The organism is Rhodanobacter sp. Soil_C_14 (assembly GCF_057657335.1).
The window spans coordinates 1-57671 of record NZ_JBDGIQ010000008.1 but is presented as its reverse complement, the minus strand read 5'-3'; the positions used below and the strand labels follow the sequence as shown (position 1 = coordinate 57671).

Annotated in this window: 40 protein-coding genes and 1 tRNA gene (1 of these 41 running past the window's edge); 28 read left to right on the top strand and 13 right to left on the bottom strand. The window is 64.9% G+C overall.

What is annotated here, in order from left to right; genetic code table 11:
• The 4 genes from AC3A56_RS16330 to ubiU all read right to left on the bottom strand — a co-directional run.
• Positions 1-129, bottom strand: the start of a protein-coding gene (locus tag AC3A56_RS16330) for a hypothetical protein (protein ID WP_487771049.1). The gene continues 441 nt to the left of window position 1, outside the view; 129 of the gene's 570 nt are visible here — the first part of the coding sequence; the start codon lies at positions 127-129; the stop codon falls past the left edge of the window.
• Positions 130-233: 104 nt separating this feature from the next.
• A complete protein-coding gene (locus tag AC3A56_RS16325) occupies positions 234-908 on the bottom strand; it encodes a hypothetical protein (protein WP_487771048.1) in 675 nt (224 codons plus the stop codon).
• A 445-nt stretch (positions 909-1353) separates the two neighbouring features.
• Complete coding sequence (locus AC3A56_RS16320) at positions 1354-2241, bottom strand: U32 family peptidase (RefSeq protein WP_487771047.1); 888 nt, start codon at positions 2239-2241, stop codon at positions 1354-1356.
• A gap of 19 nt (positions 2242-2260) precedes the next feature.
• Positions 2261-3325: a ubiquinone anaerobic biosynthesis protein UbiU gene (gene ubiU / locus AC3A56_RS16315; protein ID WP_487771046.1), complete on the bottom strand. Its 1065-nt coding sequence runs from the start codon at positions 3323-3325 to the stop codon at positions 2261-2263.
• Positions 3326-3508: 183 nt separating this feature from the next.
• On the opposite strand from ubiU, the gene AC3A56_RS16310 reads away from it, so the two are divergent.
• Together AC3A56_RS16310 and AC3A56_RS16305 are read left to right on the top strand one after the other, a co-directional pair.
• Entirely contained in the window at positions 3509-4066 is a 558-nt protein-coding gene (locus AC3A56_RS16310; protein WP_487771045.1) for a cytochrome b, read from the top strand.
• A gap of 122 nt (positions 4067-4188) precedes the next feature.
• The gene (locus tag AC3A56_RS16305) at positions 4189-4683 is read left to right on the top strand and encodes a DnrO protein (RefSeq protein WP_487771044.1); all 495 of its coding nucleotides are present in this window, start codon (positions 4189-4191) and stop codon (positions 4681-4683) included.
• On the opposite strand, the gene AC3A56_RS16300 is transcribed toward AC3A56_RS16305, so the two are convergent.
• The 9 genes from AC3A56_RS16300 to AC3A56_RS16260 all read right to left on the bottom strand — a co-directional run bounded on the left by AC3A56_RS16300 (position 4622) and on the right by AC3A56_RS16260 (position 15132).
• Positions 4622-6169, bottom strand: a complete 1548-nt coding sequence (locus AC3A56_RS16300) for a UbiD family decarboxylase (protein WP_487771043.1) — start codon at positions 6167-6169, stop codon at positions 4622-4624. The two genes, AC3A56_RS16305 and AC3A56_RS16300, sit on opposite strands and share 62 nt — an antisense overlap.
• Complete coding sequence (locus tag AC3A56_RS16295; protein WP_487771042.1) at positions 6166-6972, bottom strand: prephenate dehydrogenase/arogenate dehydrogenase family protein; 807 nt, start codon at positions 6970-6972, stop codon at positions 6166-6168. Before AC3A56_RS16295 ends, AC3A56_RS16300 begins: the two co-directional genes overlap by 4 nt.
• On the bottom strand, positions 6969-8075 hold the full coding sequence (locus AC3A56_RS16290; protein WP_487771041.1) for a PLP-dependent cysteine synthase family protein: 1107 nt from the start codon (positions 8073-8075) through the stop codon (positions 6969-6971). The genes AC3A56_RS16295 and AC3A56_RS16290 overlap by 4 nt, the downstream gene beginning before the upstream one ends.
• A gap of 14 nt (positions 8076-8089) precedes the next feature.
• Complete coding sequence (locus AC3A56_RS16285) at positions 8090-10042, bottom strand: pyridoxal phosphate-dependent decarboxylase family protein (protein ID WP_487771040.1); 1953 nt, start codon at positions 10040-10042, stop codon at positions 8090-8092.
• On the bottom strand, positions 10039-10443 hold the full coding sequence (locus AC3A56_RS16280; RefSeq protein ID WP_204111480.1) for a SirB2 family protein: 405 nt from the start codon (positions 10441-10443) through the stop codon (positions 10039-10041). Before AC3A56_RS16280 ends, AC3A56_RS16285 begins: the two co-directional genes overlap by 4 nt.
• Positions 10444-10508: 65 nt before the next feature.
• Positions 10509-12791: a nitric-oxide reductase large subunit gene (locus AC3A56_RS16275; protein WP_056717144.1), complete on the bottom strand. Its 2283-nt coding sequence runs from the start codon at positions 12789-12791 to the stop codon at positions 10509-10511.
• Positions 12792-13008: 217 nt separating this feature from the next.
• Positions 13009-13770: a cyclic nucleotide-binding domain-containing protein gene (locus AC3A56_RS16270; RefSeq protein WP_487771039.1), complete on the bottom strand. Its 762-nt coding sequence runs from the start codon at positions 13768-13770 to the stop codon at positions 13009-13011.
• Between the two features lie 159 nt (positions 13771-13929).
• Positions 13930-14367, bottom strand: coding sequence for a universal stress protein (locus AC3A56_RS16265; protein WP_487771038.1), 438 nt, complete (start codon positions 14365-14367; stop codon positions 13930-13932).
• Between the two features lie 204 nt (positions 14368-14571).
• Positions 14572-15132 (bottom strand): GspH/FimT family pseudopilin, encoded by a 561-nt coding sequence (locus tag AC3A56_RS16260; RefSeq protein ID WP_082542832.1) that lies wholly within the window; start codon positions 15130-15132, stop codon positions 14572-14574.
• Positions 15133-15284: 152 nt separating this feature from the next.
• Here AC3A56_RS16260 and uvrB point away from each other — a divergent pair, with 152 nt between their 5' ends.
• From uvrB to AC3A56_RS16130, 26 genes are all read left to right on the top strand, one after another.
• Positions 15285-17309, top strand: coding sequence for an excinuclease ABC subunit UvrB (gene uvrB / locus AC3A56_RS16255; RefSeq protein ID WP_487771037.1), 2025 nt, complete (start codon positions 15285-15287; stop codon positions 17307-17309).
• A gap of 89 nt (positions 17310-17398) precedes the next feature.
• Positions 17399-17473: transfer RNA gene (locus AC3A56_RS16250), tRNA-Val, on the top strand.
• A 1067-nt stretch (positions 17474-18540) separates the two neighbouring features.
• The gene (gene tssB / locus AC3A56_RS16245; protein ID WP_007807831.1) at positions 18541-19062 is read left to right on the top strand and encodes a type VI secretion system contractile sheath small subunit; all 522 of its coding nucleotides are present in this window, start codon (positions 18541-18543) and stop codon (positions 19060-19062) included.
• A 6-nt stretch (positions 19063-19068) separates the two neighbouring features.
• Positions 19069-20562 carry a type VI secretion system contractile sheath large subunit gene (tssC, locus tag AC3A56_RS16240; protein WP_007807833.1) on the top strand — a complete coding sequence of 498 codons (1494 nt, stop codon included), beginning with the start codon at positions 19069-19071 and terminating at the stop codon, positions 20560-20562.
• Between the two features lie 127 nt (positions 20563-20689).
• Positions 20690-21178, top strand: a complete 489-nt coding sequence (locus AC3A56_RS16235) for an Hcp family type VI secretion system effector (protein ID WP_040673222.1) — start codon at positions 20690-20692, stop codon at positions 21176-21178.
• 206 nt (positions 21179-21384) lie between these two features.
• Positions 21385-22176 (top strand): type VI secretion system accessory protein TagJ, encoded by a 792-nt coding sequence (locus AC3A56_RS16230; protein WP_056717150.1) that lies wholly within the window; start codon positions 21385-21387, stop codon positions 22174-22176.
• 16 nt (positions 22177-22192) lie between these two features.
• Positions 22193-22696, top strand: a complete 504-nt coding sequence (gene tssE / locus AC3A56_RS16225) for a type VI secretion system baseplate subunit TssE (protein WP_056717151.1) — start codon at positions 22193-22195, stop codon at positions 22694-22696.
• Positions 22697-22702: 6 nt separating this feature from the next.
• Positions 22703-24586, top strand: a complete 1884-nt coding sequence (gene tssF / locus AC3A56_RS16220; RefSeq protein ID WP_056717171.1) for a type VI secretion system baseplate subunit TssF — start codon at positions 22703-22705, stop codon at positions 24584-24586.
• The gene (gene tssG, locus AC3A56_RS16215) at positions 24550-25572 is read left to right on the top strand and encodes a type VI secretion system baseplate subunit TssG (protein ID WP_204109221.1); all 1023 of its coding nucleotides are present in this window, start codon (positions 24550-24552) and stop codon (positions 25570-25572) included. The genes tssF and tssG overlap by 37 nt, the downstream gene beginning before the upstream one ends.
• 118 nt (positions 25573-25690) lie before the next feature.
• Positions 25691-28435: a type VI secretion system ATPase TssH gene (tssH, locus tag AC3A56_RS16210; RefSeq protein ID WP_487771036.1), complete on the top strand. Its 2745-nt coding sequence runs from the start codon at positions 25691-25693 to the stop codon at positions 28433-28435.
• A 286-nt stretch (positions 28436-28721) separates the two neighbouring features.
• Positions 28722-30014 carry a hypothetical protein gene (locus tag AC3A56_RS16205; RefSeq protein WP_487771035.1) on the top strand — a complete coding sequence of 431 codons (1293 nt, stop codon included), beginning with the start codon at positions 28722-28724 and terminating at the stop codon, positions 30012-30014.
• A 116-nt stretch (positions 30015-30130) separates the two neighbouring features.
• Positions 30131-31240, top strand: coding sequence for a PI-PLC domain-containing protein (locus AC3A56_RS16200; protein WP_056717154.1), 1110 nt, complete (start codon positions 30131-30133; stop codon positions 31238-31240).
• 329 nt (positions 31241-31569) lie between these two features.
• A complete protein-coding gene (locus tag AC3A56_RS16195; RefSeq protein ID WP_056717155.1) occupies positions 31570-31857 on the top strand; it encodes a PAAR domain-containing protein in 288 nt (95 codons plus the stop codon).
• Between the two features lie 131 nt (positions 31858-31988).
• Entirely contained in the window at positions 31989-33356 is a 1368-nt protein-coding gene (locus AC3A56_RS16190) for a class I SAM-dependent DNA methyltransferase (protein WP_487771034.1), read from the top strand.
• 149 nt (positions 33357-33505) lie between these two features.
• Positions 33506-35482, top strand: coding sequence for a type VI secretion system Vgr family protein (locus AC3A56_RS16185; protein WP_487771033.1), 1977 nt, complete (start codon positions 33506-33508; stop codon positions 35480-35482).
• Between the two features lie 16 nt (positions 35483-35498).
• A complete protein-coding gene (locus tag AC3A56_RS16180; RefSeq protein ID WP_056717173.1) occupies positions 35499-36038 on the top strand; it encodes a DUF6931 family protein in 540 nt (179 codons plus the stop codon).
• A 392-nt stretch (positions 36039-36430) separates the two neighbouring features.
• Positions 36431-37819 (top strand): type VI secretion system-associated FHA domain protein TagH, encoded by a 1389-nt coding sequence (tagH, locus tag AC3A56_RS16175; RefSeq protein ID WP_487771099.1) that lies wholly within the window; start codon positions 36431-36433, stop codon positions 37817-37819.
• Positions 37820-37944: 125 nt separating this feature from the next.
• A complete protein-coding gene (tssK, locus tag AC3A56_RS16170; protein ID WP_056717159.1) occupies positions 37945-39282 on the top strand; it encodes a type VI secretion system baseplate subunit TssK in 1338 nt (445 codons plus the stop codon).
• A 37-nt stretch (positions 39283-39319) separates the two neighbouring features.
• Positions 39320-40651 (top strand): type IVB secretion system protein IcmH/DotU, encoded by a 1332-nt coding sequence (gene icmH, locus AC3A56_RS16165; RefSeq protein ID WP_487771098.1) that lies wholly within the window; start codon positions 39320-39322, stop codon positions 40649-40651.
• Between the two features lie 5 nt (positions 40652-40656).
• Positions 40657-44190 carry a type VI secretion system membrane subunit TssM gene (gene tssM, locus AC3A56_RS16160; RefSeq protein ID WP_487771032.1) on the top strand — a complete coding sequence of 1178 codons (3534 nt, stop codon included), beginning with the start codon at positions 40657-40659 and terminating at the stop codon, positions 44188-44190.
• A gap of 4 nt (positions 44191-44194) precedes the next feature.
• On the top strand, positions 44195-45868 hold the full coding sequence (tagF, locus tag AC3A56_RS16155) for a type VI secretion system-associated protein TagF (protein WP_487771031.1): 1674 nt from the start codon (positions 44195-44197) through the stop codon (positions 45866-45868).
• Positions 45865-46584, top strand: a complete 720-nt coding sequence (locus AC3A56_RS16150) for a PP2C family protein-serine/threonine phosphatase (RefSeq protein ID WP_056717162.1) — start codon at positions 45865-45867, stop codon at positions 46582-46584. The genes tagF and AC3A56_RS16150 overlap by 4 nt, the downstream gene beginning before the upstream one ends.
• Positions 46585-46600: 16 nt before the next feature.
• A complete protein-coding gene (locus AC3A56_RS16145) occupies positions 46601-51031 on the top strand; it encodes a protein kinase domain-containing protein (RefSeq protein ID WP_487771030.1) in 4431 nt (1476 codons plus the stop codon).
• The gene (locus tag AC3A56_RS16140) at positions 51028-51384 is read left to right on the top strand and encodes a hypothetical protein (protein ID WP_056717164.1); all 357 of its coding nucleotides are present in this window, start codon (positions 51028-51030) and stop codon (positions 51382-51384) included. The genes AC3A56_RS16145 and AC3A56_RS16140 overlap by 4 nt, the downstream gene beginning before the upstream one ends.
• A 606-nt stretch (positions 51385-51990) precedes the next feature.
• The gene (locus tag AC3A56_RS16135) at positions 51991-53580 is read left to right on the top strand and encodes a ShlB/FhaC/HecB family hemolysin secretion/activation protein (protein WP_056767743.1); all 1590 of its coding nucleotides are present in this window, start codon (positions 51991-51993) and stop codon (positions 53578-53580) included.
• A 12-nt stretch (positions 53581-53592) separates the two neighbouring features.
• On the top strand, positions 53593-57671 hold a 4079-nt coding region (locus AC3A56_RS16130; protein ID WP_487771029.1), incomplete at its 3' end, for a beta strand repeat-containing protein.

Here is a 57671-nt window from a genome sequence, read left to right as displayed (position 1 = left end):
TGCGTACAAGGTTGCATCTTGCACGTGTAGTACGTCTATAGGCAGGGTGCCCACTCGAAGCTTTTCCGGGATAGCTTTGAGAAGTTCAATTTCCCAGCACATCTTCCTCAAAACTTGCCAGATGCTCACTAGCCCAAGGGTTCGGTCGCTTGCGTTGAATGTCATTGAGCGCCCTGATGCTGGAGTTAAGCGGCGGCGCAGCCGTCCGCCTTGAACGAGTAAAAAGGTAACTACTACCTTCGCAGAGTAAAGGAGACGGCGATCTCTGCGCCATGATGGTTCTTGAGCTCTCCATCATCCAAGATGAGAGATTTGTTTGAGTATGGGAGTACCACCAGAGCGGATGCACCGTAGCCGGTCAATATTGCTCTTATGATTTTCTTTGTTGTTGTCTTTCCATGGGTCAACAGGATTGGCTGCTGCAAATCGCTGCAAACAAATGAAACGGGATGACCAAGTGTCCTAATGTAAGAGTCTTCGTCACTTGGGATTAGCTCAAGAATCATTCCAGCTCGGAATGGCATATCTCCGACAGTCTTTGCATAAGCCTTCATCTCCTTTTTGGGATGATATGGCTTGCTGATCTCTTGGAGGAAATCGTTTCTCTCTTTCTGGAGAGAGCGGTCTAGTTCTTCTTGCGATACGTGATATCCGCGGAACTCTACTCCATAACTTCTTGCAATTACCTCAACCCAAGTTTCGCGCCCGCTTTCGAGCGCTTCAACTAGGTCAATGTTTTCATTCTTAGGTATAGCGAGTACGAGCCCTTGGCCGCCTATGGAATGGCCGCGATAGGCATTGATATGACTCATGTGTGACTGAGTCCACAACTTTAGGGTGCGATCGTTCTTCTTGATTTTCGCCAGTTCGTCGTCATGAACCCGGGGGTTGTTTATCGAAATTTCCATGAGCCCTCGATAGATGCTTGTGGGGTAACTCCGAATCTTGCTTTGCCGACTAACTCTTAGATTTAAATCCTGCGGCCTATCACGGGCGACCAACATTTTCGAGAAGAGCTTTTGGTCCATTGAGTCAACGAACCTGACGTCACTGCTGCAGCCTAGTCCCGCAATCCAATCCCGCCACGTTGAAATTTGTTATTTCTGATGATGGCATCCTTTTGCTCTCAGATGAAAGGCACTTGGACGGCTCGACGGCGGGTGACGAGGCGTCGGGCCAACCGCTGGGTGGTGAATGGGCAATGCCGGGACGGCGGGCCGCGATTCGTATAGCGGCTCGCATGACGCGGCGCGACGAGGTTTTCGCCGGGGACTCTGGTGAGCCAGTCGTTGCTGATGTATTCGATGCTCGTGCAAATCCCGTCATATACCGGTGTTGACGGCTTCGCTGGGCTTATGCCTCAGCCACCGGCCGCATACCCGGCTCGCCGTGCCAGTAGCCGTTGCGTGCGCCGATCCGCGGCGGTGCTACCGGGGAGTGGCGGGCCAGGTCGAAGTGCGCCATCACTTCGGCCATGCCGTCGACCTGGGGATACAGGCGCAGCACGTCGACGCCCAGTTCGCGCAAGGCGGGCAGTTCGGGGCCGAGGTCGGTGATTTCCTCGCCCTGGATCTGGATGCCGTTGATGCGCAGGAAGGGGCGACCTTCGCGGGTGGCCAATGGCATGCCGTCGGGGTAGTCGATGCAGCGGAAGCCGCACTGGTCCTTGGCCACGTCCAGCGCGCGGGCGGTGAAGCAGCGGGCGGAGAAGGCCAGCGGCAGGCGGCCGAAGGCGATCACCTCCAGCTCGGGCATGGGCCGCTCTTCGGCCTGCATCGCCTCGCGCAATTCGCGCAGCAGCTGGTGGCCCTGCTCGACGCCAGGTACCCAGCGGCGCAGGCCGTCGGCCATCAGCATCGCCAGGGCGTGGTGGTTGTAGACGTTGAGGGTGGGGCCGGCGACGAAGGGCACGCCGCGTTCGCGGCACAGCTGCACGGCGGAAAGGTCGTTCGCTTCGATCCAGCAGTCGCCGTGGTCGACCAGCCGTTGCAGCACGCCCAGCTCGGATTCGGCCTCGATCAGCGCCAGCGACGACAGCACGACCTGCTTGCCACTGCGGGCCAGTTCGGCGGCCAGCGCGATCCAGTCGCGCGTGCCCAGTTCGCGGCGCTTGCTGCACACCGTCTCGCCCAGGTAGATGATGTCCAGCGGCCACTCCACCGCCTCGCGGTAGAACGCCAGGGTCTGTTCGCGTGGCCAGAAATACTGCAGCGGGCCGAGGCTCAGTTTCATCGTGTTCATCGGTTGCATGCCCCTGAAGTCAGTGCCACGAGCGGTGATAGGGGCCCAGCGTGGTCTGGTGGCCTTCGGCGTGCTTCGACAGCGACGACTGCCAGCCCGGCTGCAGCTGCCACGCGTCGGGTGCGTTGCGGTAGCGATCCAGCGCGTCGCGCCAGGTGCGGGTGACCGAGGCGACGTAGGCGACGCCGCGCTGGCGGCCTTCGATCTTCAACGCGGCCACGCCTGCTTTGGCCAGGCGGGGCAGCAGCTCCAGCGTGTTGAGGCTGGTCGGCTCCTCCAGCGCATGGAAGGTCTCGCCGCCGACCTCGAAGCGGCCCTTGCACACGGTGGGATAGCCGGCCGGTTCGGCGGGCTCGAACTTGTCCATCAGCACCTGGTTCAGGCGCACGCTGCGGCGACCGTCGCCGTGTTCCTCCCAGCGCACGAAGCTGGCCGGCGAGCACACGCCGTGGCGATTCGGCGAGGCGCCGGTGACGTAGCTGGAAAGCTGGCAGCGACCTTCGACCATGATGCACAGGCTGCCGAACGCGAACACTTCGATGGGCACCGGCGAGCCTTCGCACAATCGCTCGACCTGCTGGATCGACAGCACCCGCGGCAGCACCGCGCGACTGATGCCGAAGCGCTCGTGGGCGTAGCGCAGCGCCGGCGCGGTAGTGGCCGAACCCTGCACCGACAGGTGCCGCGCCATCGCCGGGTAGGTGCGCGTGGCGTAATCGAGCACCGCCATCTCCGCCGCGATGACCGCGTCGCAGCCGAACTCGGCGGCCTTGTCCACGGCGCGGTACCACGTCGCCAGGCGCGCGCTGTCGGGGTAGGTGTTCAATGCCAGGTAGACCTTGCGCTTGCGCTGGTGCGCGTAGGCGATGCCGTCGCGCAGTTCCACGTCGCTGAAATTCAGGCCGGGGAAGGCGCGGGCGTTGGTCTGGTCGCGGAAGCCCGCGTAGACCGCATCGGCGCCGGCGTCGATCGCCGCTTGCAGCGCCGGCAGGTTGCCGGCAGGACAGACCAGTTGCATGTGCACCTCGAAGCCAGGAAGTTCGCGGCGCATCGTGGCGGCTGATCCGGCGAGCTGCGTTGACATGGGTCAGGTCGGAGTGGTTCCGTGCGGATGCGGGAAAATTCGGCGGATGCGCCGAAGTCACCGGAAGGGAAGTTGACCGAGGTCAATCCCGGGCGCGCCGGTGCGGTCCATGCTGTGCCCGGCTTTGCACGACTCGTGTCGATGCCCGACCATCTGTTCCGATTGCCGACGGCGAAACTCCCCATGAATCCGATGAACACCACTGACCGTTACCACCCGCTGTCGATCGGCATGCACTGGCTGATGCTGGCGCTGCTGGTCGCCGTGTACGCCTGCATCGAGCTGCACGAACTGGCGCCGCGCGGCAGCAGCCTGCGTGCCGGCCTGAAGACCTGGCATTTCATGCTGGGGCTCGGCGTGTTCGCGCTGGTCTTCCTGCGCTTGGCCATTCGCCTGATGACGCCGTCGCCGCGCCGTGATGCGAGCCTTCCGGCCTGGCAGCACCACCTGGCCGGGATCATGCACTTGCTGCTGTATGCGTTCCTGATCGTGATGCCGGCGCTGGGCTGGCTGACCCTGAGTGCGGGCGGCAAGGTGATCCCGTTCTTCGGCCTGGAGCTGCCGCCGCTGATCGCGCCGGACGACCTGCTCGGCGAGCGGCTGGAGGACCTGCACGGCACCATCGGCACGATCGGCTATTACCTGGTGGGCCTGCACGCAGCCGCGGCGCTGTATCACCATTACTTCATGCATGACGACACCTTGCGCCGGATGCTGCCGCGCCGCGGCAACGGCAACTGAGCTGCGGCAGCCGGCCGCAGCGATGACGGTCGCGCGGTTGACGTGGGTCAGTCGCGCAGCGGCGGGCCCGCGCTAGCATGCTTCCATCCGCGGCATGCACGCCGCCTGCTGGAGCGCTCCCCATGACATCCGTCCCCACTCTCGTCGCCCTGGCCTGCGGCCTGGGCCTGGCCGTTTCGGTGCAGGCCGCACCGCCGCAATCGCCTGCGGAACACGCCAGCCACCACGCCGCCACGGTGAGCGTGCCCGCGCAGCGCTGGGAGCCGGACGCGTCCCTGCGCGAGGGCATGCGTCGCGTGCACGTCGCGGTGGACCAGCTGCGTCACTACGAGATGGGCCACATGAGTGCGCCGATGGCGGTCGACCGCGCGGCCGAAGTGGAGGATGCGGTGGGCTTCATGTTCGCCAACTGCAAGCTGGCTGCCGAACCGGACGCGGCCCTGCACGGCATCCTGGCACCGCTGCTCGGTGCGGCGCAGGCCCTGCAGGCCAACCCGGGCAAGGTCAAAGCGGTGGCCGCGATGCGCGAGGCGATCGCGCACTATCCGCACTACTTCAATGATCCGGGCTGGGACCAGCCGGCGCCGGCCATGCACGAGATGCACGACGAGCCGTGAAGCATTCCTGGCGGTCGCGGGATGCCTGCAGTGATTGCCACAGGGCATCCACGCGCTGCTCCACCGCGGCATCCGGCACGATCGGACGGCTCCAGCTACGCGCGGTTTCGGACGGCCATTTGCGGGTGGCGTCTATGCCGAGTTTGGAGCCCACGCCGGCCACCGGGCTGGCGAAGTCCAGGTAGTCGATCGGGGTATTCTCCACGAGCATGGTGTCGCGCGCGGGATCGACCCGGGTGGACACCGCCCAGATCACCGCCGACCAGTCGCGCACGTCGATGTCGTCGTCGGTGACGATCACGAACTTGGTGTAGGTGAACTGGCGCAGGTACGACCACACCGCCATCATGATGCGCCGCGCATGGCCGGCGTACTGCTTGCGGATGCTGACCACGGCGATGCGGTACGAGCACGCTTCGGGCGGCAGGAAGAAGTCGACGATCTCGGGAAACACCTTCTGCAGGATCGGCACGAAGATGTCGTTCAGCGCCATCGACAGCACCGACGGCTCGTCGTGCGGCGCGCGGCCCATGTAGCTGCCGTGGTAGATCGCGTCGCGTCGCAGGCGCAGGCGTTCGATGGTGAAGACGGGGAAATGGTCCTGCGCGTTGTAGTAGCCGGTGTGGTCGCCGAAGGGACCTTCCAGCGCGGTGTCGCCGGGGTGGATGAAGCCTTCCAGCAGGATCTCCGCGCCGGCCGGCGCATCCAGCCCGGTCAGCTCGCTGTGCCACACGCGGGTGCGCTGGCCGCGCAGCAGGCCGGCGAACTCGTATTCGGACAAGCTGTCCGGCACCGGCGCGACGGCGGCCAGCATGGTCGCCGGATCGGCGCCGATGGCGACCAGTAGCGGGAATGGTTGCTGCGGATGCGCGGCGCACCAGTCGGCGTAGTCCAGCGCGCCGCCGCGATGCGGCAGCCAGCGCATGATCACCCGGTTCGGCCCGATCACCTGCTGGCGGTAGATCGCCACGTTCTGCCGCGGCTTGCCGGTGCCGCGGGTCACCACCAGGCCGAAGGTGATCAGCTTGCCGGCGTCGTCCGGCCAGCAGTGCTGGATCGGCAGGCGGGCCAGGTCGATCTCGTCGCCGCGCAGGGTTTCGTGTTCGAACGCCGCCTCGCGCACCCGTTGCGGCGCGACGTGGGCCAGTTGCGCCAGCTCAGGCCAGGTGGCCAGCGCCTGGCGCAGGCTGGATGGCCAGCGCGGTTCCTTGATCGCGGCAAGCAGCTGGCCCAGTTCGCGCAGCGAGGCCAGCGGCCGTCCGGCCAGCGCCAGCTCGATGCGGCGACGATGGCCGAACAGGTTGCCGAGCAGCGCGTGGTGACTGTCGCCGGGATGTTCCATCAGCAACGCGGGGCCCGCCTCGCGCAGCGCGCGCAGGCTCAGCGCGGTGGACTCCAGATGCGTATCCACGGGCGCGCTGACGCGCTGCAATTGCTGCTCGCGCTCCAGCCGCTGCAGGAAGCTGCGCAGGTCGTGGAAACTCATGCGGACGGTTCGCCCGAGGTCGGAATGGCCAGCTCGTCGTCATCCGTTGCGGCCAGCAGGTGTTGATGTGCGCGTTGCAGTTCGGCCAGCAGCTCGGTGCGGGCCTCGGCGGCAAACGGGTTTTCGCGCTGGATCGCGCCGAACAGGTGGCCGGCGTCGCCGCGCACCGCGGCCAGCATGTGTTTCATGCCCTGGAACGAGGGCGGCGCGATCGGCATGCCGTCGTCCACGCCGATGTCGATCAGCCCCTTGGCGATGAAGAAGGCCAGCACGTGGGTGCGCGCCATCGCGCGGTCGTGGCGCTCCGGGTCCTGTTCGATGACTTCGCAGCCGAGCGCGGCGAACAACTCGCCTGCGCGAGCGGCGGCCTGCGGATGCCGGGCGGAGGCGCAGATCACCGTGCGCCGCGGGCGCTCGTCGCGGGCCAGGCTGAGCGGGCCGAACAGCGGATGGCTGCCGACGTGGGGAATCGCGTCGCCCAGCAACTCGTCCATCGCCGCGCAGGGATGCATCTTCACGCTGCCCACGTCGAACACGATCTGGCCGGCATGCAGCAACGGTTGCAACGCGAGCAGGGCGTCGCGCAGTTGCGGCACCGGCATCGCCAGCACGATCCATTGCGCGCCCTCGAGCGCGACAGGCAAGGATGGCGCGGCCAGCGCGGCGGGAACCCGGGCGTGCGGATCGAACACGCGCACGTGATGCCCCGCCTGCAGCAACAGCTGCGCAAACGCCTCGCCGAAACGGCCATGGCCCAGCAGCGCAACGTGCATGCCCGGAGCCGGCGATTCGGCGGTGCTCATGTCAACGCGGGCGCGCGGCCGCTGGCCAGGCTGTGGCGCAGCGCGGCATCCCACGGCGCGAGGTCGATCGCGCGCGCAGCCAGCCAGTCGCGGTCGAACAAGGTTTGCGCGTAGCGCTCGCCGCGGTCGCACAGCAGGCTGACGATGCTGCCGCGCTGTCCGCGCGCGCGCATCGACGCGGCCAGCTGCAGGCAGGCGACCAGGTTGGTGCCGGACGAGCCGCCGTAGCGGTGGCCGAGCAGGTCTTCCAGCAACCAGGCGGCGGCGATCGAGGCGGCGTCGGGAATTTCGTTGACGCGGTCGACCACGTCGAAGATGAAGCCCGGTTCCACGCGCGGTCGGCCGATGCCTTCGATCAGGGTGGGCTGGCTGGCCACCGCCTTCATGTCGCGGTTGCGCCAGCCGTGCACGTAGCCGCTGCCGCTGGGCTCGGCCACGCACAGTCTGGTGTGCAGCCGGCGGTAGCGCAGGTAGCGGCCGATGGTGGCCGAGGTGCCGCCGGTGCCGGCGCCGCAGACGATCCACGCCGGTTCGGGTTCGGCTTCCAGCGCCAGCTGGCCGATGATCGACTCGGCGATGTTGTTGTTGCCGCGCCAGTCGGTGGCGCGTTCGGCCAGGCCGAACTGGTCGAGGTGGCAGGCGCCGCGTGCGGCATGTTCGGCGGCGCGCGCGTGCACCTGGGCCGGATCATCGACCAGGTCGCAGGTGCCGCCCAGCGCCTGCACGTCGCGGATCTTGCCTGGCGCGGTGCAGGCCGGCATCACCGCGGTGAATGACAGGCCGAGCAGGCGCGCGAACCAGGCTTCCGAAATCGCCGTGCTGCCCGAAGATGCGTCCACCACCGCCTGGCCGCCACGCAGCCGGCCGTTGCACAGCGCGTACAGGAACAGCGAGCGGGCCAGCCGGTGCTTCAGGCTGCCGCTGGGGTGGGCGGCCTCGTCCTTGAAGTAGAAGTCGACGCCGTGGAAGCCGGGGAAATTCAGCTTCAGCAGATGGGTGTCGGCGGAACGCGCGGCCTCCTGCGCCAGCTTGGTCAGGGCGTCGTGCACCCAGCGGCGATCGTGGTCCTGTTGCAGGTTGACCAGGTGCAGGACGCTGTCCATCGGAGACTCCGGATTCATGGCGCGTGGCTCGCGGCCCGGTGCATCGCGCGCATGCGGCGGCCGAGAAATTCGAAATAGCGGTCGATGTAGCTGATGCCGTTCTCGTGATCGATCAGGTACGGATTCATCAGCGTGTGGCGCAGGATCATCAGCCGGTCCTCGTCCGGATCGAGCGAGCTCGCATCCAGGCCCAGCGCCTGGAAGATGCGCGTGGTCTGCGCGTGGCCCAGCATGTCCGGGCGCAGCGTGGTCACCGAGCCGAAGAACTCCTTGGTCTGCAGCGGCTGCTGCGGATCGCAGCGCAAGGTGTCGTGCAGTTCGCGCACGAAGGCGTTGGCGGCGGTGATCGAGCGGTTGCCGCGCGGGTTGAGCGCCAGGCAGACCAGGTTGCTGTCTGGCGCGAACGGCACCAGCGCGTGGACGCAGTCGGCCAGTTCCAGCGCGAAGCGCTGCGCGCGGGCGTGGAAGGTTTCGGCGGCACGCACGGTGGCGCAGGGCAGGCGGCCGAAGTGGGCGTGATCCAGCGGCAACACCTTGTGGGTGACATAGACGGCCGCCGCCGCGGCGCCGGACTTGGAGCCTTCCGGAATGAACTGGCCCAGGCTGCGGTAGCGGGCGAGATAGTCCTTCGGCGTGCCGCCGTGGAAGACATAGTCGGCGCGCTCGGCCAGCAGCGTCATCGCCCGGTGGTCGCGGCAGATGAAGGCGCCGCTGCCGTAGGGCAGGTAGCCGAGCTTGTGCGGATCGACGGTGACCGAGTCGGTGGCGCCCAGCGCGGCGAACGCGGCATGCACGGCGGGCGTGGGGAACTGCACATAGTCGGCGGCGACTTCGTCGCGCGGACGCAGCGAGCCGTCCTCGTTGCGGAACAGGGTGGCCAGGTAGCCGCCCCAGGCGGCGTCGACGTGCACGGCGAAATCCAGCCCCCGCTGGCGCGATGCATCGCGGGCGGCGAGCACCTGGTCGATCGGATCGATGGTGCCGTACTCGGTGCCGCCCAGCACCGCCACGCACATCAGCACGGGTTGTTGCTGGCGGGCGCAGCGTTCCAGCGTGTCGCGCAGGGCGGCCGGGTCCAGTCGCATGCCTTCGGTGGGCAGCAGTTCCAGCTGGTCGCGCCCCAGGCCGAGCAGCTTCACGCCCTTGCTCCACGAGTAGTGGGCGGTCACCGGCGCCAGCACCCGCGGCAGCTTCAGCGCGGGATGGGCGGCGAAGAAGTCGACCAGGCCGCGCTGCTCGATCCGCTCGCGTTCGACCCGATGCAGCCAGCAACTGCGCTCGGCTGCGGGTTGCGCCGCAAGCCAGGCCTGCCAGTCGGTCAGCAGCGCGATGCCGTCCGCCTGCGCGAGGTTGAATGCGCTCCAGTCATCCTCCGGCAGCGCCAGCCCGGGAACCTGCGCTGTGCGCAGCGCCACCGGAAACGCCTTCAGCGCCAGCGCCAGGCGCAGTGCCTGGTAGTTGGCCAAGGTGCCGCCGGAGGTGAGGTGGCCGAACGCACAGGCGTCCCGCGCCGGATCGTGCGGATAGCCGAGCATGCGCGCCAGCTGCAGGCCGACCTGCACTTCCATGTCGACGGTGACCGGCGCGGCATCCTCGCTGACGTTGTTGGGGTTGTAGGGCAGGGTCAGCATCTGCGCGGCCAGGCCCGGCAGCAGCAGGTCCGAGGCCATGTGGCCGATGTAGCGCGGGCTGTGGAACGGCACCGACTTCTTCAGCGACGCCGACAGCTGGTGCAGCTCGCGGCGCATGCGCGATTCGAAGGCAAGGTAATCGGGATGATGCGCGGCGGCGGTGGCGATCGCCGGCGGATCTTCCGGATGGAAGTTGCGCCGCCAGTAGACGTGGTCGCGCAGGAACTCGACCAGCATCTTTTCCAGCAGCGCGTCGTTCTCGCCGTAGGGGCCGAGGAAGCAGGCGTCCAGCGTGTGGTCACGCGGCTCGCCGTGGTTGAACGGTTGTGCGCTCATGCGATCCATCCATGCAGCCAGCCCAGCGGGTGGTGCATGCGCGCCACGCCGAGCATGTAGACGTAGCTGGCCAGCGCGGCGATGAAGAAGGCCAGCCGCGCACGGCGGCTGCGGGCGCGCTTCAGTGCCAGCGTGGCCAGCACCACGTAGACCACCAGCAGCACCAGCTTGGTGGTGAGCCAGCCGTTGGCGAACAGCGCGCCGGGCAGGATGCTGACCAGCATCAGCGCGGCGGTGAGCAGGGTGGTGTCGATCGCGTAGCTCAGCCAGCGCACGGGCTCCCACTGGGCGGCGCCGGCGTAGCCGAACTGGGTCAGCAGGCCGCGCAGCGCGAACAGCGAACCGCTGGCCAGCACGCAGGCGATGTGGAGCCATTTGATTTGGGGATAGAACTCGAGCATCGGGGATCGCTGCCGGGGAACGGGTAAAGCATCAGGGCGCGCCGTGTGGCGCGCCCTGATGCAAGTCACGCGTTGTTGCGAATCGCTCGTGGCGAGGTCGCCGTTGCCGTCCGCCGTTTCGGGAACAGCCACAGCGCGGCCACGAACACCGAGATCAGCAGCGCGCCGATGGCGAACAAGGTGTCGCCCGGCACGCGCATCCACACCAGCATGTGGATCAGCGGGCGATCCATGAACTCGGCCGAGCGGGCGAACCAGTAGCCGTGCTCCAGCACCGCCTTCAGCTGCAGGATGCCCAGCGGCAGCAGGGTCAGCGCAGCCATCAGCGAGAGGCCGATGTTGAGCAGCCAGAACGAGCTCTTCAGCCAGCCTTCGCGCCACTCGGCGTCCGGCTTGATGCCGCGCAGGCAGAACAGCATCAGGCCCAGGCCGAGCATGCCGTACACGCCGAACAGGGCGGTGTGACCATGCGTGGCGGTGAGGTTCAGGCCCTGCATGTAGTACAGCGCGATCGGCGTGTTGACCAGGAAGCCGAGCAGGCCGGCACCGACCAGGTTCCAGAAGCTCACCGCCACGAAGAACATGATCGGCCAGCGGTAGCGCGCCATCCACGGTGCCTCGTGCTGCTTCTTCCAGGTGTCGTACGCTTCCATGCCGATCAGGGCCAGCGGCACCACTTCCAGTGCCGAGAAGCTGGCGCCCAGCGCGATCACCGCCGTGGTGGTGCCGCTGAAGTACAGGTGATGCAGGGTGCCGAGCACGCCGCCGGCCATGAACACGATGGTGGCGAACAGCACGTTGGTGGTGGCCGTGGTCACCCGCAGCAGGCCCAGGCGCACGAACAGGTAGCTGATCACCGCGGTGGCGAACACTTCGAAGAAGCCTTCCACCCACAGGTGCACCACCCACCAGCGCCAGTATTCGACCATCGCGATATGGGTGTGCTCGCCCCACATCAGGCCGGCGCCGTAGAGCAGGCCGATCGCCACCGTGGACAGGAACAGCAGGCCCACGATCGAGGCGCCTTCCTTGTTGCGGTTCATCGCCGGCCACAGGGCGCGGCCGACCAGGAACAGCCACAGCATCAGGCCGATGAACAGGAAGATCTGCCAGAAGCGGCCGATGTCGGTGTATTCCCAGCCCTGGTGGCCAAACCAGAAGTTGTACTTCAGGCCCATCTTGTCCATAACCGCGAACCACTGGCCGGCGAACGAACCGACCACGATGACCAGCAGGCAGACCCACAGGAAGTTCACCCCGAGCCGCTGGAATTTCGGCTCGTGGCCGGAGATCAGCGGCGCGATGTACAGGCCGGTGGCCAGCCATGCGGTGGCGATCCACAGCACGGCCAGTTCGGTATGCCAGGTACGGGTGAGGCTGTACGGCAGGTAGTTGGCCAGCGCGAAGCCGTAGGCTTCCTGGCCTTCCACCTGGTAATGCGCGGTGGTGGCACCCAGCAGGATCTGCGCGAGGAACAGGCCCAGCACGGTCCAGAAATACTTGCCGGTGGCCTTCATCGACGGCGTGGCCTTGAACTCGGTCAGCGGGTCGCGCGCCGGAACGACCGGCAGCGGTTCATGGCTGACCTGGCGGGCGTGATGCCAGCCGAGCAGGCCGATGCCGAAGATCATGAACAGGATGCTGAAGACCGACCACAGGAAGCTGGTCGAGGTCGGCGTGTTGCCGGCCAGTGGTTCGTACGGCCAGTTCTGCGTATAGCTCATCGGCTCGTTCGGGCGTTGCGTGGCGGCCGCCCAGCTGGTCCACCAGAAGAACGCGGTGACCTCGCGCCGGTGTTCCATCTCGGCCACGGTGTTCTCGCGCATGGCGTAGCCTTCGCGCAGCTTGTGCGTGGCCGGGTCGTTGCCGAGCAGGCTCATGTAGTGCGCCGCCACGGCTTCCATCGCGCGGGCGCGCAACGCCGAGACGGTGATGGTGTTGCTGGCCGCGTCCCAGGTGTTGGTGCGCAGCTCTTCCTGCACGCGGGCCTTCAGCGGGGCCTGCTGTTGCGCGGTCAGCGTGTCGTAGGGGCCCAGGCCGGCGTCGCGGGAAAGCAGTTCAAGCATCGCCATGCTTTCGCGATGCAGCCAGTCCGCGCTCCAGTCCGGCGCCAGCAAGGCGCCATGGCCCCAGATCGAGCCCAGCTGCTGGCCGCCGATGCTCTGCCAGACCTGCCGGCCTTCTTCCATGTCGCCCTTGGTGTACAGCGTCTGGCCGTCTGCGGTGACGACGGCGGTGGGCAGCGGCGGCGCCTGCTGGTGGACCTCCTTGCCGACCCACAGCAGCACGGCGAAGGAGGCGACGAGCAACGCCGCCAGCCCCAACCAGAGTTTTCGGGTGGTACTCATGGTGCATCTCCCTGAAAGATGCGCGCATGCTGGTCGAGGCGACCGTCGTCGTTGTTGATGCAGGTCAAGCGAACCCTTCGCCTGCCTGCGCGAATTGTCGCGGTGGCCGTGCCGCGGACGCGAATGGGCCGCAACCCTTCGCCGATCGCGCGGCGCAGGCGTCATGCAGGGAGGGGAAGCGGGTGCTGCCGGGGCTGGCCCGGCCGGTCGGTCAGGCCTAGTTGGCTTCGCGATGCTTGGCGGCGGCCACGTTTCCGCGACACAGCCCGGCCAGCAAATCGGGACGGCGGATTCGTACGGCCTTCCGGTTCACTTCGAGCACGCCCATCTCCTCCATGCGCGAGAACAGGCGGCTGACCGTCTCGACCACCAGGCCGAGGTAGTTGGCGATGTCGTAGCGCGACATCGACAGGGTCAGCATGCTGCCGTCACGCTGCAGGCGCTGGTAGCGATCGGACAGGCTCTTCAGGAAGATCGCCAGCTGCTCCTGTGCCTGCTGCCGTCCCATCACCACCGTATGCCGGTGTTCCTCGACCACCTCGCGGCTGACCACGCGCATCAGCTGTCGATGCAGCGCCGGCACCTCGCTGGTGACCTGTTGCAGGCGCTCATACGGCAGCTCGCAGATGCTGCTGCGCTCCAGCGCCTCGGCCTGGCTGACGTGCCGATCGGTCGCCAGCGCATCGAAACCGACGATGTCGCCGGGCAGGTGGAAGCCCAGGATCTGCACAGCGCCGGTGTCGTCCTGCACGAAGGTCTTCAACGAACCCGAACGCACCACGTAGAGCGCCTGGAAGGGATCGCCATCGCGATACAACGCGCCGCCCCGATCGAGCATGCGCTTGTCGCGGATCGTCATGTCGAGCTTTTCGAGGTCGTCGCCGCCAATCCCGGCGGGCAGGCACAGTTCACTCAAGGCACAGGACGAACAACTGCGGCGCAGCTGGTTCAGGTCGAGCACGGCGGCGGCTGTTTCCATCAACTTCTCGGGCGATACCGGGAGCGGCCCGGGCGAGCGCGCCGGTGGTGGCGGACGCCTTGAACGATAGCATGGCAGCCTGGTTTCTCGCCGTGCAGGACCGGCTGGACAAGGTGTCCGAAGCCGGGGCGGTGTCAGTTCCGCCAGCCAGTTGCCCAGTCAGCGGCAGACCAGCACCGGTACGTCGCCGTTGAGAATCACCTTGTGCGTCTCGCTGCCCAGCAACAAGCGATCGAAGCCGCGCCAGCCGTGCGAGGCCATCACGATCAGGTCGCACTGCTGCTTGCGCGCGGCGCCGACGATGGCCGCGTAGGGCCGTGCGTCGGTCTCGTGGCTGCCCTCGCAGGGAACTCCGGCGGCCTGTGCGCGCCGACTCACGTCGGCCAGGTACTTCTCGGCGTTGGCGATGGCCTCGCTGGTATAGGTCGGCTCGTTGGCCTGGATGATTTCCGCGAAGTAGATGGAGGCGGGGAACGGTGCGATCACGTGGAAGGCGTACACGCTGGCGCCCAGCCGGGCGGCCAGCTCGATGCCGGTATCGACGGCGCGCAGGGACAGTTCGGAACCGTCGACAGGCAGCAGGATGCGCTTGAACATGGCGAACTTCTCATGGGTTGTGGAAGGTCAGCGGCAGGTGTGGCCGCCATCGATGCCCCGCCGCTGCCGGCCACGAACTTCGATTCGTCGGACGCCAGGCAGATCACGTGCCACGCGGTCTCCTCGGGGATCGGAAGACAGCATGTGCGCATCCGCTGAATGGGGTATTGACCGGGATCAAGTGGGCGCCGAGTGCGCCCAGGGTCAGTTCAGATGGGCGCAGGTGGCGATCTGCGCTGCACTGGCCGGTGCGCCGCGAACCCGGCCGGCGTTGGAAACCACGACGGTGAGTGCGTCGCTGGCGTGCGCCGGCTGGCAGAACAGCAGGGTGATATTGCTGCCACCGGCGGTGCCGTCCGGGTGGAAGCGGACGACGTGCCTGCCATTGCTGCTCTGGATCAGCAGCTTCCCGCGATGGCCGCTGCCGACGCGCAGGGGATGCCCGTCCGGCTGGTCGTCGCCATTGCTGTCGTGCCCGACCAGCCAGCCCTCGTCCCAGCGGGTTTCACCGCTGCAGTTGCCGCCATCCCGGGTAGGGCAGAACAGCGAACGCCTGCCGCTCATCACGGCTGTCTGACGCGTGTGCTGCAGGGCGCTGATGAAATCCATCTGGGCAACCCGCAGTTCGTTGCGGCCGACCATGCGATGCAGGGACGGTGTGGCCACGCTGGCCAGGATGCCGATGATGGCGAGCACCATGATCTGCTCGATCAGGGTAAAGCCGGTTTGCCCGTGCCATGGCCTGCGGTTCCCGGGTATCGTCACGGCGTCGCCTCCTGCGTGGACCGGACATCCATGCTATGGCGCGGGTGTTTCCTCTCCAGTGGCCGCGCAGCCTTCCGTTCGTCGGCTTCTGGTGACACTTCCTGTCAGCAGGCCCGATTTAGAATGTCGCACCGCGCCCACATCTGTAGCCGATGACTGATCGCTTCCAACTTGTTGCTCCCTATCAGCCCGCCGGCGACCAGCCGCAGGCCATCACGCGTCTGGCCGAGGGTTTCGAGGCCGGCCTGGCCGCGCAGACCCTGCTCGGCGTGACCGGTTCGGGCAAGACCTACACCATCGCCAACGTGATCGAACGCGTGCAGCGGCCGACCATCGTGATGGCGCCGAACAAGACGCTGGCGGCGCAGCTGTACGGCGAGTTCAGGGAATTCTTTCCGCACAACGCGGTGGAATACTTCGTCAGCTATTACGACTACTACCAGCCGGAAGCCTACGTGGTGGCGTCGGACACCTTCATCGAGAAGGATGCCTCGATCAACGAGCACATCGAGCAGATGCGGCTGTCGGCGACCAAGGCGCTGCTGTCGCGGCGCGATTCGATCATCGTGGCCACGGTGTCGGCGATCTACGGCCTGGGCAATCCGGAGGACTACCTCAGCCTGCGCCTGATCCTGGCCACCGGCGAGCGCATCGACCAGCGCAAGCTGATCCACCAGCTGACCGAGCTGCAGTACACCCGCAACGAGACGGAATTGCGCCGCGGCACCTATCGCGTGCGCGGCGAGATCATCGACGTGTTCCCGGCCGAATCGGAAACCGAGGCGCTGCGCATCGAGCTGTTTGACGGCGAAGTGGAGAAGATGGCGCTGTTCGACCCGCTCACCGGAGAAACCATCCGCAAGGTGCAGCGCTACACCGTCTACCCCCGCACGCACTACGCCAGCACCCGCGAGAGCGTGCTGAACGCGATCGAGACGATCAAGGTCGAGCTGAAGGAACGGCTGGAATATCTGTACAGGGAAAACAAGCTGGTCGAGGCGCAGCGGCTGGAGCAGCGCACCCGCTTCGACCTGGAGATGATGGCCGAGGTCGGTTACTGCCAGGGCATCGAGAACTACTCGCGCCACCTGACCAGGCGCGCGCCGGGGGAACCGCCACCTACGCTGTTCGACTACCTGCCGGCCGACGGCCTGCTGGTGGTCGACGAGTCCCACGTTACCGTGCCGCAGCTGGGCGCGATGTACAAGGGCGACCGCTCGCGCAAGGAAACCCTGGTCGAGTTCGGTTTCCGGCTGCCCTCAGCGATGGACAACCGGCCGCTGCGCTTCGAGGAATGGGAGGAGCGCGTGCCGCGGGCGATCTACGTCTCCGCCACGCCGCGCGACTACGAACTGCAGAAGTCCGGCGACGCGGTGACCGAGCTGGTGGTGCGTCCCACCGGCCTGGTCGATCCGGAAGTGGAGGTGCGCCCGGTGCGCACCCAGGTCGACGACCTGCTCAGCGAGGCGCACAAGCGCATCGCGATGGGCGACCGCGTGCTGGTCACCACGCTGACCAAGCGCATGGCCGAGAACCTCACCGAATACCTGTCCGAACACGACGTGAAGGTGCGCTACCTGCACTCGGACATCGAGACGGTCGAGCGCAGCGAAATCATCCGCGATTTGCGCCTGGGCGAGTTCGACGTGCTGGTCGGCATCAACCTGCTGCGCGAAGGCCTGGACATGCCCGAGGTGTCGCTGGTGGCGGTGCTCGACGCGGACAAGGAGGGCTTCCTGCGTTCCACCGGCTCGCTGATCCAGACCATCGGCCGCGCCGCGCGCAACGTGCGCGGCAAGGCGATCCTGTATGCCGACAACGTCACCCGCTCGATGCAGGCCGCGATGGACGAAACCGCCCGCCGTCGCGAAAAGCAGCTGGCTTACAACGAAGCGCACGGTATAACGCCAAAGACCGTGTTGCGCCGCATCGCCGACATCATGGAAGGGGCGCGCAGCGATGCTGGCAACCGCCGTGGCGGCAAGTCATCGTCCCGCAGTCAGGCCGCCGTGGCCGAGCAGGCTGCCGATTATGCAGGCATGAGTTCGCAGCAGGCTTCGGCACTGCTGAAAAAGCTGGAGACGCAGATGTACAAACACGCGCAGAACCTGGAATTCGAGGATGCCGCCCGTCTGCGCGACCAGATCCATCAATTGCGCGAGCAATCGCTGCGTTGAGCCCGGGAAACCCGTTGCCGACGGGATATTGTCGATCGCCTTCGGCTCCCGTATACTGCGCGGCTCGCGTGGCAGGTCAGGCGCGATACGGGCGGTTAGCTCAGCGGTAGAGCACTACCTTGACATGGTAGGGGTCACAAGTTCGATCCTTGTACCGCCCACCAATTGAAATCCAGAAGCGGCGCGATCCCCAGGGTTCGCGCCGCTTCTGTTTTCGGTCATCGGAATCGGCATCCTGACGTTCCCGGCATGGCAGGCGGGCGCATCCCGATGTCGAACTGGACTCCGTTTAGCGGATGCATCGATTTTCCTGCAATGGGAGATTCAGTGAATCGGCTTGCCAGCGGCGCTGCCGTTTTCGGCCGGGCTGGCCGGCTCCTTTCCCGTGTGCATGATCACCAGGACGGGGCAAAAACCTACAGAAACTCGCGTCCCGCGATGCTTCTCAATCACATGATGCAGCAGCAATTGTCGTGTCGCGGCTGTCATCGGGCGCCGGCTGGTTGTTAGTTTGTTGTCATTACCGTCGACAGCTTCAAATTCAGCTTGCAGACAGGCGATTGCAGATGTACGTTATCGGGCGAACCAAGTTGGTTCAGGATTGAAGCGAAGCGCAGAAACCTGCCGTTTCGCAGATATCAGATTCAGGGGCCTCCGGGTATCACGGACTGTGCTGGCAAGTGCAGCATTTCGGTGACGATGGTTGATACGGGGGTTGCAAGACACTTCATTGCTGCAATTCGGCAGCTGGTGCGTTCGTCCGGATGAGACGGGCTTGGCCATGAGGTGGAAAGATCAGGGCGAGGCAAGCAAGGAGCCTCGTCGAGCCTGTCCGACGCATGGAATGAAGGGGGTGGACGATCACGCTTGCGAACCATCTGGTGGTATCGGGTCTGATCCGGAGACTGTGCCGGGATCCCCGCCGCGTGCCCATGGGCGCCGGAACCTGCAGTTCGCAGTATTTCGAAATTGCGCAATTCCAATTGATGCAACGTCCGGCTGATTGAACGGGTCCGGCTGTGCAGCGCATGTGCGCTTGCAGCTTTCGGGATGTCGGGCAGCAGCAATGAAGGGCATCAATGCAAATCCCGGCAGTTCTCCATCGCGGTCATTTCGCGCTGCGGGAACGTCGGCTCACCGATGTAGGTTTTTTTTCGGCACGCGCACACAGGTACCGCACCGAATTGATCGTTCCGTTCGAACTGCAAGAGCATTTACCGGGAGACAAGGCATGGCCAAGCAAAGCAGTCAGAAGTTCATCGCGCGCAACCGTGCGCCGCGCGTGCAGATCGAATACGACGTCGAGGTCTACGGCGCGCAGAAGAAGGTCCAGGTTCCGTTCGTGATGGGCGTGATGTCGGATCTCTCCGGTGCGAACGCTGGCGAGCTGCCCTCGATCGAGGACCGCAAGGCGCTGGAGATCGATGTCGACAACTTCGACAACCGGTTGCAGTCGATGAAGCCCAGGGTGACGTTTGCCGTTCCCAACACCCTGACCGGCGAAGGCAATCTCGCGGTCGACATCACATTCGAGAGCATGGATGACTTTTCGCCGGCGGCGGTGGCCCGCAAGGTGGGCGCCGTGGCCAAGTTGCTTGAGGCGCGTACCCAGCTTGCCAACCTCGACACCTACATGGACGGCAAGGCCGGCGCAGAGAACCTGATCGCCCAGGCATTGAAGGACCCGGCGCTGCTGCAGTCGCTGGCTTCAGCGCCGAAGCCGTCCGACGACAACAACAAAGACGGGGAGTAAGCACGCATGGCAACCGAGAAACTAGCCGAACAGGGTGGCGCCACAGAAACTCTGGACGCCGGCGATTTTGCTGCGCTGCTTAACAAGGAATTCAAGCCCAAGAGCGACCGCGCCAAGGAAGAAGTGGAATCGGCCGTCCGTACCCTGGCAGAACAGGTGCTGAGCCGTTCCGACATCGTCTCGGACGACGTTGCGCAGACCATCAACGCCTACATCGCCGAGATCGATCGCAAGCTCAGCGAGCAGATCAACCTGATCATGCACCACGCCGATTTCCAGAAGCTGGAGAGCGCGTGGCGCGGCCTGCATCACCTGGTCAACAACACCGAAACGGATCAGCAGTTGAAGATCCGCGTGTTGAACATCTCCAAGAAGGACCTGGCCAAGACCCTGAAGCGCTACAAGGGCACGGCTTGGGACCAGAGCCCGATCTTCAAGAAGATGTACGAGGAAGAATACGGCCAGCTCGGTGGTGAACCCTACGGCTGCCTGGTGGGTGACTACTATTTCGACCACAGCCCGCCCGACGTCGAGCTGCTGAGCGGTATCGCGCAGGTCGCGGCGGCGGCGCACGCGCCGTTCATTTCCGCGGCGGCATCCACGCTGATGGGGATGGACAGCTGGAACGAACTGGCCAATCCGCGTGATCTGGCCAAGGTGTTTTCCACGCCGGACTACGCCGCGTGGCGTTCGCTGCGCGAGTCGGACGACGCCAAGTACATCGGTCTGACCATGCCGCGCACGCTCGCGCGCCTCCCGTATGGCTCCAAGACCGACCCGGTCGAGGAGTTCAATTTCGAAGAGGACACCAGTGGCGCCGACTCTTCCAAGTACACCTGGCAGAACGCGGCTTACTCGATGGCGGTGAACATCAACCGTTCGTTCAAGGAATATGGCTGGTGCTCGCGCATCCGCGGCATCGAGTCCGGTGGTGCGGTGGAAGGCCTGCCGGCGCACACGTTCCCCACCGACGACGGCGGCGTGGACATGAAGTGCCCGACCGAAATCGCCATCACCGACCGCCGTTCGGCCGAACTGGACAAGATGGGCATGATGCCGCTGGTCCACAGGAAGAACTCGGACATGGCGGCGTTCATCAGCGCGCAGTCGCTGGCCAAGCCGGACGAGTACGACGATCCGGACGCGACCGCGAACGCGGCCCTCGGCGCACGTCTGCCGTACATGTTCGCCTGCTGCCGCTTCGCGCATTACCTGAAGTGCATCGTCCGGGACAAGATCGGTTCGTTCAAGGATCGTGATGCGATGGAGCGGTGGCTGGGGTCCTGGATCGGCCAGTACGTCGACGGTGACCCGGCCAACTCCAGCGAGGAAACCAAGGCGCGCAAGCCCCTGTCCGCGGCGGAAGTCATCGTGGAAGAAGTGGAGGGCGCACCGGGTTTCTACACTTCGAAGTTCTTCCTCAAGCCGCATTACCAGCTGGAAGGTTTGACGGTGTCCTTGCGGCTGGTTTCCCGCCTGCCGTCTGCGGCAAAGAGCTGACGCTCCTGCCAGATGTTCGTTTCATGGCTTCATGGCGCAAGTGGTTGCACGCAACATCGCCGGATCGTTGGTGAAGAGTAGAAGGCCAATCCGGTTCAATTGACCAAAACTGACAAGGAGAATTCTCATGGCATTAGACATGCATCTGGAGTTGAAGGGCGGTTCGGTCACCTTTACCGGTGAGTCGAAGCACAAGAAGCACGCTGGCAAGATTCAGCTCCTGGCCTGGTCGTGGGGCATGTCGCAGAGTGGCTCGTTCGGCCATGGCAGCGGCGGCGGCGCCGGCAAGGCCAACGTCCAGGACATCAGCATCACGAAGTATGTGGACAAGAGCTCGACGCAGTTCATGAAGGCCCTGACCACCGGCGCCCATTCCGATTCGGCCATCCTTTATGTGTCCAAGGCCGGCGGCACGCAGGATGACTACCTGAAAGTCACGCTCACCAGCGTGATGGTCACCAGCTACAGCACCGGTGGCTCGGGTGGTGAGGACATGCTGACCGAGAACATCTCGCTGGCGTTTGCCAAGTTCGAAGTCGCCTATTCCACCCAGGACGACAAGGGCAAGGTCAGCGAAGCCGGCACGGTCGCGTACAGCGTCGAAGAAGTCGCTTAAATCACGCGATGCTCCCCGGCTTGCAACACAGCCGGGGTTGAACCCCGGAGCTTCCGCTCTGATCGTCCGCTCGGTGCACGCGCAGGTCTGGTCCAGAACCAGGCCGTGCGTGGTCTTGCGGATCTCGTGCGCGAGTGGCTCCGGGGCCAAGCATGGACAACGGGCCTGTCTGTGGACATGTCCACAGATACGCTTCCGAGAATGACATGACGCCCGAGAGCAAGCTCAAAGATGGTCGGCCTGACGAGGCACTGCAATTGCTCACTGCAGAAGTACGCAACAACCCGGCAGACGCCAAGCGCCGGGTTTTTTTATTCCAGTTGCTGGCCCTGCTCGGACAATGGGAGCGGGCACAGAACCAGTTGAACGTCTGCGGCGAGCTTGATCCGCTCAACGCCATGATGGTGGGCGCGTATTCCGAAGCATTGCGCGGCGAGCTCGTGCGCGCCGAGGTCTTTGCCGGCAAGCGCATGCCGGTGATCATCGGAGAACCGGAACAATGGCTGGCGCTGCTGCTCCAGGCACTCAAGTTGGACGCCGAAGGACAGCATGAGCAGGCCGCCGCCCTGCGTGAACAGGCTTTCGAGCAGGCGCCGGCAGTAGCCGGAAATATCGACGGAAATGCGTTCGAGTGGATCGCCGACGCGGACCCGCGCATCGGCCCCTGTCTGGAGATCATCGTCAACGGTGGTTACTCCTGGGTGCCGTTCTCGCGCCTGAGCGAGCTGAAGTTCGAGGCACCAAGCGATTTGCGCGACAAGATCTGGGTGCCGACCCAGGTCACCTGGAGCAATGGCGGGAAAGCGATCGGTTTCATTCCGGGGCGTTATGCAGGCAGCGAGCTCACTGGGGATCATGACCTCGTGCTCGGCCGCCGTACCGACTGGACCGAGCAAGGTGAAGGACTGCATGTGGGCCTGGGCCAGCGCATGCTGGCCACCGATGCGGCAGAGTATTCGCTCTTCGACGCGCGATTGATCGCGTTCGACGCCGCCTGAGCCGGGATGCATCGCCATGGCTGAATTGACCACCCAGGAACGACTTCAGCCATCGCTGCTCGATCGCCTTACCGACGACGAACCGGGCAAGCTCGAAGAGAGCCGCGAGAAGCGGGTCATTTCGGCCACGCGGCTGCGTGACTGTGTCACGCGGGACATGTCGTGGCTGCTGAACTGCGTGAGCATGGATGCCGACAACGACCTGTCCGAATATCCCGAGGTGGCGCGCTCGGTACTCAATTTCGGCATCCCGGACCTGACCGGCATGGCCTTGTCCGGAATCAATCCGGATGTGCTGCAGCGCCAGGTCAGGGATGCGATTCTCGCCTTTGAGCCCCGGCTCACGGCCAACACGCTTCGGGTCACGGCCACGGCCATGTCCAAGCGCATGGATCGACAGGCACTGGTCTTCAATATCGACTCGGAAATGTGGGCGCAGCCGATCCCGCTGAATCTCTACCTGAAGACCGAAGTCGATCTGGAAACAGGCAACTTCAAGGTATCGGAAGGCTTCGGCTGATTGACCATGGACCCACGACTGCTGCGGTACTACAACCGGGAACTGCAACACGTCCGCGAGATGGGCGGCGAGTTTGCGCGCGAATACCCGAAGATCGCCGGGCGTCTTGGCCTGGAAGGCTTCGAGTGCGCCGACCCTTATGTCGAGCGTCTGCTCGAGGGTTTCGCCTTCCTCGCCGCGCGCGTGCAGCTCAAGCTGGACGCGCAATACCCGGTGTTCACCCAGCACCTGCTGGAAATGATCTACCCGCATTACCTGGCGCCCGTGCCGTCCATGGCCGTGGTCCAGATGCAACCGGATCTGAAAGAGAGCGGCCTGCTCGCCGGTCATACGGTGGCCCGGCACACGGCGCTTCGCAGTCTTGCCGGCAAGGATGACCGCACGACGTGCGAGTATCGCACTGCGCACGACGTCACCCTGTGGCCGCTGGAACTGATCGAAGCGAAGTATTTCGAGACACCTGCGGCCATCGCCGCGGCGGGGGTGGCCTTGCCCGCAGGCAAGACGGTGCGTGCCGGCCTTCGGCTCAAGCTTCGCGTCACGGCGGGCGCCCAGGCCAACATGCTGGCACTGGACAAGTTGCCGGTCTTCATCGCCGGCGCGGACGAATTGCCCAAGCGTCTTTACGAACAGCTGCTGGGCAATGCGGTCTGTTACATGGTGCGGGCCATGGGGGCCAGCGGCGAGATCAGCCAGACACATGACGCCAGCGCCATTCACCGGCGTGGTTTCGACGATGACGAGGCGCTCATTCCGTACAGTGGCCGGTCCTTCAGCGGCTACCGGCTGTTGCAGGAATACTTTGCCTGTCCCGAGCGCTTCCTGTTCGCCGAATTCACCGGGCTGAAGTCGTTGCTGAGTCGCTCCAGGGGCAACGAGTTCGAGATCGTCGTGCTGTTCGATCGCAGCGTGGCCAGCCTGCACAACGCGATCGACCTCAACAACTTTCGTCTGTTCTGCACGCCCGCCATCAACCTGTTTCCCCGCCGGGCCGATCGCATCCATCTGCAGCAGGGCAAGGCCGAGTACCACATCCTGGCTGATCGCACGCGGCCGATGGATTTCGAGATCCACAGCATCGGCAACGTCGAGGGTTTCGGTGACCGACAGGAACCGGAGCAGCGGTTCCTGCCCTTCTATGGTTGCGACGAACGCACCTGGCACAGCCAACATTCGGCCTACTACACGATACGCCGCGAGCCGCGGCTGGTGTCCTCGCGACAGAAGCGGCAGGGTGCGCGTTCCAGCTACATCGGCAACGAGATGTTCATCGCGCTGGTTGACTCCAGCGAGGCGCCGTACTCGACCGAGCTGCGCCAGATCGGCATGCAGCTGATGTGCACCAACCGCGACCTGCCGCTGCAGATGCCGGTGGGCAAGTCCAAGACCGACTTCACCCTGGAGACCGGTGCGCCTGTCGAATCCATCCGTTGTGTTGCCGGTCCCACCAAGCCACGTGCGCCGGTGGCCACGGGCGAGACAGCGTGGCGGCTGCTCAGCCATCTGCAACTGAATTACGTATCGCTGTTGGAGAACAACGCCGGCGAAGGCGCCTCGGCCTTGCGCGAGATGCTGACGCTCTATTGCGACGAGTTCGACTCCAGTGCGCTGCGGCAGGTTGAGGGCGTGAAGGCGGTGAGCTCGCAGCCCATCGTGCGGCGTATTCCGGTGCAGGGACCGATCACTTTCGGTCGTGGCCTGGAAATCACGCTTACCTGTGACGATGGTGCCTTCGAAGGCACCGGCGCTTTCCTTCTTGGCGCGGTGATGCAGCAGTTCTTTGCGCGCTACGTGTCCATCAATTCCTTCACTGAAACAGTCCTGCGTACTTTGGAACGCAATGAGGTCGCTCGATGGCCGGCTCGGCTCGGAACACGGCAGACGTTGTAGCGCTGGAGAATGCGCTGCGCGATCGTCCGGAGGACTTCGAGTTTTTCGAAGCGATCCGGCGGCTTGAGTGTGCCCATCCCGAGCGGCCCAGGCTGGGGCATTCGGCCAAGGCCGCAGAGGATTTCGTGCGCCTGTGCCAGACGCCGTCGCTGGCGTTCGCACCCAGGACGGTCGATCGCTACCAGCCGGGCGGTGGTGGCCGACCGGCGCGCATGCATGGCCTCTTCTTCGGCCTGTTCGGCCCGAATGCACCGTTGCCGCTGCATCTCACCGAATATGCCATGGACCGCGAGCTGAACTCGCGGGATCGCACATTCTCCGCCTTCGCGGACATCTTCCATCACCGGATGATGAGCCTGTTCTACCGCACCTGGGCCGACTCGCAGCCCACCGTGCATCTGGATCGGCCGGATGAAGACCGGTTCCGCCTGTACATGGGCGCCCTGGTCGGCCTGGCCACGCCCAATCTCGAGGGGCGCGATGCGCTGCCGGACCAGTTCAAGCGCTTCTTCGCCGGGCGGTTACTGCAGCAGGCACGCAATGCCGAAGGGCTGAAAGGCCTGCTCGAACGCTTCTTCCGCATCCCGGTGGGGATTGTCGAGTTTGTCGCCGAGTGGATGCGTCTGCCCCCGGAGTCCCACCTGCGCCTTGGTGCCTCGGGCGAGGTGGCGGCGCTGGGACTGACCACGGTCACCGGCCAGTACGTATGGGGCAGTCAGCAGCGATTCCGCCTGCGGTTGGGGCCGCTGAGCCGGGCCGAGTTCAACAATTTCCTGCCGGGGGGCGAGGCGCTGAAGCAGCTCGTGGCCGCGGTGAAGACCTATGTCGGCGAAGAAAAGGCCTGGGACGTGCAGCTGGTCCTGAAAAGGGACGAGGTGCCCGCAACCCGGTTGGGACAGGGTGGCCGCATGGGGCTGACGACGTGGATGGGGCAGGTGCACCGGGACGATGACGCCGACCAGGTTGTCCTGAAGCCGGTGGGCTGACCAGGCAGGGCGAAGACAGTTCATTACACGATCGCGCCGCCCGAACGGCGCGGGCAGATACCAGTTCGACATCGCAAGAAGTCCGCTGAACGACAACTACTGCAAAGGAACGATGATCATGGCCGAAATCAGTCGCGGCGCCCTGTTCGGAAAGCTCAACAAGCTTGCTTTTCGCGGCATCGAAAGCGCTACCGTGTTCTGCAAACTGCGCGGCAATCCCTACGTGGAACTGGTGCACTGGATTCACCAGATCCTGCAACTGCAGGATTCGGACCTGCATCGCATCGTCAAGCAGTTCAACCTCAACCCGTCGAACCTGGCGCGTGACATCACCGATGCGCTGGATCGACTGCCGCGTGGTTCGTCGTCCATCTCTGACCTGTCGAGCAACGTCGAGGAAGCAGTCGAGCGCGCCTGGGTATTCGCCACCCTGATGTTCGGCGAAGCCCAGGTACGCACCGGCTACCTGATCGTCGGCTGCATGCGCACGCGCAACCTGCGCAATGCCCTGGTGAACATCTCGGCCGAATTCGACAAGATCAAGCCCGAGGCCCTGGTCGAGAAATTCGCCGAGGTGGTCGGCGGTTCACCCGAAGACGGCTTGAGCGCCAACGACGGTTTCAAGATGGGCGGGGGCTCGGCGCCGGGCGAAGCCAGCGGTGCGATGTCGCCGGCGCAGATGGGCAAACAGGAAGCGCTGGCGCAGTTCACCATCGACCTCACCGCACAGGCGCGCGACGGCAAGATGGACCCGATCGTCGGTCGCGACGACGAGATCCGCCAGCTGGTCGACATCCTGATGCGCCGCCGGCAGAACAACCCGATGCTGGTCGGCGAGGCCGGCGTGGGCAAGACCGCGGTGATCGAAGGCTTCGCCATGCGCATCGCCATCGGCGACGTGCCGCCGCCGCTGAAGGACGTGCAACTGCGCGTGCTTGACGTGGGCCTGCTGCAGGCCGGCGCCAGCATGAAGGGCGAGTTCGAGAACCGCCTGAAGCAGGTGATCGAGGAGGTGCAATCCTCGACCAGGCCGATCATCCTGTTCATCGACGAGGCGCACACCCTGGTCGGCGCCGGCGGCGCGGCCGGTACTGGTGATGCGGCGAACCTGCTCAAGCCCGCGCTGGCACGCGGCAACCTGCGCACGATCGGCGCCACCACCTGGGCCGAGTACAAGAAGCACATCGAGAAGGATCCGGCGCTGACCCGTCGCTTCCAGACCGTGCAGATCGACGAACCCAGCGAAGAAAAGGCGATCCTGATGATGCGCGGCGTCGCCAGCGTGATGGAGAAGCACCACAAGGTGCAGATCCTCGACGAGGCGCTGGAAGCCGCGGTGAAACTGTCACACCGCTACATACCCGCGCGCCAATTGCCGGACAAGTCGGTCAGCCTGCTCGACACTGCGTGCGCCCGTGTGGCGATCAGCCAGCATGCGGTGCCGGCCGAGGTGGACGACACCCGCAAGCGCATCCAGGCGCTGGAAACCGAGCTGGGCATCATCGCCCGCGAGAAGAACGTCGGCGTGAACGTGACCGCCCGCGAGGAAAGCGCCAACGAAAAGCTGGCGACACAGAAGGCGCGGCTGGAAACGCTGGAGGCGAACTGGGTCAAGGAGAAGGATCTGGTCGACAGGATCCTCGACATCCGTTCGAAGTTGCGTGGTTCTTCCGCGCCGGTCGAAGGCACCGGCAGCGCGCTGGAAGAGTCGGCCAACCAGGTTGCTGACGCCAAGGAAGCGCCCGCTGGCGAAGCGGCCCTTGCCGGTGACGATCGCGCGACCGCGCTGAAGGAACTGCAGGACTTGCAGGTCCAACTGGCCGAACTGCAGGGCGAACATCCGCTGATCCTGGCCTCGGTCGATCAGCAGGCTGTGGGTTCGGTGGTGTCGGACTGGACCGGCATCCCGGTCGGTCGCATGGTCAAGAGCGAACTCGAGACCGTGATGAACCTGGCCAGCCTGATGGGTGCCCGCGTGATCGGCCAGGATCACGCGATGGAGATGATCGCCAAGCGCATCCAGACCTCGCGTGCCGGCCTGGTCGATCCGAACAAGCCGATCGGCGTGTTCATGCTGGCCGGCACCTCCGGCGTCGGCAAGACCGAGACCGCGCTCGCCCTGGCCGAGGCACTGTACGGCGGCGAGCAGAACATCATCACCATCAACATGAGCGAATTCCAGGAAGCGCACACCGTCTCGACCCTCAAGGGCGCGCCCCCCGGCTATGTCGGCTACGGCGAAGGCGGCGTGCTTACCGAGGCGGTGCGGCGCAAGCCGTATTCGGTGGTGCTGCTGGACGAAGTCGAGAAGGCCCACCCCGACGTCCACGAGATCTTCTTCCAGGTCTTCGACAAGGGCGTGATGGAAGACGGTGAAGGCCGCTCGATCGACTTCAAGAACACCCTGATCCTGCTCACCACCAATGCCGGCACCGAGATGATCGCCGGCCTGTGCAAGGACCCGGAACTGATGCCTGATCACGAGGGCATGGCCAAGGCGTTGCGCGAGCCGCTCCTGAAGATCTTCCCGCCCGCACTGTTGGGCCGTCTGGTGACGATTCCGTACTACCCGCTCAGTCCCGAGATGCTGGGCAAGATCGTCAAGCTGCAGATCAACCGCATCAAGAAGCGCGTCGAGGCCCGCTACAAGATCCCGTTCGAATACAGCGAAGACGTGGTGAAGCTGGTGGTCGAACGCTGCACCGAGACCGAATCGGGCGGGCGCATGATCGACGCCATCCTGACCAACTCGATGCTGCCAGACATCTCGCGCGCGTTCCTCACCAGGATGATTGCCGGGGAGGACGTGGCGAAGGTGCAGGTGGGGGTGACGGACGGAGAGTTTTCGTACGCTTTCGGGTGACCGTCGGGCAAACGGCAGGTGATTGCCTTCCTGAAAGGACAAAGCGCGAAATCGCTGCAAGTCGACCGGACGTCTTCGCAGCGCGCGCTCCCCTTCACATCAGGGCAGTTGCGTGAGCCCGGAAACTCGGAGGATGACCGTCACCGCGCCCGGCTTGATCTGGCGCGGGCTTGCTGCGGACCTCAGGCGAAGGGATGCGAAGTTGAAGTTCCATTGGTGGGCATGACGTTGCCCATGTGCCGCGGGTACGCACCTTAGGGGCGGCCAGCGATAACCAGGAATCGATATGACTACGTTCACGGTGTACTGCCACGGTACCGGGTTCAACCGGGTAAAGGCGACGGAAAGCAATGAGCTGGTGGCTTGGTTTCATAACCATACGGACGGCTCGGAGGCGAGGCTGGCAGGGTCGCTGGTTACTCCGGGCAGCTATCTGATCAACGAGGGGCCCGGCTCGGGAATGGTCGGGGGCATCGCGCTTCCCCAGCAGGTCAACCCGATCACGGGCAATCGCATTTCGGGGTCGGGTGGTGGTGGCTCGTCGTTCAGCAAGGCGTTGGGTGGCAAGACCTCCACGTCGAAACTGACGCGCTCGAACAAGGTCGGCAACGCGCTGGGGAATCTCAGCGGACTCGGCTGGGACGAGAACGTGATCCGTACGGTCAACATCATCCAGGACTTGATCTTCGAGCATGGCCAAGCCATCGATCGGGTGAACCTGGCGGGCTGGAGCCGTGGCGCGGTGACGTGCATCCGCATCGCGGCGGCCCTGAACGAGGTGTTCGGCAACGAGCTGGAGTGCAATATTTTCGGGGTCGACCCGGTCGCCGGGTTGAGTGCCGGCAAGACCATCGAGGACACCACACGACTGACCCCCAACGTGGCACGTTACATCGCGATCATTGCGATGCACGAGATGCGCAAGTCATTCAAGCCGCAGGACTGGAGTCGCCTGACTGTCGTCGATCCGGGCCGCACCACGGCGGTGATGCTGCCGATGCCGGGTGTGCACAATGCCCAGGTGATCCCGAACGAGCCTGCCTACGCCGCGTATATCACGCGGAACCTGGCCTGCGGATTCCTGCGCAGCCTCGGTACCTCGATCGATGGCGTTCCCTACAACTTCCTTTGCTCGGCAGCCGACATGTGCGAGGGATACGCCCGCCTGGTCATGGGGCTTTCCGAACACAAGAGCTACCAGACCAGCGGGATGAAGAACCGCATCGTTGGCGGTGGATTGCGACGGCGTTCCGCCGCCAAGCATTCCAGGATGGATCTTTACACCCGCGGCGGCAAGGAAAGCTACTGGATCAACGAACATCACCGGGCCTGTTTCGCGGCCGCCTATCCCGGTGCCTATCAAACGATCTTCGAGGATGTCGGCAACGGCAACCTGCTGCTGTCCAAGGTCGACAGCCGCTTGTTCCAGGCCGTCGGAAGCAGCGCGTTCCTGCGTGATTCGCTGATGAGCAAAGGATTGCTGACGGACGATCCCACGTACACCGTCGAGGTTGGTGGTGGCCGCTATGCGGATCGCCGCGTCAGTGTCTGGCCGGCAACTTTCCCCTTGCACGCATGAAGCGCGGGGTGGGTTCGCTGTGCTCCGGACCAGACAGGTATGGAGATTTTTCTGCTTTTCATTGATGCCCGAGTGCCCGCGATGCGTGCGCTCCCACCCCATTGAAGGATGTCGAAATGGCCATTGAATACCACTCGCTCGGCGGGCAGAAAAAGGTCAACGAGATCGTGATGGCCGGCAGCCACGACGCCGCGATCAATTCGGGCGGCATCCGTGCCCGTACCCAGAGCAAGTCGATCTATCACCAGGCCAAGTGCGGCGTGCGCATTTTCGATATCCGCATTTCGGGTCAGCGAACCGGCCACGGCGGCGCCAAGCTTTCCGCGTTCCACGGCAAGAACACGCCGGAGTTGAAGTCGAAAAACGTGGGCGGAACCACCCGGAACATCGAGGTCACGCGCATGGTGCTCGGCGATTGGGGCATGGACCTGGACGACATCCTCGATGGCGCGTTCCGCTTCGTCGAGAAGTACCAGGACGAATTCCTGATACTCAAGTTCGACAAGTCGGCCAACTACGAGTTGATCCTCGAAGCTTGCCAGAGCAAGTTGAAAACCCGGCTCTACAAGAAGCCGGGCAATCTGGCCAACCATACCCTCGACGAAATGGGCGGCAAGGTGGTCTGCGGGTTCATGCCTGACGGCTTTTCCAAATTGAGCCAGGCGGGCGCGACGATTGCGGATGGTGCGGCACAAGTTGTCAGCCTCTATCCCCATGGCGTGATGCCCGACCATATCAACGGCCTCGTCTATTACGGGAAGGGTGGAACGGATATCGTGCAGCCTCTGGACTATGCATTCAGCTCTCCGGTGAAGGGGAAGTTCCTCCAGAACATCGACAAGCAGAGGCGCATTCTTGGCGACGCCAATACGGCGCATTACTCGCGTGACGTGCTCCGGATGATGTATTGGACGCAGACCGGCATGGTGCGAAGCATCAAGGGCAGGGACAAGAAGGCCTGGACCACGAATGGAAAGCAGCAACTGAAGCAGTTGTGGACGGAAGGTGGCTACAACTACATGAGCAACAGCGTTCCGGAGGCCTTTCCCCTGGATTCGCACGCCACGAATTTCCAGATATACCTGCCGAATTTCATCATGGTCGATTTTGCCGACGAGAACAAAGGACAGACGATCTACGATCTGAATCGGCTGAGTCGGGCCGACATCATTCAGTTGAACAACGGTATCGACAAGCCGGGCAATTCCGTCCAGTTCAACGTGTAAATCAATTCAGGGGCGCTTTCCGCGTATGGGTGAGTCAGCTTGATTCCTCATCGGACGCGCAGGGATCTTGGAAAGCAGAACCGCGAGGGTTTGCCTTCCATCTTGGGGCCATGGGACATGCCATCGAAGCCATTGAGCATGGGCGAGTTCAGAGCCATGGGTGAGCTGGCGCGTGCCCGCCAGCGGCTAGTCGCCAACATGTTCGGCGGCACCGGACTGAAGTTCGGTACCAGGAGCAAGTTGTCGGTGGCGAAGGAATTACTGTCAAACGACTAAGGACGCCCGGTACGGCGCATAATTCATCCAATCATTGAGGGAGAGGGAAGCTCATGCCTCCAGCAGCGCGACTTACCGACATGCATGTCTGCCCGATGTTTACCGGACCGGTGCCACACGTGGGCGGTCCCATTTCCGGCCCGGGTGCGCCCACGGTGCTCATTGGGGGATTGCCCGCTGCTCGGGTGACCGACATGGCCGTCTGCGCCGGGCCACCCGACATGATCGCCATGGGCTCGTTCAAGGTGCTCATCGCCAACATGCCGGCGGCCCGCATGGGTGACATGATGGCGCATGGCGGAACCATCGTGCTCGGTTGTTTCACGGTGATCATCAACTGACCGGGGAAAGTCATGGAGACGCCGCGTGCTGCAGTGATCACCGGCCTTGATCGTTGGCGGGCGCCAGAGGGCGGATCGCCATCCCGCGAGCCGGGCGCCAGGCATTTGCCTGGGATGCCGGAGCTCGGCGGGTGAGCCGGTCATCCGCTGGTCGGGTCGGAAGCGGTCGCCGCGGCCCGGATCTGTCGCATCGCGTGATGAAGACGATGCGGCAGGCAATCGAAGCGCATCAGGCAGGCCGTCTCGACGAAGCCGAGGCCGGCTATCGACATGCCCTGCAGATGAAGGCGGGCCAACCCGACGCCTTGCATTTCCTGGGAGTCCTGCGTCACCAGCGCGGCGACAGCGATGACGGCACCCGATTGATCAGGATGGCGCTGCGCGCGGTGCCTGGTCACGCGGAAGCCCACAACAACCTCGGCAACATCCAGAAGGAGTCGGGACATCTCGCCGAAGCAGAAGCCTGCTACCGCCGGGCGCTGGCTTGCGTCCCTCATCATCTCGATGCGCTGGGCAATCTTGCCATCGTACTGGAGGCCCAGCGGCGGCCCACGGAAGCCCTCCGGTTCTATGAAGAGTTGCTGCAACAGGCACCCCGTCTTGGCCGCGCCCACATGCTGATGGGCTTGTTCAAGAGCAGTCATCTGGACGTGATCGAGGACCTGGCCGACGCCGTGGACTGTTTTCGGGAGGCCTGGCACTGCGACCAGACCGATACACGTGCCTTGCAGGAGCTGGGGGTGTCGCTGTACGTGCTGGGCCGGTGCGAGGAGGCGGTTGACGTCTACCGCGACTGGTTGTCGCGCGAGCCGAACCATCCCGTGCCGCGCCACATGCTGGCGTCCTGTGGTGGCGGCACGATGCCTGCCCGCGCGGATGACGCCTACGTACGGGAGATCTTCGACGGGTTTGCGGACAGTTTCGACGAGCAGCTGCTGGACCGCCTCGACTATCGTGCGCCGCAGGTATTGATCGAGCACCTGGTCGGCATGCTGGGCCCGCCCGCCGCCCGCCTGGATGTGCTCGATGCCGGTTGTGGCACCGGGTTGTGCGCGCCGCTGGTTCGCCCGTACGCGCGGCGGCTTCATGGTGTCGACCTGTCCGGCAAGATGATCGACAAGGCGCGCAGCCGCGGCGGCTATGACGCGCTGGAGGTCGCCGAACTGGGCCGGTTCCTGGGCAGCGGCAGCAGGTGCTGGGATCTCGTGCTGTCGGCGGACACCCTGATCTATTTCGGTGACCTGCATGAAGTCGTGCAGGCCACCCATGCATCGCTGCGGCCCGGCGGGATACTGGCCTTCACGCTCGAAGTGCTGGAGGGTGACGACGATCGCGTCGAGTTGCATCCCAGTGGCCGCTATCAGCACAGCCGGCGTCACGTGCTGCAGGCGCTGGAGGCAGCGGGGTTCGGCGAAGTGCAGATGGCGGCGCACCCGCTGCGCAAGGAGCTTGGCCGGCCCGTGTCCGGCTGGGTGGTTCTGGCTCGTCGCGGCAACTGAAAGCAAAGGGCCTGCCAGACTGTGCGCCGCAGGACGGGCGCTGACGGGATATTCGCCTCTCCCGGGCTGGACGGGAATATGATAAACATTGGGGATTCGCAAGAACGCAATCGCGTGCTCGCTGGGGGAGATGGGAAATGACGAATCGGATGACACTGAAGTCAGACCTCGGTGACAAGCTGCTGCCTGCCAGTCTGTCTGGTGGCGAGCAGCTGGGGAGGCTGTTTTCCTACCAGTTGAAGCTGATCAGCACGGACAGCGAAGTGAAGCTGCTGCCTCTGCTCGGCAGCTCGATGACGGTCACCTTCGAGTCCGAGGGTTACAAGCGCTATTTCAGCGGCATGGTCTCGGAAATTTCGCAGACCGGGTTCGAAAGCTTCAAGGAAGAGCGATTTGCCGAGTACGCGGTGACGCTGGTGCCGAAGGCCTGGCTGCTGATGCACAAGGTCGATTGCCGCATCTACCTCAAGCAATCGGTGCCCGACATCGTCAAGGCGGTGCTGGCCGAATTCGGCTATGGCGACGTGAAGCTGAGCCTGAGCGGCAACTATCCGGCCCGCGACTATTGCGTGCAGTACCGCGAGGATTACTTCAACTTCATCAGCCGGCTGATGGAGCAGGAAGGCATCTACTACTTCTTTCAGCACACCGATGGCGTGCACACCATGGTGCTCGCCGACTCGCTGGGGGCGCATGCCACCACCAGCGGGTACGCACAACTTCCGTATCGTCCGCAGGCCGGCGGAAGCCGCGCGGCGCTGGAGGTCTCGATCACCGACTTTTCATCGGCCCGATCGGTGCAGACGACCAAGTATTCGCTGACCGATTACGACCCGATGAAGCCGAAAACTTCGCTGCTGGGGGAGGAAACGATCAGCAACGCCGACGAAAACCACTCCGTCAACGGACTGGAGTCGTTCGACTTCCCCGGCGATCACGAGACCAGCGACGCGGGCAAGCACTACGCCCAGGTACGTCTCGAATCGATCAACGTGGCGCAGTCGCTGTGCTCGGGCTCGACCAACGCGCCGGGACTGTTGACTGGCGCGCTGTTCAAGCTGACCAAGTTCCCCCGCGCCGAACTGAACCAGGAGTACCTGGTCACCGGATCGACCGTGCACATCGAGAACGCCGCGCGCACCTCCGGTGGGTCGGATGGCGAGCTGTTCTTCTGCAACTTCTCGGTGATCAGCAGCCGCCAGCCGTTCCGCACCATGCAGACGGCGATCAAGCCGATGGTCGTCGGCCTGCAGACCGCCGTGGTGTCGGGAAGCGACAAGGCCGAAGACATCTCGGTGGACAAGTACGGCCGCATCCAGGTGACGTTCCACTGGAACAAGTCGGACAAGAAGAATGCCCACATTTCCTGCCCGGTCAGGGTGGCATCGTCCTGGGCCGGCAAGAACTGGGGCGCCGTGCACATTCCCCGGGTCGGGCAGGAAGTGGTGGTCAGCTTCCTCGAAGGCGACCCGGATCGCCCGCTGGTGATCGGCAGCGTCTACAACGCCGACAACCTGCCGCCTTACGCGCTGCCCGACAACAAGACCCAGAGCGGCGTCAAGAGCCGCAGCCATGAAGGCGGTGGCGCGGACGACTTCAACGAAATCCGCTTCGAGGACAAGAAGGGCAGCGAGGAGCTGTTCCTGCACGCGCAGAAGGACATGCGCGAGGAAGTGGAGAACGATCATTTCGTGCAGATCGACCACGACGAGAAGATCACCATCAAGAACGACCAGACCGAGGACATCACCGGCAATCGCACGGCGACGGTGGGCAAGGACGACAAGCTGGACGTCAAGCAGAACGGCACCACCACGATCGGCCAGAAGTTCAAGCTCGATGCGGGCACGGAGATCGAGCTGGTCACGGGTGCTTCGAGCATCGTCATGAAAAGCGATGGCTCGATCACGATCAAGGGCGTCAACATCACGATCGACGGCAGCATGAAGATCGCCGCCAAGGCTGGCGTCAACATGGACCTCGGTGCAGGCGTATCGCTGAAGGCCCATTCCGACGCGCAGGTCGAAGTGGCCGGCGGCGCCATGACGACGGTCAAGGGCCCGATGCTGATGCTCAAGGGCGAGGCGATGACGCAGATATCCGGCGGCATCATCATGATTGGCTAGGTTGGAGAGCACGTCGATGTCATCTGTCATGCAAGCATCCGTCCAGATGGAATTGTCCGAGCCGGCCAGTGCGCTGCTCACCCCCGACATGACCGCGCAGGCCGCCGTGCAGGCGCTGGTGGCGGCCGGGCAGGTGCAGGATGCGTTGAAACTGCTGGCCCGGATGCTGCCCAAGCGATACGCCGTGGCCTGGCTGTGCCAATGCGCACGCGACCAGGTACTGGACCCGGAAGACAAGGCCGGTGCCTCGCTGGCCGAGAAGTGGGTGCGCGAGCCGAACGAAAGCAATCGGCGCGCCGCCTTCGAGTTCGCCAACGCGGGTGGTTACAAGTCGGCTGGCGCCTGGGTGGCGGCGGCGGCGGGCTGGTCGGGCGGCAGTCTGGCGCCGGCTTCGCAGGAAACCCCGGTGCCCCCGGCCGACCATCTCACGGCCTGCGCCGTCGTGGCGGCGATCAACATGCTGGCTGCCCTGGTGAACGAGAAATTCGAAAGCCGTCGTGCCGCCTTCATCGAGCCGGCGATGAACCTGTTGAACGGGGTCGCCGGCGCCACCTGAGTTGCCGCGGGGCGAGCCAAGGAAAGGGGGTCGAGCCGACATGACCTTGCCCGGCGTGGCGTGGGGCGATACGATTGTGGACGGCAGATTTTTTGTGAGTTGCCGGCTGTAGTGGCCGGTTGCGCGTCGGTTTCCCGGTAGGTGGTTCGCAGTTTCTGGCACTACGGTAGTGCTCGGCTCGGGGCGGGAATGGAAGGTTGGAGGGGCAGGATGCTCGGTCGTGGATGTGGAAGTCCCAGTGCCAAATATGGTTGTGAACCCGGTTCACGGCCTTGCCGCGATCAGTCGCTGGTCTTCATGTGGGTTCGAAACCTGGTTCACCGCATGAGCCGTGATGATGCGTTCGTCACCGCCGTGCCGATCTGACAGTTGCTGGGGAAATACGCGTGCCGATGTCGCAGAGCCTGATCCTTGCAGTCGCTGGCCGTCAGGCTGCCCAGTTCGGCAGCCGAAGCAGCAAGGCGTTCGAGGGGGCGGGTGGAAGCATCGGACGTTCCGAGGATTGCGATTGGGTGCTCAGTGCATCTGGCGTGTCGCGTGTCCACGCGATGATCCGCTTCCTCAACGGCATGTATTTCATCGAGGATCGCAGCACCAACGGCATGCTGCTCAATGATGCGCCGCTGATCAAGGGCGATCCCTCGGCGTTGAAGAACGGCGACCGCCTGCTGATCGATACCTTCGAGGTCGAGGTGCGCCTGCAGGACGCGGGCAGCTCGACCGCGTTGCCTGATTTGTCCCCGCCGCCTTCGGCGCCATCCATTCCGGCGGGGTCCATCCCTGCGGGGGCGCTCGACCCGCTGGATTTCGGCTTGCTCGATATCGCTCCCCAGGCGCCTGCATATCCGCCGGCGATGGGCGGCGGCATTCCGCTCGACGCCGACCTGATTCCCGGCGCCGTGTCACCCGCGTCGGGCGGCGAGCTTGATCCGTTGAGTTTTCTGGGCTCTTCGGAGAGCACCTCCGGACTGCTTTCCGGCGCCACCACCGGCAATGCCAGTTCGAGCTGGAACCACTCGTCCAGCACGGAGGATTTCTTCCATCCGCCGATGACGACCGAGCAACGGCAGTCCACCGCGAACGCGCTGCCGGAGAACTGGGACCTGACCATGGGCGACTTTTCGTCGCCGCCAAGTCCGGCGCCGGCGCCGGTCATGCCGCCGCCCGCAGCCGTGGCGCCGCCTCCGGTGGTCGCGCCGACGGCCCATGCGCCGCCGGTGGTCCCGTACATGCCGCCTCCGGCGGCTTCGACGGCCTTGCCCACGGATGTCAACCAGATCTTCCGGGTCGTCGTCGATGGCGTGATGGACGTGCTGCGCGCGCGGGCGGAGATCAAGAACACGTTCCGCCTGCCGGTCACGATCATCCAGCGTTCCGAGAACAACCCGCTGAAGTTCGCGCCCAATCCGGAGGATGCGCTGGCCAAGATCATGGCGCCCTCGAACGGCGCCTTCATGTCGGGGACAGCGGCCTTCGAAGATGCCTTCGACGACATTCGTTGCCACCAGATGGCCATGCTCGCCGGCGTCCGCGCCGCGTTCGAATCCCTGCTGGTGCATTTCAACCCGGACCGCTTCGAACAGGAAACCGATGGCGCGAAGCGGTCGGCATTCGCCGGCAAGGGCAAGTACTGGGAAAAGTACCGCGAACACTTCGAAGGTCTCTCGCGTGATCCCGACGAATGCTTTCGGCGCCTGTTCGGCGACGAGTTCGCACGGGCTTATGAAGAACAGTTGTCACGCCTGAAGTCGGCGCGGAGAATGCAGAAGGCACATCACTAGCGGCGCCGGGGGGCATTGCAGGTCGCAGATCGAAGGACGGATTCAGGGGACGTGCCGGCACGCTGATGGCCGGCACCGACACACCCGGCAATGCTGTCGGGGACTCACAGGGGCAGGTGCGACGCATGACGGATATGAACAAGGTCGTCTGGAGCGAGGGACTCTTCCTTCGGCCCCAGCATCTGCAGCAGCAGGAACGCTATCTCGAGCGCTTCGTGGAACTGCGCGCTGGCAGTCTGCGCCCTTACACCTGGGGCTTTTCGGAACTGGAACTGGAGACCGATCTGCTGGCGATCGGCAAGCTCGGGATCAAGCGCGCCCGCGGCGTGTTCCCCGATGGCACGCCGTTCTGCATGCCTGCGGACGATCCGCTGCCGCTGGCGCTGGAGGTCGATGGCAACTGGCGCGACCAGACGGTGTTCCTGACCTTGCCGTTGCGCTCGCCGGCACAACCGGACAGCGGGCGCCCCGAGGCACCTGCCGAAAAGCTGTTCCGTTTCCGCGTGCGCGAAACCGAGGTGCGTGACGCCTCGGGCAGCGTCGACGGGATGACGGCGCTGGAGGTGGGCGGTCTCAACAGCCGGCTGTTGCCGCAATCGCAACCGCTGGAGGGCCTGGCCCAGATTCCCGTCGCACGGATCGTGGAGTGTCGTTCCGACCGGCGGGTGATCCTCGAAGAGGCGTTCATGCCGACGGCGCTGAGCTGTCATGCCGCACCGAAGCTCACCACCTTCCTCACCGAGCTGCTTGGCCTGCTGCACCAGCGTGGCGAGGCGCTGGCCAGCCGCGTGGCGGTGACCGACCGCGGCGGCGCCGCCGAGATCGCCGACTTCCTGTTGCTGCAGGTGGTCAACCGCTACCAGCCACTGATCGCCCATCTTGCCGCCGCGCCGATCCTGCACCCGGAGGACTTCTACCGGGTGCTGACCGAGATGGCCGGCGAGTTGTGCACGTTCACCGCGCCGGGCAAGCGGCCGCCGGCATTTCCGCCGTATCGGCACGAGGCGCTGTACGAGAGTTTCGAGCCGCTGATCCAGGCCCTGCGCAGCAGCCTGAGCGCGGTGATGGAGCAGACGGCGATTCCGATTCCGCTGCAGCAGCGCAAGTTCGGCGTGTGGGTGGCCGTGGTGCCCGATCTCAGCCTGGTCGACAGCGCCGCGTTCGTGCTGGCGGCCAAGGCGGACATGAAGTCCGAAGACCTGCGCCGGCAGTTGCCCGCGCAGTCGAAGATCGGTCCGGTGGAGAAGATCCGCGACCTGGTGAACCTGCAGCTCCCCGGCATTCCGGTGGCGCCGATGCCGGTCGCGCCGCGCCAGATTCCCTACAACTCCGGCTACCTGTATTTCGAGTTCGACAAGAATTCGCCGATGTGGCGGGCCTTGAAGACGTCGGGCGGCATCGCCTTCCACTTCGGTGGCGAGTTCGCCGGTCTCGACTTGCAACTGTGGGCGATCAGAGGTTGAGCGCATGAACAGCAACGGTCCCCATGACGACGATCCCATGCGCGATGCGACGGTGGTCCGTCCGCGCGGAGCACCGCCGGCGCCCATGCCCGCCCCGCCACCGGCTGCTGCAGCGCCCGTCGCACCCGCGGCAGCTGCACGCGGCCCGGTGTCGCGCGCCGAGATGGCCCCTCCGGCCGCGATCAGCGACTTTCTGGGCGGCGGTCTCAACGCCCTGGTGCAGGCCGCCAGCCCGCTGCTGCTGCTGGCCGTGCAGTTGCGCAACAGCGTGTCACAACCCGATGCGGCTCATCTGCGCGAGCAGGTGATTGCCCAGGTCCGTCAGTTCGAAAGCAACGCGCAGGCCGCCGGCATCGTCGCCCAGACCATCACCGCGGCGCGCTACGTGCTGTGCTCGACGCTGGACGAATCGGTGATGAACACGCCGTGGGGGCAGCAGAGCGGTTGGGCGGCGAAGACGCTGCTGGTGGTCTTCCATGGCGAGTCGTACGGTGGCGAGAAATTCTTCATCATCCTCGACCGGCTGTGTGCCGATTTCTCGAAACACATCGACCTGATCGAACTGATGTACATCTGCCTGGCGCTCGGCTTCGGCGGGCGCTACCAGATCGAAGCCGATGGTCGCGCCAAGCTGGCCGACATCCAGGAAGAGCTGTACCGCCGGATCAAGGCACAGCGCCCGCCCGCGGCAGAGGAACTGGCGCCGCACTGGAAGGGCATCGAGGATCGGCGTAATCCGCTGGTGCGCCACGTTCCGCTTTGGGTGATCCTGGCCGCAGGCGCCTGCCTGCTGCTGGGCGCCTTCCTGTATTTCTTCACGCGGTTGAACGAGCTGTCGTCACCGGTCAGCGCGCAGGTTGTGCAGATCGGCCTGAAAACCGCGGTGCCGCCGGACGACGCGCAGCGTCGCCAGGCCCAGCCCAAGGTCGAGCGCAAGAGCCTGAAGCAGTTGCTGGCGCCGGAGGAGCAGGCTGGCGCCCTGACGGTGGACGAGAAGCCGGACGGTTCGGCGCTGGTCCGCCTCAATGCCGCCGCCATGTTCGCATCCGGCGGCACCGAGGTGGCCGACAAGCAGGTTCCGATGCTGCATGCGATCACCGCCGCACTGAACCAGGTTCCCGGGCGGGTCGTCGTGGTGGGCCACACCGATGACCAGCCGGTGCACTCGCTGCGCTTCAAGGACAACTACGCGTTGTCCGCCGAGCGCGCAAGGTCGGTGCTGCAGATACTCGGCGAGGGCATCGACAACAGCGGGCGGCTGGAATCCAGCGGTGCGGGTTCCTCGCAACCGATCGCACTGCCGCCCGACCTGCCGGCCAATCGCGCGCGCAATCGGCGCGTCGAAATTCTCTACAGCCCGGAGGACTGAACATCGTGGGCAAGCTTCTTGCGTTGTTCAAATCCCGCCTGTTCATCACCCTCGTCGGCTTGCTGCTGCTGTCGTTGCTGATCTGGTTCGGCGGCCCCTACCTCGGCTTCGGCGAGTCGCAGCCGCTGGCCAGCCCGGTGGTCCGCTTGCTGGTGATCATCGTGATCGTGGTGATCTGGGCGGTCTGGTTGCAGCTGCAACAGATGCGGGTGCGCGGCAAGGCCAAGCAGATGGCCAGCGACCTGAGCGATCAGGGCACCGCCCAGGCCGGCGGCGAGCGTGACGATCGCTCCGCCAACGAGCGGGCGCAGTTGCAGAACCGCTTCCAGGAGGCGGTGGAAACCCTGCGCAAGAATCGCAGCGGCGGAACCAATCTCTACGCGCTGCCCTGGTATGTGGTGATCGGGCCGCCGGGGTCCGGCAAGAGCACGCTGCTGCAGAACTCGGGCCTCAACTTTCCGCTGTCGAACAAGTTCGGCAAGGAAGCGATCCGCGGCGTCGGCGGTACGCGCAACTGTGACTGGTGGTTCACCGACGAGGCGGTATTCCTCGACACCGCCGGTCGCTATACCACCCAGGACTCCGACCGCGGCGCCGATGCATCGGCCTGGACCGAGTTCCTCAACCTGTTGCGCAAGTACCGCAAGCGCCGCCCGATCAACGGCGTGATCGTGGCGATGAGCCTGTCCGACCTGCTGACCCTGGATGCGAATGGCCGCCAGCAGCACATCCAGGCGGTTCGCCAGCGCCTGGACGAACTGGCCAAGCACCTGCGCATCGGCGTGCCGGCCTATCTCGTGTTCACCAAGTGCGACCTGGTCGCCGGCTTCACCGAGTTCTTCGACGACCTCAATCCCGAGTTGCGCAGCCAGGTCTGGGGCATGTCGTTCGCGGTCGACAAGACCATGGACGGCAGCGCGGCGAAGCAGTTCCTCGAAGAATTCAACCTGCTGCTGGATCGGCTCAACACGCGCATCCTCGATCGGCTCCACGGCGAACGCGATCGCACCCGGCGCGCGGCCATCCTGTCGTTCCCGCAGCAGCTCGGCGCTCTGCGCGACATCACGCGGCAGTTCGTCGAAGGCGTGTTCACCGGCCATCAGTACGACGCGCCCTTGCTGCTGCGTGGTGCCTACTTCACTTCGGGCACGCAGGAAGGCACGCCGATCGACCGCATGATGGGCGCGGTGGCACGCACCTTCGGGCTGGACGCTTCGCGCCTGCACGTGCCTGGCGCCCAGAGCCGCACCTTCTTCGTCGAGCGCCTGCTTCGGGACGTGCTGTTCAAGGAATCCGGCTTTGCCGGCACCAATCCGAAGCTGGAGCGCCAGAAGACCCTGCTGCAGGCGGCCGCGTACATCGGCGTGCTGCTGGCCTGCGGCCTGCTGATCCTCGGCCTGGCCAGCAGCTACCGGCGCAACGGCGCCTACCTGGGCCAGGTGCAGGCGGCATTGCAGAAGTATCCGACGCAGAGCGACGCGTCGCTGGCACCGAACCAGCAGGCCTATTTCGCGATGGTGCTGGAGCGGCTGGAGTCGCTGTCCAGTGCGGTGGATGTCGCCGAGCAGCACAAGGGCGACGTGCCGCTGTCGATGCGTTTCGGCCTGTACCAGGGCAATGCGGTCGGCGACGAAGTGCGTGACGCGTACTATCGCGAGCTGAACGCGCTGCTGCTGCCTGGCGTGGCCTCGCAGTTCCGGGCCGGCCTGGCCGCGAATGCGGGCGACCCGCAGATGCTCTACTACTACCTCAAGGGCTACCTGATGCTGGGTCAGCCCGAGCATCTGGATCACGACCAGATCGTGGCGCTGGCGGCGATCGAATGGCGGCGACTGTTCCCGTCCGACCCCGTGCTGCAGAAGGCACTGACCAAGCACTTCGACGCGCTGGTCGGACACGAGGGGCGGCTGCGCGCGCTGAACCTGGATGCCAGCCTGGTGGAACAGGCGCGCAACACGCTGCGCACCGCGGATCTGGCCACGCTGATCTACGGCAACATCAAGTTGAATGCGGACAGCGGTGCGTATCCGCCGCTGCGACTGGACAAGGAGCTGGGCCTGCTCGGCAACGTCTACCGGCGCAAGAGCGGTGCGTCGCTTTCGGAACCGTTGCCGGCGCTGTTCACGCAACCGGTGTTCAAGGATGAAGTCGACAAGGGCATCGATCAGGCGGTCACGCAGTTCGCCGCCGATGACTGGGTATTCGGCGCCACCAAGATCGATTCGTTGCAGAAGGCCCGGCTCGCCCAGCAGGTGCTGGCACTCTACGAGCAGGACTACATCAAGGCTTGGGATGACATCCTGGCGGATCTGGAGCTGCAGCCGATCGGCAACATCCAGGATGCCAGCACCATCGCGGCCAAGCTGGCCGGCCCCAACTCGCCGATGAAGCTGCTGCTGAAGGTGGTGAGCGACAACACCCACGACCTGATGCGCGCACCGCCCGCCGATGCGAAGGACAAGGCCGAGGACGTGGCCAAGAAGCTGGCCCAGAAGAAGGCGACCCAGTCCGCCCTGGCGCGCGCGCTCGCCCAGGCCGGCGCCGGGACCGCCGCGCCGGGTGACGATGCGGCAGCCGCCAAGCCGGGGCAGGTGATCAGCGACCACTTCGAGCAGATCAACAAGTTGAGCGAAGGTGGCCCGGGCGCCGCGCCGATCGATCAGACGCTCAAGGTGCTCGACGATCTCAGCAAGACCTTGCTGACCATGGGCGATTTCAGCTCGGCCGCGGGCCAGCCCAATCCGCAACTGCTGATGGCGCAGCAGGCGGCCGGCCAGCTGCCGGCACCCGCTTCGGGCTGGTTTGCGGCGCTGACCGGCAAGAGCCAGGCGCTGGTGGCCAGCGGCACCAAGGGTGCTCTCGACGATCAGTACCAGCAGATGGTGGCCAAGGACTGCGCCGACTACACCCGCGGGCGCTATCCGTTCTCGCCGTCCAGCAACAACGATATCCCGCTGCAGAACTTCGGCGAGATGTTCGGCTATGGCGGCCGCTTCGACGGCTTCTACAACCAGACCGTGGGCAAGCTGATCGATGCCAGCGGCCGCAACTGGCAGTGGAAGACCGGCCCGGGCGCGATCAGTGGTTCGGCCGGCATGCTGGCGCAACTGCAGGGTGCCGACCGGATCAAGCAGATGTTCTTCCGCAGCGGCAACATGCCCGAGGTCGACTTCACGCTGCTCGCGCCGGTGCTCGACGCAGGCATCGGCAAGCTGGTGATCGAGGTCGATGGCCAGAAATACGAATACCAGTCCGGTGGCTCGACCATGGCCACCATGAAGTGGCCGGGGCCCACGCCGGGTCATGTCTCGATCTCCGCCTACGACACCGCGGGGACCCTGCTGACCACCTTCGACTATCGCGGCGACTGGGCGTTCTTCCGTGCGCTGCAGGCGGCGAACCTGCAGAAGCAGTCCGATCTGCGTTTCGTGGCCAGTTTCAACTTCGGTGGCCATGTCGCCAAGGTGACCGTTCAGGCCAACAATCTGAAAAACCCCTTCCTGAGCAACGCGCTGTCCAGTTTCCGGTGCGGGGGCTAGACGCATGCCGACTTCCGTCGCGGGCTTTTTCGGAAAGCTGCCTTGCGCGGGAGACTTCGTGCAGCGCCGGCTGCCATCGGCTTTCGTCGATGTCTGGGACAGGCATTTCGAAGAGGCGGTGGCGGCCAGCCGTGCCGAACTGGGCGGCGGCTGGCATGACGCCTACCACGCCAGTCCGGTGTGGCGCTTTCTTTTCGCCCCGGGAGTGTGCGGTGATTCCGCCTGGTTCGGGATCATGGGGCCTGGCGTGGACCGGGTGGGGCGCTGCTTCCCGATGGTCATCGCCGCCCCGCTCGGCGCGGACATCGCATCCGGCACCCGCGCGCTGACCGAGGCGAAAGCCTGGTCCGACGCGGCCGAGCAGGTGCACGCCACGGCGCAGTGCGACGCCCGCATCAGCGTGGAGGCGTTCGACGAGCAGGTGGCTGCCCTGGGTGACCCGCTGGCGAGGGCGTCGTCGCCGGCCGCCACGTCGCTGCGCGACGTCGACTGGAATCGCGCGACACACTGGCGCCTGCCCCTCGGCGTGGCCTCCTCGCCGGAGCCGTTCCTGGGTGAAGTGTGGGAGCGTCTGGCCGCCGTCCCGGGCCCGTGGTGCCTGTGGTGGACGGCAGGTAGCGAACGTGTTCCGGCGTGTGTGCTGGCCACCCGCGGATTGCCGGCGGCATCCGTCTACGTGACCTTCCTGGATGCGCAACACGGCACCGCGGCGTGGCAATCGCCGATGGCGTTCGAACGATCGGCGCCGCGCGCGGTACCGATGCCGGAACGCGCGGACAGCCTGCTCGACGACCTCATGGCGGCAGCGCCGGCCGCCCCGGTGTCGGCTGCCGCGGTGTCGGCCATCCCGGTGTCGGCCATGCCGCCGCCGCCACCATCGACGCCTTCCGGCGCATGGCTGCCTGATGATCCGGATCTGCTGGCCGATCTCGTCGGGACGTCCGAAGTGGCGACCTTGGCACCGCCGGTCCCGTTGGTTGCCCCGATGGCTCAGGCAACGTCAGCCGGGGAGGTGGACATCGTCGCGGCCGTCACCGTGGTGGAACGAACAGACTGCGGACTGACCGTGCTGTCGGCCGAGGTCGGCATGGCCGATCCACGCCAGCGGGCGGTCGGCGAGGTGTCCGGAATCATCCGCACGATGTCGTGCAGCGACCTGATCGGCGGCATGCATTCGCTGCGCAGGCAGTTGCTGATGCTCAATCCGCCGTTGCGTCGGGCCAGCGAGGACCTGATCGACCCGGTGCTGGAGGACTGCGCGGTGATTGCCGCCCACGTCGTCGCGGGTCAGTCCGGCTTGCTGCGGATTGGCGCCGCGGGCGCCTGGCACTGGCGCCATGGACGCGCGCAGCCCCTGTTCGCGCAAGCCGACGATCCACTGCCCGGTGGCGCGGACGACGGTGAGTTCGACGACCTGTTGTTCAGCAGCGTGGTGCCCGGTGCTCCCGGGCTGGGCGCGTCGGAGCAGCCACTGTGCGGAGAGGTTCGCTGCGAGCTCGTCGCGGGTGATCGCCTGTTGCTGATGGCGGGCGAGTCCTTGTTGCACCTGTCACCGGACGTCGTGGCCAGCCATCTCGCGCTGCCCGTCGACGAAGCACGCCTGCGGCTGGCGAATGCCGCGGGACTGGGCGTGGATGCGGCAAGGTGGCCGCTGACGATCATCGAGGTTGGTGCATGATGACCCGCTATGTTTCGGCCGGACGCACGGTGACCGGAAAGGTGCGCAAGCACAACGAAGACTCCATTCTCGTGCGCGACGAAGTCGGCCTGTGGGTTGTCGCCGACGGACTGGGTGGCCATTCGGCAGGCGACTACGCCAGCTCGATGATCGTCGAGCGCCTCGGTGCCTTGCCCCGTTCCGGCAGCGCCCTGGACTTCATCGAAGCGATCGAGGACACGCTCTCCCAGGTCAATGCCGAACTGTTGCAGACCGCCGCCACGCGAGGGGTTGACCTGATCGGATCCACCGTCGTGGTGCTGGTGCATGACGGCGACTACATGCTGTGCGGATGGGTGGGAGACAGCCGCGTCTACTGTTTCGAGGATGGCCAGCTGCGTCAGATCACCCGCGATCACGTGCATGGCGGCGATGATGATGTCACCCATTTTGGCGCCCCTGCGGCGCCGGCTCAGGCGGGCTCGGGCGTCCTCACGCGTGCGGTGGGTGCGGAGGAACACCTGTTCGTCGACTGGGTCGTCGCGGGCAATCGGCCCGGCATGGGCTTCGTGCTTTGCTCTGACGGCATCAACAAGGAAATGTCCGATGCCGAACTCGACGACGAATGCCGTCGCCACCCACAACCGCAGGATCTCGTCGCCAGCCTGTTCGACCTGGCGATGAGCCGCGCCGGACGGGACAACATCTCGGCCGTCGTCGTTCGCATCCAAGAATGAAGAAAACCTCCCACTCATGAATTCCATAGCCGAACTGGTTTCCGCCTACCAGGCCGACAAGCTCAAGCTCGCCGCCCTGTTCGACGCACTCGGTGCGCGCGGAGCCGTGTCCGAGGCGCAATACCATGCCGAACAGGAGTGGCTCGAACAGCAGCGTGATGCCGGTGCGCTCGATTCGATGGTGGCCAAGGCCCTGTTGGCCAAGCTGGCGTCCGTACAGGCTTCCCCGGCAGACGCGTCGCATGACGAAGACGTTACCCAGGTAAAGCCCGCCACGCAGCGCCCCGCGCCGATCGCTCCGGCGGCTCCGCCGAGCGGAGCCGGCAGTGATGACGCGACCCGGGTGCAGCCCGCTTCCCGTCCGCCAGCCCCGCCGCTGGATGATGTCACCGTGGTCAAGCCCACCTCGCGTCCGGTCCAGTCGCCGGTGGCAGACGACGAAGCCACCATGGTGAAACCGGCCTCGGCCGCGCCACGGGAACCGACCGAAGGGCAGACCGTCGGCGCGACCGGCACGCAGGGCACCCGGCAGGGGATGACCGGCACCAGTTCCAGCATGAGCAGCTCCAGCTGGAACCACATCGCCGAAGGCGATGCGTCCGACTTCGTCACCGTCGGTTCGCTGCTGAAGGGACGTTTCTACCTCGAGAAGGAGATCGGCCGCGGCGGCATGGGCGTGGTGTTCAAGGCCCGCGACGAGCGCAAGGTGGAAGCCCGTGACCGTGACCCCTACGTCGCCGTCAAGATCCTGAACGACGAATTTCGCCGCCATCCCGACTCGCTGATCTCGTTGCAGCGCGAGTCGCGCCGCTCGCAACAGCTGGCGCACGACAACATCGTGCGCGTCTACGACTTCGACAAGGACCGCACCATCGTCTTCATGACGATGGAGTACGTCGACGGCTCCGATCTCAAGCAGCTGATTCGCGAGAAGGCCTACAACGGCATGCCGCTGGCGCAAGCCCGGCCGCTGATCGAAGGCATGGCGCGGGCGCTCACGCGCGCCCACTCGGCCGGCGTGGTCCATTCGGACTTCAAGCCGGCCAACGTCATGGTCACCCGCGAAGGCGTGCCGAAGGTATTCGACTTCGGCATTGCCCGCGCCGGCAAGCACATGGGCGATGCCGTCGGCGAACAGACCGTGTTCGACGCCGGTACGCTGGGCGCGCTTACCCCGGCCTACGCCAGCCTGGAGATGATCCGGGGTGAAGACCCGGTGCCCGGCGATGACGTCTACGCACTGGGTTGCGTGACGTTCGAACTGCTCACCGGCAAGCATCCGTACGACAAGGCCAGCGCCGAAGTGGCGATGAAGGAAGGCCGCAAGCCGCCACCGGTGAAGGGGCTGACCAAGCATCAGTACAAGACGCTCTGCGCCAGCGTGGCCTTCACCAAGGCGCAGCGCCTGAAGAGCGCCAACGAGCTGATCGAAGGCCTGCGCGACGTGGGCGCGCGCGAACGCGCACTGCCGTACCTGCTGTACGGCGTGCCGGCCATTCTGATCATTGCCGGCGGCGCCTGGGCATGGACGACCTACCAGCGCAATCATCATCTGGCCGAGGTGATCGCCCGTTTCACCATGACGCGTGCCGACCACTACGCGGATGAAGGCCAGGCCCTGCAGGCCCTCGACACCCTGAACGACGACGACCGCAAGCGTACGATCATCGATCAGGGCGAATTGATCCAGAGCTACCTGCTCGGCCGCATCGACGCCTACTGGAATCCGGCCAGGGACCGTTACGACTATGCCGGCACCCAGAAGGTGTTCAAGCTGCGCGACGACCTCAAGCTTTACTCGCCAGCGCTGGATATCAAGCGCACCGAGGTGGAGAAGCAGCGCAACGACCTGCTCAACTCGCTCGACACCAAACTGACCGACCAGATCAGCGCCGACGCGATTTTCGAGAACCAGCCGGACAACGTCGTCACCACGCTGACCCGCATCCGCGCGATCGATCCGAACAGTGCCCTGCTGAAGAACGCCGAACTGGAGTTGAAGTACGACACCGCCATCGGCAAGTCGATCGACGCAGGGCGTGTCGACGAGGCAACCGTCGAACTCAAGCTGGCAAGCAGCCTGTTCCCCGATTCGGCGAGACTGAAGCAGCGCAGCGCTCAGCTCGATGAAATCGGCAAGGCGCTGGCGGCGCAACGGCTGCAGGAGCAGAAAGCGCAGGCGCTGCAACAGCAGCGGGAGCAGGGCTTGCAGACGCTCACCGGCTTGCTGGACCAGCCGGTCAGCGCCGATGACTGGCGGGCCAAGGTGGCCACGGCCTATCACGATGCGGCCAGCCTGCTGAGAGACGATCCGCGACTGGCGGCGCAGACGGCGCGGCTGAAGGATGTTCTGGCAGCCCAGGCAAAGGAAAGGCAAGGCGCGGGCGACCTGCCGGGTGCGATCAGCATTGCCGGCTTCGGCATCGATCTGTTCCCGGGCGACTCCAGCTTGTCGGCGACGCGGCAGGCCTTGCTGGAACAGCAGAACCAATTGGCGCAGAAGGCCGCCAGCGAAGCACAGCGCACCGCATTGGCGAAAAGTCGGGTAACCGACCTGCTTGCCAGCCCCCAGGCCACGGTGGTCTGGCTGCAGGACGTCAGAAGCGCCCTGAATACCGCACGCACCCAGATCGGCGCCGATTCTCCGGACTACGCGGCAGTGAAGGCCCAGGCCGATGCCGGCCTGACCAAGCTGGCGCGTGATCAGATCGCCGGCGGCAACCTGGATGCGGCCGAGCGGGTCGCCCAGGCCGGCCAGCAGATCGATCCCGCGGAAGCCAGCTTCGCCAGGGTGCTGGCCGACGTGGCCGCTTCCCGTTCGGCGGCGCAACAGAAGACCTTGCAGCAGCAGACGCAGGCACTTGCCGACGCACGCACCACGCTGGCCAGCCTGGGCACGAAGCCGACCCTGACACCCGACTGGCAGCGTGACGTGGCCACCGCGATGGCCACGCTCGGCGCCGACAAGTCTCCCGAAACCGAACGGGCGGTCAACGCGCTGGGTGCGGCCATCGCGGCGGAAGCCGCGCGGCTGGCTGACCCGCAGCATCTGCCGCAGGCAAGGATCGCGGTCGATTTCGGCCTGAAGTACGTACCGAAATCGGCCGAGCTGATCGCGCAGGGTGCGGCACTGGATGCGCTGCAGCAGCAGTTGCAGGCGAAGGCCGCGCAGGAAGGCGCCGACGCCGAAGTCAAGTCGCGTATCGAGTCGATGAAGAGCGCGGTGGCCGCTGGCGACGTCAGCAAGGCAAGCCAGTCGCTGGCGCGGATCAAGACCCTGCAGCCAGACAATCCCTTCCTCAAGACTGAGGGACCGAAGCTGCTGGCCGACGCCTATCTGGGCCAGGCCGAGGACGCCTTCCAGAAGGGGCGCTACCAGCGTGCGTCCGATGTTCTCGGGCAGGGCCTGGGAGCACTCGGCAACAACGCGAACTTGCGCGCGGCAAAGGCCCGCTACGATGTGGTCGCCGCCATCATGGCCGCCTCGAAGCAGCCACTGGGCAGTGTCGAGTACGCGCAGTTGCAGAAGCAACTGGACAGCGTGCGCAGGAATGACGCCACCGAACTGGGCAAGCTGGAAACGAGCATGAAGGCGCGAGGCCAGCTGACTGCCCGGTCGCTCGCCGAGCAGCTCGACAAGCTGAAGCGCGCCGCTGCGGCAGCACCCGCCCCGCAGGTGACGGCACCGGTATCGACGCCGGTGACCGAGACGCCGGCGCCGATGCCGGGGCGGCCGCCCGTGACGACCGGAAAGACCGGCACGACACCGGTGGTGCAACCAGCGCCCAGCGGAGGCGTGGCTGCGGCGGGTGGTCCCGATCCCTGCGCGAAGCCGGGGTTGGCGGGCAAGGGCAAGTTCTGTTCGGATGCCATCAATGGCGGGCGCGGGCCATTGCTGGTGGTTGTGCCCGGCGTGAACGGCGGCAAGGCTTACGCCATCTCGCGTGCGGAAATCTCGATCAACGAGTTCAACCAGTTCTGCCGCGCCAGCGGCAAGTGTGCGGCGGTGTCGGTGGCCGACAAGGATCTTGGCAACGCGCCGATAAGCAACATCAGCCTGGATCAGGCGCGTGCCTACGCGCGCTGGCTCAGTGACCTCAGCGGCGGATTCACCTATCGCCTGCCGACCGACGCGGAATGGCTGCACGCGGCGAAAGGCGGTGGTGGCTGGAAGCAGGCCGAGGACAGCAACTGCATCCTTCCTTCGGCCGGCGGCGGTGATGGTGGCGGCGCTGCGGTTTCCCCGCGTGGCCGCTCACGCAACCCCTGGGGCCTGGTCAATTCGACCGGCAACGTGTGGGAATGGGTGGTGAGCGGCGGCAGCGTGATGGTGCGTGGCGGCAGCTACAGCAGCTACTGGTCGGATTGCAGCGTTGATTCCAGCCGTGCCGATGGCGGATCGCCACAACGGGACGTGGGTTTCCGGATACTGAGGGAGCTGAAATGACCGAACGCGAAGCTGCCATCAACCGGGATCTGCGTGCGCTGGATGATGCCCATCGGCTCGGCCGGATTTCCCGTGTGGAATATCGCAACCGTCGCCGTCGTGTATTGCAGTCCTTGTCGGATGGAGGTGGCGTGGTCACGGCGCGCAAGGCGCTGGTGCCGCCGGGAAGCGTCAGGGCGTCGCGCTCAGGTGATCCGGCCGCGGCGAGCGTCAGTGATTCTTCTGCTGACGCCGGACGAGCACTCGCCTCGCTGGTTTCGATGCGGCCGACGTTGTCCAGGAAAGTGCTGCTGATCCTGATTGCCGCAGCCGTTCTCGTGGTGGTGGCTGGATGGCTGATGCTGCGTCACTGATTGGCTGCCATGGCAGTCGCTTCAGGTTGCGATTCTATCCATGACAGGCATCTGCGTATCGCGTTCTTTCGTTTGCGCGAACGCGAACCTGGGCGGCCATGGTTGTGTGTGTGAAATCCAGCCGGAGTTGCCTTGTGGAACTTTGGCACGGATCGGCGCGGACCCTGCTTTTTAGGTGATTTTTGACTGTCGCGGATCTGTAAAGCAGTCCTTTTCCGACACGCCCTGTCAGAACTTGCCGGGCATGCTCGTGGGCATCTTTTTCGATGCCGAACGGCTCTTCCTTTGGAAGGGCAAAGGTGTATCCTGATAGAGGTAAGACGAGCCAGCAGGCAGCAATTGCCTGAATGCCGGGGGCTTGGGAAGTTCGCAGCTGGTGGGCACCGATCATCGGGGCACACCGTCAATGGATCGATTAGATGCGGCCAAGGGGAATGTATCGTGCGCATTGTTTGCTTCGCGGCAGCGTTGGCATTTGCACTTACGGGCGGAAACGTTCAGGCACAGGACGCTGGCGGCGGATCAGCTGACCAGGGTTCCGGCAACGCAGCGCCTGTCGGCAGCTCCCCACAGACTCCGCCGGCGCAGGTCCAGGCGGGCAACGTGGTGCCGCCCGTTCGTGATCGTGACGCCGCTGCCGAGCAGAAAATTGCCGTGCAGGGTTTCCACGTGACGGGCGTGGCCGACCACTCCGATGTTGGCGTGACCCCGGCCAGCATCCAGGCGCTGGCCGACGCGCAATACCAGGAATTGGCAGCCAAGGCCGGTACCCCGGTGGAGCTCAGCTTCGACGACATGCAGGGAGTCGCCAACAAGATCGTCGAGCGTTATCGCAGTGCCGGCTTCATCGTCTCCAACGCGTTCCTTCCGGCGCAGACGGTGGGCCCGGACAAGATCGTGCAGATCCAGGTGCTGGAAGGGAAGATCGGCAAGATCATCGTCAAGGGCACGAAGCGCTATCGGCCCAGCGTGATCTCCGCTGCGGCGCAGGAACTCCGCGGCAAGCCGCTGCTGAAGAGCGATGTGGACACCGCCTTGCTCTACGCGCGCGATCTCCCCGGTGTCACCGTGGCCTCGACGTTCCAGCCTGGCGAGAACACGGGCGATACCGACCTGGTGATGATCGCCACCGAAGCGAAGCGTCCGGTCAAGTTCATGCTGGGTGCCAACAATTACGGCACCGAGCTGACCGGCCGCTACCGGGCACAGGCCGGCATCGAGTGGGCCAATCCGCTGGGCATCGGCGACGTATTCAACCTCAACGTCGACTATGCGCTGGATCCCAGCGACAACATCTACGGCGCGACCACCTATCGTGCGCCGGCGCCCTGGGTGCCCGGTTTGTCCGCCGTGGTCGGCGCCTCCCGCAACGAACTGCAGATCAACACCGGTTCGTTCGCGGCGCTGGACGTGAAAGGTCCCAGTTCGCTGTATTACGGCGGCATGGACTGGAAGTTCATCAATCGCGACGACATGCAGGCGCTGAGCACGCTGCATGTGATCCGGGAAGAGTCCAGGCTGGACAGCCTGGGGTTCCACCTGTCGGACGAGAAATTCACCGTGGGGGAGCTGACCTACGGCATGCTGCACACGGACCGTCGCTTCAACGGTGTCGACATCCTTCAGGTCGGCCTGCGCAAGTCCATCAGTGACGACTCGCTCGTTCCCGACCTGGTCAGTCCGCAACACTCGCGCAGCTTCCTGGTGACGAAGCTGTCGTACACGCGCATGCAGTTCCTGACCAAGTCGCAGCGGCTCTACCTGAAGCTGGTGGGCCAGTACACCAATGATGCTCTGGTCCCGCTTGAGCAGTTTGCCCTGGGCGGCCCCGACAGTACCCGTGCCTACCCGATCGCCGATGCCTTGCGCGACCGCGGTTACTACACCTCGCTGGAGTACCACGTCGACGCCCCGGGTTTCGGCGACAAGGTGTCACCTTTCTACGGAAGGCCGTGGCGCGAACTGCTCGAGTTCCAGGTGTTCGTCGACTACGCCAAGGGTTTTTCGGCAGGCGCCAACCGCGAGATCACGCCCGACACGGCCACCTTGAGTGGCGTGGGTGCCGGCCTGATTTTCCGCCTGCCGCGATTCCACAACTTCGAGTTTCACCTCAACGGTGCCGTGCCCCTGAGTTCGCAGGATGCGTCTGACAAAAAGGGCTACCACATCTACTCCCGGTTCAGCTTCACGTTCTGACGGATGACGACCATGAGCAAGAGCACAAAGCAGCGCACGATGCGCACGACGGCGCGCGTCCATGCAGATCGGACTTCCGGAGCGGCACTGCCCTTGAGGCGAACCTGGCCCATCAGTCTCTGCGTGGGCCTGGCACTGGGATCGATCGTGTTCAGCGGCGAAGCACTCGCCGGTGGACCCACCGGCGGCGTGGTGGTGGGTGGTTCGGGTTCCATCACCCAAAGCGGCAACAGCACCGTCATCAACCAGGTGTCGCAGAAGCTGGCGCTGAACTGGCAGACCTTCAACCTGGCCGCCAACGAATCGGTGCTGTTCAATCAGCCGGGGCGCTCGGCGGTGGCCCTGAATCGCATCCTCGATCAGAACCCCAGCCAGATTTTCGGCAAGATCAATTCAAACGGCCAGGTCTTCCTGATCAACACGCACGGCATCATCTTTGGCGCCACGGCGCAGATGAATGTCGGTGGCCTGCTCGCCAGCACGCTGGACCTGACCCCGAACGACTTTCTCGCGGGGCGCTACAACCTCAACGTGGCGGGCGCGAGGGCCGGCATCGTCAACCACGGCCTGATTCAGGCCGCGAGCGGCGGTTCGGTCAGTCTGGTGGGCGGCAGCGTCCTCAACGACGGCGTGATCTTCGCCAACTACGGCAAGATCAACCTCGACGGCGCAGACCATGCCACGCTGGACTTCGATGGCAATGGCCTGATCAACATCCAGATCACCGGTGAACTGAAGGAACGCCTGGACGCGAAGGAAGCCGCGGTCACCAACAAGGGTACCTTGCGCGCCGAAGATGGCACCGTGGTGCTGCAGGCTTCGGCCACCAAGGACCTGTTCACCAACCTGGTCAACAACGCCGGTGTGATCGACGCCAGCGGCATCAGCACTGACGGCGGCGTGGTGCGGCTGGTCGGCAACGGCGGGAACGTCGAGAATAGCGGCAACATCACGGTGTCCGGCGTGCACGGCGGCAGCGTCCAGTTGCTGTCCGACCAGGATGTCAACGTCAGCGGCAGCGTTGACGCCTCCGGTACCTTGGGTGGCGGCAGCATTCGCGTCGGCGGAGGCCAACAAGGCGGGGAAGGACTGCTCAGGGCCGCCAACAGCACACTCGGCGCCGGCGCCACATTGAATGCTGACGCCACGCAATCCGGCAACGGCGGCTCCGTGGTCGTGTGGGGCGACCAGTCCAGCACCATCGCAGGCAGCCTGAGCGCCCGCGGCGGTGCCCTGGGCGGTAACGGCGGCGCCATCGAAACCTCGGCTGCGCACGTCAGCATCGCCGACAGCGCCCGCGTCAATACGCTCGCTCCCAATGGGCAAGCCGGCAACTGGCTGATCGACCCGAAGGATTTCAAGATAGCCGCCAGCGGCGGCGACATGACAGGGAGCGCAGTTGCCACTGCCTTGAGCGGCGGCAACTTCACGATCCTGTCCAGCAGCGGCAGCGGCGGCGGCAGCGGCAACATCAACGTGAATGATGCGGTGAGCTGGAGCGCAAACACGCTTACCCTCACCGCCGCCAACGATGTCAACATCAACGCCGCATTGACGGGCACCGGGACATCCGCGCTGGTGTTGAACTCGGCGTCCGCTGCCAGCGGGGATGCCGCCGTGGCCGGCGGTGCCATCAATATCAGCAAGAACATCGCTACGGGCGGCGACCAGACCTACAACGGTCCGGTGGTCCTTGGCGCCAACGTGACGCTTGCCAGCAGCGGAAGCGGCACCATCAATTTCATCTCGACGGTGGACGGTGGGCACACCCTCTCGGTGAATACGGGCGGCCAGACGACGTTTGGTGGGGCGGTTGGTGCGGCGAATGCCCTGACAAGTCTGACCACGGACGCGGCGGGCGTGACGATGCTGGGCGGTAATGTCCACACCACCGGCGCGCAGACCTACAACGACAGCGTGACGTTGGGTAACAGCGACATCCTGACGGGCACGACGGTAAAACTGCTCGGCGGTGTGACCGGATCGGGCAACAGCCTGACTGTTACGGGCAATGCCGTGCTCGGTAGCGTGTTGTCCGGCCTGAACACGTTGTCGGTCAGTGGCACGACGGCGCTCAACGCCACGGGTGTGAGCACGAGCGGCGATCAGATGTACAGCGGCGCAGTGACGCTGGGTGCCGATACGCTGTTGACGAGCACGAGCGGTGGGATCAACTTTGTCTCGACGGTCGACGGTGCGCACACGCTGGCAGTGCAGAGCACGAGCGGCGCGGCAACTTTTGGCGGTGTGGTGGGTGGCGTGACGGGTCTGACCGGTCTGACCACGAACAGCAGCACGTTCAACGCGGGCGCCGTAACCGTAAACGGCCCCCTGTCGGTGACCACCACGACCGGCAACATATCGCAGGCGTCGGGCATCTTCAGCGTAGCCGGCACCTCGGCGTTCAACGCCGGCAGCGGGACGATCATGCTGAACGGCCTCAATGCATTCACCGGCGCGGTAAGTCTCACCGGTGGAACTACTCAGGTCACGAACAGCGGCGATCTGGTTCTGGGTACCTTGAATACGGGCGCGCTGACCGTAGTCAGCAACAGCGGTGCGCTGGATCTGGGCACCGGGACGATCAATGGCGATTTGTCGGCGACCGCGGCAACGACCATCACGGTCGACGGCACGCTTGCAGGCCTGGGCAACGCTGCATTTTCCGGGGTTGCGCCAACGGGGACGGGAAGCATCACCGGCACCGGTTCGATCACCGGCCTGGGCAGCGCCGCGTTCAACCTGACCGGCAACACGACTGGCAGCACCGGCGGCGTCACCTTCAATGGTTTCATCGCCGCCGACACCACGACGGTTACCGGAGCCTCGGGATTCGACGACGGCGCACTGATCAGCCTTGGCATGACCTTCGCCAATGCCACCAACGTGGCGGGTAACGGCACCATTGCGAACGTTGCCGGCAGCTTCGACGATCACGCCGGAGCATCGTCGACAAGTGGCATAAGCTATACCGGGTTCAGCGCAGTGTCAGGTGCCGGCGGCGACGTCACCAACGTGACCGGAGCTTTCGACGTCGGTACGAAGACCTCGAGCGACTCGGGCCTGGATTACAGTGCTTTCGGCCTGACCACGATAGCCGGCAACGGCTCCGGGGCGACGATCACGGGTTCGGGAGAAACCTATCTGCTGGATAATGCCGTCGCGGACAAGGGCAGCAGCAACGGCCTGAACTGGACGTCGTTCGGCAACATCGCTGATGCCACCGGCACGGTGAACTTCGGTACCGGCGGCAGCGTCACGGGCAACATCACGGCGAAGACGCTGAATTACGCCAGCTACGCCACGGCGGTGACGTTCGACCTGTCCAATGGCGCCGGCGCGACCACCGGCATTGGCGGTACCCGGGCGGGTGTCACCACGGTGACAGGCAGCGGCAACAGCGACACGCTCACGGGTTCCGGCCAGACCTACCAGCTGGACAACACCGTTGCCAACCAGGGCAGCAGTGGCCTGGTGGGCTGGAGTTCGTTCGAGAACATCAACGACACCACCGGTACGGTCAATTTCGGCAGCAACGGAAACATCAGCGGCAACGTCACGGCGCAGACGCTGGATTACAGCGACTACCTCCACGATTTGACGCTGAACGTGGATACCGGTGTGCTCTCGGCCACGGGCGTGGGCGGAAGCTTGAGCGGATACACCACCTTCAATGCGAACGCGGCGCAAAACAACACGGTTATCGGTACGGGCCAGACCTATGTGCTGGACAACACGGTGGCCAACCAGGGCAGCAGCAACGGCTACAACTGGGGCGGCTTCCAGACCATCACCGACGCCATCGGTACGGTGAACTTCGGCACGGCCGGCAGCGTTACCGGCAATGTCACGGCGCAGGCGCTGAATTACGCCAGCTACGGCACGGCGGTGTCGCTGGACCTGTCCAACGGCAGCGGCGCGACGACTGGCATTGGCGGCACCTGGAGCGGCGTGACGTCGGTGAGCGGCGGCGGTCACAGCGACACGGTGCATGGCAGCAGCCAGACCTACAACCTGACCGGCGCGAACGCCGGCAGCAGCGGCTTGCTGAACTGGACTTCGTTCGAGAACCTGAGCGACAGCGCAGCGGG

Coding starts and splice junctions, on each gene's coding strand:
- AC3A56_RS16325 (WP_487771048.1), bottom strand. CDS start 908: ATGGAAATTTCGATAAACAACCCCCGGGTTCATGACGACGAACTGGCG.
- AC3A56_RS16320 (WP_487771047.1), bottom strand. CDS start 2,241: ATGAACACGATGAAACTGAGCCTCGGCCCGCTGCAGTATTTCTGGCCA.
- ubiU (WP_487771046.1), bottom strand. CDS start 3,325: ATGTCAACGCAGCTCGCCGGATCAGCCGCCACGATGCGCCGCGAACTT.
- AC3A56_RS16310 (WP_487771045.1), top strand. CDS start 3,509: ATGAATCCGATGAACACCACTGACCGTTACCACCCGCTGTCGATCGGC.
- AC3A56_RS16305 (WP_487771044.1), top strand. CDS start 4,189: ATGACATCCGTCCCCACTCTCGTCGCCCTGGCCTGCGGCCTGGGCCTG.
- AC3A56_RS16300 (WP_487771043.1), bottom strand. CDS start 6,169: ATGAGTTTCCACGACCTGCGCAGCTTCCTGCAGCGGCTGGAGCGCGAG.
- AC3A56_RS16295 (WP_487771042.1), bottom strand. CDS start 6,972: ATGAGCACCGCCGAATCGCCGGCTCCGGGCATGCACGTTGCGCTGCTG.
- AC3A56_RS16290 (WP_487771041.1), bottom strand. CDS start 8,075: ATGGACAGCGTCCTGCACCTGGTCAACCTGCAACAGGACCACGATCGC.
- AC3A56_RS16285 (WP_487771040.1), bottom strand. CDS start 10,042: ATGAGCGCACAACCGTTCAACCACGGCGAGCCGCGTGACCACACGCTG.
- AC3A56_RS16280 (WP_204111480.1), bottom strand. CDS start 10,443: ATGCTCGAGTTCTATCCCCAAATCAAATGGCTCCACATCGCCTGCGTG.
- AC3A56_RS16275 (WP_056717144.1), bottom strand. CDS start 12,791: ATGAGTACCACCCGAAAACTCTGGTTGGGGCTGGCGGCGTTGCTCGTC.
- AC3A56_RS16270 (WP_487771039.1), bottom strand. CDS start 13,770: ATGGAAACAGCCGCCGCCGTGCTCGACCTGAACCAGCTGCGCCGCAGT.
- AC3A56_RS16265 (WP_487771038.1), bottom strand. CDS start 14,367: ATGTTCAAGCGCATCCTGCTGCCTGTCGACGGTTCCGAACTGTCCCTG.
- uvrB (WP_487771037.1), top strand. CDS start 15,285: ATGACTGATCGCTTCCAACTTGTTGCTCCCTATCAGCCCGCCGGCGAC.
- tssB (WP_007807831.1), top strand. CDS start 18,541: ATGGCCAAGCAAAGCAGTCAGAAGTTCATCGCGCGCAACCGTGCGCCG.
- tssC (WP_007807833.1), top strand. CDS start 19,069: ATGGCAACCGAGAAACTAGCCGAACAGGGTGGCGCCACAGAAACTCTG.
- AC3A56_RS16235 (WP_040673222.1), top strand. CDS start 20,690: ATGGCATTAGACATGCATCTGGAGTTGAAGGGCGGTTCGGTCACCTTT.
- AC3A56_RS16230 (WP_056717150.1), top strand. CDS start 21,385: ATGACGCCCGAGAGCAAGCTCAAAGATGGTCGGCCTGACGAGGCACTG.
- tssE (WP_056717151.1), top strand. CDS start 22,193: ATGGCTGAATTGACCACCCAGGAACGACTTCAGCCATCGCTGCTCGAT.
- tssF (WP_056717171.1), top strand. CDS start 22,703: ATGGACCCACGACTGCTGCGGTACTACAACCGGGAACTGCAACACGTC.
- tssG (WP_204109221.1), top strand. CDS start 24,550: ATGGCCGGCTCGGCTCGGAACACGGCAGACGTTGTAGCGCTGGAGAAT.
- tssH (WP_487771036.1), top strand. CDS start 25,691: ATGGCCGAAATCAGTCGCGGCGCCCTGTTCGGAAAGCTCAACAAGCTT.
- AC3A56_RS16205 (WP_487771035.1), top strand. CDS start 28,722: ATGACTACGTTCACGGTGTACTGCCACGGTACCGGGTTCAACCGGGTA.
- AC3A56_RS16200 (WP_056717154.1), top strand. CDS start 30,131: ATGGCCATTGAATACCACTCGCTCGGCGGGCAGAAAAAGGTCAACGAG.
- AC3A56_RS16195 (WP_056717155.1), top strand. CDS start 31,570: ATGCCTCCAGCAGCGCGACTTACCGACATGCATGTCTGCCCGATGTTT.
- AC3A56_RS16185 (WP_487771033.1), top strand. CDS start 33,506: ATGACACTGAAGTCAGACCTCGGTGACAAGCTGCTGCCTGCCAGTCTG.
- AC3A56_RS16180 (WP_056717173.1), top strand. CDS start 35,499: ATGTCATCTGTCATGCAAGCATCCGTCCAGATGGAATTGTCCGAGCCG.
- tagH (WP_487771099.1), top strand. CDS start 36,431: ATGTCGCAGAGCCTGATCCTTGCAGTCGCTGGCCGTCAGGCTGCCCAG.
- tssK (WP_056717159.1), top strand. CDS start 37,945: ATGACGGATATGAACAAGGTCGTCTGGAGCGAGGGACTCTTCCTTCGG.
- icmH (WP_487771098.1), top strand. CDS start 39,320: ATGCGCGATGCGACGGTGGTCCGTCCGCGCGGAGCACCGCCGGCGCCC.
- tagF (WP_487771031.1), top strand. CDS start 44,195: ATGCCGACTTCCGTCGCGGGCTTTTTCGGAAAGCTGCCTTGCGCGGGA.
- AC3A56_RS16150 (WP_056717162.1), top strand. CDS start 45,865: ATGATGACCCGCTATGTTTCGGCCGGACGCACGGTGACCGGAAAGGTG.
- AC3A56_RS16145 (WP_487771030.1), top strand. CDS start 46,601: ATGAATTCCATAGCCGAACTGGTTTCCGCCTACCAGGCCGACAAGCTC.
- AC3A56_RS16140 (WP_056717164.1), top strand. CDS start 51,028: ATGACCGAACGCGAAGCTGCCATCAACCGGGATCTGCGTGCGCTGGAT.